The organism is Empedobacter stercoris (assembly GCF_025244765.1).
Classification (GTDB): Bacteria; Bacteroidota; Bacteroidia; order Flavobacteriales; family Weeksellaceae; genus Empedobacter; species Empedobacter stercoris.
In genome coordinates this window covers 2,203,872-2,261,542 of sequence record NZ_CP104209.1, presented here as the reverse complement: position 1 = coordinate 2,261,542, position 57,671 = coordinate 2,203,872, and the positions used below count along the sequence as shown (strand labels likewise).

Genomic DNA, 57,671 nt, shown 5'->3' with positions numbered 1-57,671 from the left:
ATAATTGATTTCTTTTCCAAAAGGTCCATCACTTTCGTTATTAGGTGAAATAATTTGGTTGATTCGAATATTTGCTTGATTATTTTGTGGAATAATTTGAATAAATACTGATTGAGAAGAATCATTACGAAAACTAAATATTTGATTTTCATTTGCATGTTTTTCTATCTCAAAATCGCCTTTTCCATTCATAAGTTTTAATTCTGAATGATCTGAAATTTCTGGAATTCTTAATGCAATTTCTTTTACAAAAGAACTATTTTTCCCTTCTTTCTGGACAGGTTGTCCCACTTTAATAGGTTCATTTTTAGTCATGCAATAAAAAACAATAGCAGCAATAGCTAATGATAGGAGGATAATAGGAGTATATTTTTTCATTATTGTAAATTTGTATTTTAACAAATTACAAATTCTGAACCAAACTTATGTTGTTTTACGAAAATAATGGAGACGGAAAAGCAATTGTCTTTTTACATGGTTTTTTAGAAAATCATAAAATATGGAATCGATTAAAAAATGATTTGATAGAACATTTCCAAATCATTACAATTGATTTACCCGGTCATGGAAATTCTGAAAACATTGGTGAAGTGAACACTATGGAAGAAATGGCAGAAGAAGTGATTGCTGTTTTAGATGAGCTAAAAATTGAACAAGCAACTTTTGTTGGGCATTCGATGGGTGGTTATGTAACTTGTGCTTTGGCTGAACTTTTTCCTGAACGAACAGAGAATATCGTTTTGATTAATTCTTCTACATTAGCGGATGATGAAGCTAAGAAAAATCAACGATTGAAAGCATGTAATACAGCGAAAAGAAATTTTAACACATTGGTTAATTTTAGTATGCCCTCTTTATTTGCCGCTCATCATCGAGATAAATTTAGAGAGGATTTAAAATTTGTAAAAGAAATAGCTTTAACAACCTCTATCGAAGGTGTTTGTGCGGCTTTGAAAGGAATGCGAGAGCGACCAGATCGTTCTTCAATTTTATACGATTTTAAAGGTGAAATTTATATTATGGTCGGTTTAAATGATGAAACAGTTAATCCTGAACTATTTCTAACACGAATACCTGATTTACCAACTATTCATCTTTCTAAATTAGATGGTGGACACATGGCTTTTATCGAAAATTATGAAGAAGTTTTATCACTCTTAAAATCAATTTAGCGTTTTCGCATAAAAAACTCTTTCATCAATTGGCTACATTCATCTTCCATAACTCCAGCTACGATTTCAGTTTTTGGATGTAGCTCTCCAATCTTTGCTTTAAAACCTCTTTTATCATCAGAAGCACCATACACAACTTTCGAGATTTGACTCCAATACAAAGCGCCACCACACATCACACAAGGTTCTAAAGTAACGTATAAAGTACAATCTTGTAAATATTTTCCACCCAAATAATTCGCTGCAGAAGTTATCGCTTGCATTTCGGCATGAGCCGTAACATCGGTTAACGTTTCGGTTAAATTATGTGCTTTTGCTATAATTTTATTGTTGCAAACAATGACAGCTCCAACTGGAATTTCGTCTCTTTCGAAAGCTGTTACAGCTTCGTTAAAGGCTATTCGCATAAAATATTCGTCGGTAAAAAGATTTTCCATTTGATTAAATTTAAACGCAAAATTAATCATTTCCAACTTGGATATTCGATACATTTGCACAAATTGAAGACTCCAATTATGAATCAATCAAAATATATCATCGCAGCCATTATAACTTACTTTATTTGGGGCTTTTTTAGTTTTGGTTTAAAACCTATTGCGGATTATCCTCCTTTGGATATTCTATTTTTTAGATTATACGTTTCGGTTTTCTTTTTAGTGCTAATAAACGTTGGTTTTAGACGAAGTAAAATGAAAGCTGACTGGAATTTGTTCAAATCTTTTGACAAAAAGAAACAAAAAAAATTAGGAAGCTTAATTGTTGGTGGTTCTGTAATTTTAATGACTAATTGGTTGATGTTTATCATCGTGATGAATCATATTAGCGTACAAGCAGCCTCGCTTTCTTACTTGGTTTGTCCAATTATAACCACCGTATTAGCTTTTATCATTCTGAAAGAACATTTGACCAAAATAAAATGGATTGCTGTTGGAATTAGTCTTTTAGCGTGCTTAATCCTTTCTATAGGTCATTTATTAGACTTAGTTTATAGCTTAATTGTAGCTTGTACTTTTGCATTATATATTATTATTCAACGAAGTTTGAATGTTTTCGATAGTTTCAATCTTTTAATGACCCAATTATTAATCGTTGCAATTTTGATGTTGCCGTTGGTTTTCATTTTTTCAGGACCTATTCCGACCGAAACAATTTTTTACCAATGCATTCTGATGATTGTTGTGTTATTCACAATTATTCCTATGTTCTTGAATAATTTTGCTTTGAAAGGAATCGATTCCTCTACGGTCGGCATTTTAATTTACTTGAATCCAATTATGAATTTCGCTTTGGCAATTTTTTATTATAATGAAGTTGTATCTCCAATGCAAATGATTGGTTATAGTCTAATTCTTTTAGCAATTATCGTTTTCAATTCGAAAACAATTTTTAAATTAAAAAACATAAAAAAATCCGAAGCTTAGCTTTCGGATTTTTTATTACTATAAAGAAGTAACTATTTGATGTAAACAGAATTTGGTCCAACACCTGTTGTAATCGCTGGATGCTTAAGACCTCCTTGCGCATTCTGAATTAACAAACGACCACTTGATTTGAAATCTTTTGCATCTAAAATATAGAACGTATCGCCTTCTACATTAAATCCATACACATTATCTGCACCTGTAATATAGTCTGCTTTCGTTGGTAAATTTGTTGCATTTAAAGCCATTGAATAAACAGAATTATTCAAAATATAATACAATTTATTATTTTTCGCGACCAAGAAATCTGGATGTTCTCCTTCAGGGAAATTCATTTCTAATTTGTCTTCACTTGCAAGATTGTATCGAACTAATTTCCCTTTTGATGGTGTCCCCCAAGAAACACCTTGCGAAAGCACATATAAATTTCCGTTCTGAATCGTTAAATCAGTCGGAACTTCTCCAACATTAACTGTTTTTCTATCTGATGTTTTAAGGTCAATAATTGAAACTGTTTTACCAATTCCCCAACCTCCTTTTTGTGCAACGTACAATTTTCCATTTTCAAGAATCATCTTTTCTGGACCTTCATCCACCGAATATTTTTCAACAAAAGATAAATCACTCATCTTATATTTTGCAATAAAATCATCAGTAGAAACAGCTGGATCTCCCCAATTAGAAATATACAAGAAATCATTATCAGCAACCACGTAACGAGGATTGTTCATTGTTGAAGAAGAAGGAATCGTACTTACCTTTTTAAACGTTGTATGATCAACAATTTCTACTTTATTCGATGCATTAACAACGATATATGCTTTATTTCCTTTAAAAAAAATACTTTGTCCAACTGATCCTAATTGAGCCCCTGCATTTGCAGTTTTGAAAATATCTTGAATTGGATTTGTTGTACTTACATCTTTAGTTGGATCAAAATAAGTAATATCCGAATTAGACGAGTTCATATTTCCTTCGTTCAAAACAAAAACTCCCTTCGAATAGTTCCCATTTTCAGGGTCGTTGCTTGGTCCATCATCATCATTTGAACACGATTGTAAAAAAACTCCAGCTAAAGCGATAAACGCAATAGATTTAAATTTTATCATAGTTTTAAAATTTTATTTGTATTTGTAAAGTATAATTTATGCCTGGTTGCCAACGGTTTTCTTGTGTTTGGTAATGTTGATTAAACACATTATTCACTCTAATAAAAACGCTATAAAGTGGTGAAATCGTATAACTTAACCCTAAATTAGTTACCCAAAAATTATCAATTATTTTTTCTTCTTCCGAATCAGAAAAGACTTTACTTGTGTAACTGTTTTGAACAAAAGCAGATAACTGTTTGTACGTATATTGTGCACTTGACGTCCATTTGTGACGAGGCGAATACATTAGTTCTTTGTTTTTCGATTTGTCTTTTGTTCTTGTGAATCCGTAAGTTGTATTAAATGTAAAAGCATTCCATTTGTAATCTCCTATCAATTCAAAACCATATGTTTCGGCTCGGTTAACATTTCGAGGAATCCAATACGAAGAGTTCGATTGACTCGGAATCCATTGAATCATATCACTCAATTTATTGTAAAAAATATTGGTTTGAATGTTTAAATTTTTACTGATAAAATCATTCCCAATTTCGAATTGATAAGCCGATTCTGATTTCAAATCTGGATTTCCTCCCGTTTTCCAAAACAAATCATTGTAGGTTGGATTTCTGAAATTTTTCGAAATATTTCCTCTTAATTGATAGGAATTGATAGGACGATAATTGAAGCCTAAAGAATAAATAAAAGGATTTTGATATTGGTTAGAAAAATCTTGGCGAACACTCGCTTCATACGCAAAATGATCCGATAATTTATGTTTTGCAATCAACGCAAAATTGAGTGAATTTTGATCACTTTTGCTCAAATTATTTCCACTTCCTTGATTATAATTTGCTTCGGATGAAATCGCTACTTCAAAATTAGATGTCAATTGATGATTCAAATAATATTTCAATACATAATTATCAACCTCTAAATCGTCAGAATATGTATGGTGAATGTTGTTGAAAAAACTACTTTCTTCTCTTACATAAGCCAACTTTAATTGCGATTGCCACGTTTCAGTTGGATTAAAATTCCATTCCGTCATCACACGATAATCGTTATTGTCGTAACCCGAAGGCGTAGAACCTATATCAACCAATGGAAATTCTCGGCTACCAAAATTAAACATCGAATATAGTTTTAATTCATTTTTCGAATCGATTTTATACCCAAAATTGGCATTTATCGTATTGAAATAATATTTTCCGTTCAAGTTCTTCTTCATAAAATTTGGAATCGAATAATCGTTATCCGATTGACTTCTTACATAAGCTAAAGAAGAACTTAATTTTTCTGTACTATAGTTGAGTTTATATTTTCCAGACCATGTATCAAAACTTCCATAACCCAAACTTATTTTTTGATTAAGACCTTTATTGTATTCAGTCTTATTCAGCAAGTGAATTGTTCCACCTATTGCCCCTGTTCCATATGCGATACTTCCGCCACCAGGTTTTACAATCATTCCGTCAAAAGAATTGCTCGTAAATAAATTAAAATCAGTTTGTCCAGTTGTTTGCGAATTAACATTAATTCCATTCCAAACAACAGCGGTGTGCGAAGCCAAAGTTCCACGAAAAGAGGGAGAAGAAACCATTCCTCTACCATTTTCTTTAAAATACAGCGGTGTTTGCGCTTGCAAAACTTGGGTAAGTTGATTCGGATTTTGCTCTAAAATACTATCATTGAGTTTGATTACACTTTGCGATTTATAATGATTTTTGAGAAAAACATCATTCATAATCAAAGGCTTCAAACTAATGGTATCTGTCTGTGCGAAAGCAATTCCTGCAATCAAATTAAAACAAAGAAAAAATTTTTTCATATTAAAAAGCTGTTTTTCCTCCGAAAACATTTTCTATTCATTCGTTATCAATGGCAGGTTTCCTGACTTGTTCTCATTTTTTATATCCTTCCCGATTTCTCAGTGGATTTGTAGTAAAAAGATAGGGAGAATTTACATTTGCGGGGACAGTTTTGGAATTGAACCAAATTCCCTTTTAACTCACTCGTTGAGCACCATTTTGTGCAAATGTAAAGAAAAGTGCTTGAAATATGAATACGTGATTGTTAAATCATTAAAATCAAATCAATAATTGAATACTTTTTCAATTATTTTCTGTCCCAAATTGTCACTCGATTTATTGGGATTTTTTATTGAATAAATTCGTTTTAAATAATTCACAAGTTTTTTATTACATTTGCTTTAGGAAAAAATATAATAAAAGAACGAAATCGCATAAAATGGCTATAAAAACATTTAGAGAAGTAATCGCAGAGGCAATGAGTGAAGAAATGCGTCGCGATGAATCTGTATTTTTAATTGGAGAAGAAGTAGCAGAGTATAACGGCGCCTACAAAGCTTCGAAAGGAATGTTAGACGAATTTGGTCCAGAACGTGTAATAGATGCACCAATCGCAGAAGCTGGTTTTTCTGGAATTGCAATTGGTTCTACAATGACAGGATGCCGTCCAATCGTAGAATACATGACGTTCAACTTTTCATTAGTATGTATTGACCAAATTATCAATAACGCCGCTAAAATTTATCAAATGTCAGGAGGGCAATTTAACTGTCCAATTGTATTTAGAGGACCTACTGCTTCTGCAGGACAATTAGGTGCAACGCATTCACAAGCTTTTGAAAATTGGTATGCCAATGTACCAGGTCTTAAAGTGGTTGTCCCTTCTAATCCTTATGATGCAAAAGGGTTATTAAAATCTGCAATTCGTGACAACGATCCAGTTATTTTTATGGAATCTGAACAGATGTATGGAGATAAAATGGAAATGCCAGATGAAGAGTACACAATCGAAATTGGTAAAGCAGAAATCAAACGAGAAGGAACAGACGTAACATTGGTTTCTTTCGGTAAAATTATTAAGCAAGCTTATATTGCTGCTGATGAATTAGCAAAAGAAGGAATTAGTGTAGAAGTTATTGACTTGCGTACAGTTCGTCCATTAGATTATGATACGATTTTCAAATCGGTGAAGAAAACAAATCGTTTGGTTGTTTTAGAAGAAGCATGGCCTTTCGCTTCAGTTGCTTCAGAAATTACCTATATGGTTCAACAAAAAGCATTCGATTATTTAGATGCGCCGATCAAACGTATTACAACTAAAGATACCTCAGCACCTTACGCTCCTAACTTGTACGAATCTTGGATTCCAAATGCAAAAGATGTTATTGAAGCTGTAAAATCAGTTATGTATAAATAATATTAAGATTATCAACTATATTTGTAAAGTCTAGCATACATTTTGCTAGGCTTTATTTTTTTTAACCAAATCTCATAAATGAAAAGTTATATAACAGCTTTTTTTATAGTTGTTCTAGCCTCTCTACAGGCACAAGTAAAAATTCAAGGAAAAGTAATAGATGCTGAAACCTTGAAGCCAATTCCTTATGCAGATATTCGATTACCTGAACTAAAGGTTAGTGCAACATCAAATTCTGATGGTACATTTTATATCGAATCTACTTCTAATGCAGAAAAAATAGTCATTTCGAAAAGTGGTTATGAAATTTCGGATTATATCATCGAAAATAAAATCGATTATAATTTCATTGCGCAATTATTTTTAGCGGAAGAAGAAGGACAAGAAATTGATAATAATCAATCAGTTGATTTACAAGAAGCTGTTGTTTCGGCAAAGAAAAAGCGTCTTAAAAAGAAAGAAAACCCTGCCTACGCTATTTTAAGAGAGGTTTGGAAACGTAAAAAGAAAAACGGTTTAAAGCTAACGCCACATTATCAATATGATGAATATGAGAAGTTGCAATTTGATATCAGCAATATCGACTCAAGTTTTATGAAGCGTAAGATTTTCAAAGGAATGGAATTTGTATTTGAAAAAATTGATACATCTTCTATTAATGGAAAAACATATTTACCCGCTTTTCTGAATGAATCAATTTATAAAATAGCTGGTATCAATCAACCTTCTACAAAAGAGCGTCGCGAATTAATTGCCAATAAAACATCTGGATTCGAGAACAATGAAATTGTAGCATCAACAGTAAAAAATCTTTTCCGTGATGTAGATATTTACGATAATCGAGTTAATATTTTAGATATCAAATTTGTGAGTCCCATTGCCACTGATGGTTTTGCTGTGTACGATTATGAACTGAAAGATACTGTAGACGTTGACGGTGTAGAATCTTATCGAATCAAATATTATCCACGTCGAGAAGGTGAACTAACGTTCAAAGGTGAATTATTTATTTCGAAAGATGCTTACGCAGTAAAAGAAGTTGTGATGGAAACGACGAAAGAAATCAATGTAAATTTTGTACGCAATATTTTCATGAATCTGCAATACGACATTCCAAACGACTCTATTTTCTATCCAAAGAAAGAATATGCGATGTTAGACATGTCTTTGTTGAGTAAAAAGGAAAGTGCAAAAGGAATTTTTGCGCATAAAACGGTTAATTATTACAACTACGATTTCAATACAACGCATCCCGAAGCATATTATTACGAAAGATTAGATCCTGCAAAAGCTTCTTTAAACGAAAAAGATAATCAATTTTGGGCAGAAAGTCGTCCTGAGACTTTAACAAAAGATCAAGAAGGAATTTACGAAACATTAGAACAATTAAATAAAGTTCCAAAATTTAATAATATTGTAAAAGCGATAGAAATTTTTGGATCTGGTTATTACAATGTCGGAAATGCGATTGATATCGGAAATTTATATTCTTCTTTTGGATACAACCAAATCGAAGGTTTTCGATTAAGAGCTGGTGCTCGTACTTATTTTTCGCAAAATGATATGTGGCGTGCACAAGGATTTATGGCCTATGGTTTTGGAGATAATAAATTCAAATACGGAGCCGATTTCCGTTATATGTTTAACAAATACAATCGTTTTCAAGTCGGAATTGGAACAAAGCGAGATGTAGAACAGTTGGCTGCTTCTTTAACCTCATCTGATGGAATTATGACGCGTAGTTTTGCTTCTTCATCTATTATTAATCAAGGAGACAATACTTTTTTGAGTAATAATAATTTGACAAACATCTATACTTCGATAGAGCCATGGAAAAACGTTACATTTCGTGTTGATGGAAATTATCAACTGATAAAGCCTGCGGATGCGCAACAATTTTCGATAGCTTACGAAAAGAATGGTCAACTAAAAGAAACCTTGACAAACTCAAGTGTGAGTGTTTCGATTATTGCTCGTCCAGGTGCTAAATATTCGCAATATGGAATTGATCGTTACGAAATGACTACACTTGCACCAACGTTGATGTTACGTTACACAAAAGGTTTAAAAGGTGTCATCAATTCAGATTTTGAATACGATAAATTACAATTCTTATATACACAACCTATTTTGATTGGATCATTTGGTAAATCGTTGGTAACAGTAGAAGCAGGAAAAACATTTCAAGGTGTTCCACTCTCATTAATGAGTGCAATTCCCGGTAATGAAAGTTATGGACAAGTGTATGGAACGTTTTCTCAGTTAGATTATTATGAATTTGTAACTGATCAATATGCGACAATGAACTGGGAGCACCACTTTAATGGTTGGATTTTGAACAAAGTTCCCTTAATCAAAAAATTAAAATTAAGAGAAGTTGGCTTCTTACGTGCAGCATACGGAGATATTTCCGAAAAAAGTAAAGCAATCAATCATTCGACAATAGAATACTTTGCACCTAATCAACAAATCTACTATGAATACGGGTTTGGAATCGAAAACATTGGTTTTGGAAACATTAGACCTATTCGAGTTGATTTTAATTGGCGTGGAAATTATAATATTTTGCCAGATGTTCGTAAATTTGGCGTCACAATCGGTTTAGATTGGAGTTTTTAGAGAATAAATAATAAAAAAAGAATATTACAATGACTTTTGATGCAATTATAGAAATCCCAAGAGGATCTCGTAATAAATACGAAATGGATCACGAAACAGGAAGAATTCGTTTTGATCGCGTTTTGTATTCACCAATGTTTTACCCAGCAGACTACGGATTTGTTGAAAATACTTTAGCATTGGATGGTGACCCAATTGATGTATTAGTTTTCTTAACTGAGCCAACTGTACCAGGTTGTGTTATCGAAGTTAAAACAATTGGTGTTTTAAACATGTCTGACGATAAAGGTCCTGACGAAAAATTAATTTGTGTACCAGTTGCTGATCCAACTTGGAACCAATTAGAAAGTTTAGATGATATGAACCCTCATACATTAAAAGCGGTTGAGCATTTCTTCAAAACTTACAAAGATTTAGAAAATAAAACTTGTATCGTAGAAGGATATGGTGATAAAGCGCAAGCTGAACAATTATTACAAGAAGCAAAAGATCGTTTCGTTCCTGCTCACTAAGAAATAAATTATTATTTTCATATCAATAGTCCTCATTTTTTGAGGACTATTTTATTTTGAACTATTTTATTGATAAATAATTTCAAAAATCGCTTTTTCTTTCTAATTTCATTCCTAATTAATACTTAGTGAAATTATGAAGAAATCTTTTACACTTTCCTTAGCGCTGCTTGGGCAGATGATTTTTGCTCAATATGCTACACCAAACGATGGAAAAACATACCGTATTGCTGATCTTGATGCTTTAACAGATGTCATCACTTTCGATCAAACAACAAATCGTTATGAATTAACAGATGATTTAACGATTTCTGTAAATGACACATTTTTATCTGATACAGACTATACCTTAGTTATTGCTGATGGGAAACTTATAACCATTGCCGGAACAATAGATGTTAATGCGCCAAAAGAAGTGTTGTTTACATCCGACAATCCAGGAACTACTTATTTTAAAGGAATTCGAATAGAAGAAGGTGCAACTGCCAGTTTCAATCATTTCAAAATGGTTTATGGTGGAGGAATTCGTTCTCTAAACGAATCTTTTATCATGAACAACTCTGAAATTTCTTATCAATATGGTGGAATTTCTACCGGAGGAGCAATTAATTTTTCTCGTGGAAATCCTATCATTAAGAACTCAACGTTCAAATTCAATAAAACTCCCGTTGTCGGTTCAGGAGCCAATCAATCTGTTGCTTTAACGTTTGAAAATAATCATTTAGAAGGCAACAATCAAGACAATTCTAATCGTCCTCAAATTAATATGGGACCAAGTGGCAACAATCCTACGATTATTCGTGGAAATACAATTATTGGAGATCGAGAAAAAACTCGAGTTGGAGGAATTTCCGTTTCAAGTTTATTAGGTGTAACGAACGAAGCAATTATCGAAAATAATACAATTCGCGACAACCGATATGGAATTACCATTTCTGGAGGAAACTCGAAAGGAAAAATCATCGGAAATATTCTCGAAGATAATAATACAGAAACAAATCCTACGAATGGTGGAAGCGGAATTTCAATTTATCTTGCTTCAAATCCTACAACAAATGTCATTGATATTTTCGACAATCAAATTCGTGGAAGTTTATGGGGAATTACGAATATAGAGAAAGGTGCTTTTATCAACTTAGGTACTGCTGAACGCCCTGGTAATAATATTTTCTCGAACAATGGAAATGGCGGAATTAATTATGCTTTATACAATAATTCTGTCAACGATGTGTCTGCAGTTGGAAATTGCTGGATAGAAAATCAAAAATCATCGGAACAACAAGTAGAAAATGTTATTGTTCACCAAAAAGATGATCCGACTTTAGGATTGGTAGATTATTCTGATTTCTTGTGTAGTAATTTAGCAACTTCCGAAGTGAATTCTAAGAAATTTTCTCTTTATCCAAATCCAACCAACGGCAACTTTACTGTTGATACAAAAGAAAAATCACCTTATCAAATTTTTGATGTAAATGGTAAATTAATTCATCAAGGTGAATTAAAAATAGGACAAAATTCTATTCAGACCAATTTACCAAAAGGAGTTTATATTTTTAAAACGAATCAAACTTCTTCTAAAATTATTGTGAAGTAATTTGATTTAAATGTTAAAAAGGATATTGTTGCAAAATAATATCCTTTTTACTTATAATAGATGATATAATTTAATGAATAATTTTTTAAAACATCTTGTTTTATCATTTCTGAATTAATTTCAACATACAAATCAACTGCTTGTTTCGTTTTTATCAAATCAAAATAACCATTTCCTTCGGGACAAAAAGGATTTTCGTAAGAAGTTTCTACACCAATAAAATAGTTTTTTGCTTCTGAAATATTGAGTTTTAAATGAACTGGAAAAATATATTTTCCTTGATAATCTTTATCAACTTCAAACCATTTTTCACCAATCAAACTTTGTTTATGATGAATCGATTGTAGAATTATTGGTTTAAAATAATAAAATTCGTTGCAATAATTCTTCTTTATGACTTTTGATTCGAACAAAATCTCAATTGCGACAATCTCAATTTCCTTTTCTTTTGGTAGCAATAAATTTGAAAATATTTTAAGACCAAAACTTGTATGATCTGTAAGTCGTAGAACTTGCTTAAATTTTGGACGAAATTGCTTATAATTAGAATAATTTACCACCTCAACTTGATTGAGATTAATCGTATCCAATTGTTGAGCAAAACTCAACGTAGAAAGTAAAAATAAAATGATGAATTTCATTATATAAAAATAAAAAGTCTGAAACTAAATTCAGACTTTTTATTATATTATTACTCGATTATATCAAGTTCAAAACTTGTTCTAAATCTTCTAATAAATCGTCAATATCTTCGATCCCAACAGACAAACGAATTAAATCATCTGTAATCCCAATTTCAGCACGTTTTTCTGCTGGAATAGACGCATGCGTCATCGTAGCTGGGTGGTTTGCCAACGATTCTACTCCACCTAACGATTCGGCCAAAGTAAAAACGCTCAAATTTTCTAAAATTTTGAACGCATCTTCTTTTTTTCCAGAAGTCAACGTAAATGTGACCATTCCACCAAAATCTTTCATTTGTTTTTTGGCAATTTCGTGCTGTGGATGATTTTCTAATCCTGGATAATACGTATGCGCAACTTTTGGATGAGCTTCTAAAAATCGAGCCACTTTCATTCCATTAGAACAATGACGATCCATACGAACAGCCAATGTTTTGATTCCGCGAAGAACTAAATAAGAGTCTTGTGGGCCTAAAATTCCACCCGTTGCAAATAAATTGAAGTGAACATCTGTTGCCAATTGCTCCGAATTAACGACAATTGCTCCAGCCACTAAATCAGAATGACCTCCTAAATATTTTGTTGCTGAATGCATCACAATATCAGCACCTAACTCAATAGGACGTTGCAAATATGGCGACGCAAATGTGTTATCAACCGCAACTAAAACATCTGCTTTTTTTGCTTTTGACGCATCATTTACCGCTTTGATATCAACTACCTTCATCAAAGGGTTTGTTGGTGTTTCAATCCAAACCATTTTTGTGTTATCATTGATCAACGCCACAACAGCCTCAACATTTGTCATATCTACGAAATGGAATTTCAATCCAAATTTCTCGTAAACACGCGTAAACAAACGATAAGAACCACCATATAAATCGTCCATTGCGATAATTTCATCTCCTGGTTTGAATAATTTCAAAACGCCATCAATTGCTGCTAAACCAGAACCAAATGCAAAACCTGCAACTCCACCTTCGATAGAAGCTAATGCATTTTCTAAAGCAGTACGAGTAGGGTTTGCACCACGAGAATATTCGTATCCTTTATAATCTCCAGGTGAACGTTGTGCAAAAGTTGATGTCTGATAAATTGGAGTCATAACGGCTCCTGTAGATGGATCGTGTTGTTGACCACCGTGTATAGCTTTTGTATTGAATTTCATTGTGAATGTTTTAACTATAGCAAATATATGGAGTTTTCTTTATTCTCTGTTTTAAAGATTTGTTAGAAATTATTTCCAGAGATTTAACTAAACAATTCATGTAAAACTTGTAATGATTTTGGTTTCTTAAAATTATTGGTATGAATTTGATAATATTTCACCAAAATTTCGAGCAATAAAGAACGTTGTGATTGGTTAAATATATTTTTTGAATCTGCTGTAAAATTAAGTTCTAATAGTTTTTTGAACAAAACGGTTTCATCTGCTTTCAACATGTTGATGGATGAATTGGAATTTGTAAAAAAACCATTTTCTAAATCGAATAGATTTCCGTCTAATTCTAAATTGGGATAAAACCCTAAAAAATGTGTCAATTGAATCAAAAAAATCAAATGAAAATCTGCAAAATCTTCTTTTTTTTGATCAAATTCTTTTAGTGAATGTTCGATATATAGGTATAAATCTGGATTGTCGGTTTCTTCTTTCAACACTAAATTTAGAATTTCAGCCAAGAAAAAAACAATCGCCGATTTGATTGGATGAAAATGCAAGGTTTCGTAATAATAGGAAGTTTGAACCGATTTTAAGAAAACCAATTGTTGTTCACTTGATTTGGGTTGAAAACTAAGATCTATTTCTGCAAGTGGAAAATACAAAGATGTATTTCGCTTTTTTTTAGAGAAAACGCCTTTTGCTATAAATGATTTTAAGCCAAAATTTTGGGTATAACAACGAATTATTAAACTCGTGTCACCATATTTTATGCTTGAAAGGACTACTGCTTTGGTCTCTAAAATTTTCATTATCTAACAACTGCAAGTTTCAATGTTTTAGTTTCGGTACCATCTGCATTTGTCATCAAAACTAAGTAAATTCCAGAAGCTACTGGTTTTCCTTTCGAATTGTTTGTATTCCATTCTATCACTCCTCCATCTGCTTTTTTCTCAAAAAGTAAATTTCCAACAATATCTGTAATTTTAACTAAAGCTCTATTTGGAAGATTTTTAATTGTAATATTCCCTGTATATTCTGGACGATACGGATTTGGATATGCAATTGCATCATTAAAGTTATTGGTTTCCATCGAAACATCACCATTATAAGAAACCACACCTTTTTCGGTTGCAAAAAATACCTTTCCTGTGGTTTCATCAATCGAAACATCGTACACTATATCAGAAGGTAAAGGCGAATTTTTAGAGGTGAAATGTAGTTTTGTTTCTTCTCCACTCTCCGAAACATAATATACGCCTGCTCCATTTGTTGCAATCCATTTTCTGTTTGCATTATCAACTTTTATGGAATAAATACCCACATCTGTTAATAAGGCTTCTGGAATTCCATCTTGAATAATAACAATTGGTTCTGCTATAATATTATTAGAACTTACAGCATTATCAGCTCCGTATAAAACGACTAAACCTTGTTCTGTCCCAATCCATAAATTATTTAATCTATCATTTGCAACAGTCAAAACATTATTAACAGGTAACTTATTGGTAGTTGTCAAAGTTGTTACAATTTCATGTTTTTTGTTTAAAACTGTAACTCCTCCTCCATTTCTACCACTTGGATAATAGGTATAAGTATCCGAAAAATCAGGAGAAAGCGCTACAATAGCAGAAGTTTTATCAACATTATTACTTTTCCACGTACCATTTTTACTTCTCTCTACATAATATGCTGAATTATAATCCGGGCTTTTTCCATCAGGATATGAAGCGCCTATATGTAAGTTTCCTAATTTATCATAAGCTAATCCAGAAATTCTTGAACTTGGAAACTGATTATTAATAATTTTCTTAGGTTTTAAATCTGCATCAAATTCTAATAAATCTGTCCGTCCATTTCCATCACGTCCATACTTATTAAATGATGAAACTATAAAGGTATTATTGTCTTTATCTGGATGAGCAGCTATTCTTAAAACATCTCTAATATCAAAAATTTCTTTAGAACTAAAGTTGTTCCATTTCTTCATATCAAAGTAATAAAAACCATCTCTATTATTTAAAACATTCGTATAAGCTTCTGTTCCTCCTGGTGCAATCCATACTTTGCCATTTTTTGTTGTAACCGACCAAGCTTTATTGTTAAATGGTCCATCGGGATAAAATTCTTCAAGATTAGATAAATTAATAATTCCATGATTTACTGAACCTCCATAAACTTCATCACCAATAGAAATAGCAGTATTGAAATTTACAACATTTCCATCTTGATCTGTTTTAGTATAATTTTGACCGTTAGAGTCCGAAACTTGATTCGTTTGAGTAATGATTAATTGATCTTTTGATAATTTTAAATCTTCAATAAAATTAAAAGCTCCAGAAACAGGAGTTCCAGAAATTGTTTTTAATTCATTTTCTACTGAATAATAAATCTCTTTTTCAAACAATTCTATATTCGAAATATCCCCTGTAACAATAGGACTTCCCCAACTTGTAAAATCCGGATCATTCAAATTCTTATCCGATAATTCGCTCGAATAGATTCCTTTATCTGTTGCAATATAAAGAGTTGTCCCGTTAATTGTTGCATCATTTACAACAGCTGTATTTGTACGTGTTGTTTCTTTAAATTCTTCATCTTTCAGATCGTAGGAAACAATCCCAAAAGCACCAGAAATAAACGCAATTCCGTCATTTATAAGAATATGGTTGATTTTTTTAATTCCGTTAAATCCATTCCATTTAATATCCAGCACCATCGTCGATTCACCAGATTTCAATAAATCTAATCCTCCATTTTCATAACCTACTAAAAACGAATCTGACTCTTTATCATAAGCCATTGCAGAAACTCCCACATTATTCAAAAAATTGGTTTTATTCAACTTAATCCAATCATTTGTTGGATTTTTAGGATTAAATAAGAATATCCCGTTTTCGGTACCACAATAAATTACACCATTTACTTCTTCCAACAATTTTACATTGCTGTAAGAAAAAAGATCGTTCCAACGCGCTTTATCATTTTGAGCGTTTAAACTTGTGAAAATCATGGTGATGAAAATGAACAATTTTGTCTTCATAATGCACAAAAATACTGTAATTTATAACAAAATAATTGGATAAAAATTGTATTTATTATTACAATAAATCATAAAACTTCCCTGGAAGTGTAGAAATAATTTGTTTCAACTCCAAATCTAACAACAAAGGCATTAACTCATACGATTTCATATTCAATTCAAAAGACATTTTATCGATGTGTTGCTTTCCGTTTTTTTTCAAGTAATTTACAATCACTTTTTCATCATCAGAAATTTCAATAAATAGATCTATTTGTTTTGATTTTTTCTGTGAATTGAAATTAAAATAATCAATAATATCTTTCGAGTTTTCCACTAAATAAGCTTGATGAGATTTAATCAAATAATTACATCCAACACTTAATGCATCTGTTGTTTTTCCAGGTAAAGCAAACACTTCTCGATTGTATTCATTTGCGAATTTAGCGGTTACCAAACTTCCTCCTTTAAAAGCTGATTCTACTACTATTGTAATATCGGACAATCCTGCAATGATACGATTTCGTTGAAGAAATGATTCAGGAGCGCCAGCTTTAAAACTTGGTTGTTCAGTAATCCAACCTCCTTTTTGTAACATTTCTACTGCAATAATCTTGTGAGCTGCAGGATAAATTCGTTCGAAATTAGTTCCCATCACTGACCAAGTTACCAACTTATTTTTAAGTGCATTTGTATGCGCTTCTATATCGCAACCATACGCTAATCCACTAACAATAGTTACATCAAAATCTGCTAAACCTTCAATTAATTCAGCAATAAAACCTCGTCCATAATTGGTCATTTTTCGAGTTCCAACGATTGAAATCTTTTTATTATTAAAATGATTGAACTCTAAATTTCCTTTACAAAAAAGTACCAAAGGCGCATCAATACACTCTTTTAACAGCTGTGGATAGGTATCGTCGTAAAAAGTTAAAATACGAATATGATTATTTTCACAATATTCGATTTCGTTAAAAGCCAATTCTAACCATTTTTTTTGACCAAAATCTTTGCTTATTTGCTGACCAATTCCCGAAATTTGCATCAAATCTTTTGGTTTACAATTCCAAGCAGCTTCTGCCGAACCAAAAAATTGAATAATTTTTCGGGCTGTGATATCGCCAATTCTTTTCTGAAAAGAAAGTGCTAAAATATAAGGTAAATCGGTTTTCATTTTGTTAAATTATTAATATTAAACCAACTAAGTAGTATTTTAAGTATTTATTTTTTTGCAGAATTTAAAAAAAATGTTAATTTCGTAGTATGAGGTTAGAAGAGCATATAAGTCAATTATTATTTCAGCACGATTGTGTAATCGTTCCGAACTTTGGTGCGTTTATTTCAAATGCAGCGTCTGTAGCATTCGACGAGAAAACGAATACTTTTATTCCACCAAGAAAAGAACTTTCTTTCAATTCGACTTTAACAAAAAGTGATGGAGTTTTGGTGAATAAAATTGTACAAGATGAACCCATGTCTTTTGAAAATGCGCAAACATTTTTGAATGAACAGGTTTATTTTTGGCAAGAACATTTGAAAAATGGGAAAATTCTAACCTTACAAAATATTGGCTCATTAAAATTTAATGAAGCAGGAAAAATTGACTTCAAACCAGAAAATGCTCAAAATTATTTCGTTGCCGCTTATGGGCTTTCAAATCTACAAGCCAATTACATTTTAGATTCATCTAAAGCTAAAACATCAAACAAACACATGTCTAAATTTTTAGCAGCAGCCTCTATAATTCCTATTATAGTTGGTGGCTTTCTATATTTTAATACGCCGCAACCTGTACAAAAATTTGTAAATAAACAATGGAGCGGTTTAGTTTTGCCAATGATTGGCCAAAATGAAACAAAACAAACTGAAAAAGTTTCTGTGCAATATGACGTTTATAATATGCCACAAACGATTACTGAACCTTCTTTAGTCGAATATCAAATTGCTGAAACAGTAACAAAAACAGATACAATTGAAACACCAAAAAAAGTTGAAATTACAGTTGTAAAAGAAACTAAACTGAATGAAACGGATAAGGAAATAACTGCAATTGTAAAAGAAAAACCTTCATCAAAAGAAATCGTTAAAACTGAAACAAAAAAAATAACGAAGATTGAATCACCAGAAAAAGAAGATGTAAAAAATGTTGATAAAAAAGATAGTACAACAAAATCAACTGTAAAAACTTCAAATAAAAAATACCAAGTTATCGCTGCTTCTTTGAAAAGACAAGAAGATGCAGATAGATTGTTGGGCGAATTGAAAAAACAAGGTTACAAAAATGCTGAAATCAACTATGTAAAAGGTCGCTATTACTATGTTACATACAATAGCTTTAATAATATAGATGATGCACAAAAATATATGAATGATGTAAATAAAAAGTCGCCCGGAACATGGGTTAGAACTGAAAATTAATTTACCTTTTAAAATACCATCAATAAAATAAGCTATCCTGTGGATAGCTTATTTTATTGATGGTATAAAGAAACTCGTTTATTTTATTGAAATTTGCAAACAACAAACAAAAGTTTATGGCGAAAGCAAAAACAGCAAAAGAATCATTAGCTGTAATGACAAATTTGGTTTTACCAAATGAAACCAACAATTTAGGAAATATGTTCGGAGGTGAATTGTTAGCTTCTATGGACCGAATTTCATCAATCTCTGCAAAAATGCATGGTGGAAGTTTCTTAGTTGTAACTGCAAGTGTGAACCATGTTGCATTCAATATTCCTATACCTATGGGAAGTACAATAAAATTAGAATCTAAAGTTACACGAGCATTCAATTCTTCGATGGAAGTGTATGTCGATGTTTATGTATACGATTACGAAAACTGTATTTACAACCAAACAAATAGTGGAATTTACACTTTTGTCGCAGTTGATAACGACAATAAACCTGTAAAAGTACCTGAATTAATTCCTGAAACTGAACAAGAAATTGAACGTTACGAAGCAGCTTTGCGTCGTAAACAATTAAGTTTAATTTTAGCAGGACGTATGCAACCTGCGGATGCGCTTGAATTGAAATCACTATTTATAACAGAATAATTACATAAAAAAAGCCTCAAATCATCTAAACTTGAGGCTTTTTTTATTGAGGTTTGAACTCTTCTAAATTATTTTTTTGGACACTATCCTATAAAGTGTGTAAGTTAAAAAGTTGGGCTTAGATTTTATAATCTGAGCCTTTTTTCAAAAATAAGCATAAATTGGTTAAGAACAATACCCCAATTATGAATAGGCATTGTCCATTTTTTAGTTGATTCCTTGAGTGCTAAATAAACAGACTTCAATACCGCATCGTCAGTAGGAAAAGACATTTTGTTTTTGGTATATTTTCTGATTTTTCCGTTCAGATTTTCGATTAAATTAGTCGTATAAATGATTTTACGGATTTCCATTGGGAAGTCAAAAAATACGGTTAGTTCGTCCCAGTTGTTTCTCCAGGATTGGATTGCGTAAAGATATTTCCCTTCCCATTTTGTGGCAAAATCTTCTAAAGCGGCTTTGGCAGCGTCTTTGTTGGGTGCAGTATAAATATGTTTCATATCTGCAGAAAACTCTTTTCTATCCTTCCAAACCACGTATTTACAAGCGTTTCTAATCTGATGAACCACACATATTTGGGTTTGAGATTCAGGAAAAACCGAGCGGATGGTGTCTGTAAATCCGTTCAAATTATCAGTAGCTGTAATGAGAATGTCTTCTACGCCACGAGCTTTTAAATCCGTGAGAACGCTCATCCAAAAGCTAGAACTTTCGTTCTTTCCAAGCCACATGCCGAGGACTTCTTTTCTGCCTTCACGATTTAAACCAACAGCTAAATAAATGGTTTTGTTAATGACTTTTGAGTTCTCGCGAACCTTAAAAACAATCCCATCCATCCAAACAATCAGATAAACATCGTCTAACGGTCGATTCTGCCAAGCTACAACTTCACTGGCTACTGCGTTTGTTATTCTGGAAATTGTCGAAGTGGAAACATCAAAATCATACATTTCTTTAATCTGCTCTTCAATGTCCGAAACACTCATTCCTTTGGCATAAAACGAGATGATGATGTTTTCTAAACCATCAATGATGTTGTGCCTTTTGGGAACTAATGCAGGCTCAAAACTACCTTCACGATCTCTTGGAACTTTTATCTCGGATTCACCGAATGAGGATTTTATCTTTTTGGTTCCATGTCCGTTTCGATAATTACCATCGATGCTTTTATCATGTTTTTCGTTGTCCAGATGGCTATCCAGTTCTGCATCAAGCATGTGTTCTACGGCCTTCTTGTGGAGTTCTTTGAAGAAAGATGTTAAATCTTCACCATTCTTAAAGGATTTTAAAAAATCCTTGTTGTTTAATAAATCTTCTTTGTTAGTCATAACTGTATAATGTTTAAAAATAATAAAAAGTTATTGCCAATAAATTTTTTGAGCATTAAGGGCTCAAAATTTATCAGAATAACTTTTTAACTTACACAGTTAGTGGGATACTACCTTTTTTTGAGTGTTTTGACGTTCTTTTTCTTCTTTGGATAATTTATCCTCAAGATTATTTTTAACCTCATCCAACATCTTTTTCATTTTTTCTGGTTGCATCATATAATACTTGTAACTTTCTTGGAAAGTATTTATTGAAACATCATAAGCATTCAAAATGTCTACTGCGTCTTTCGCTAAAACAAGGCTTTGATCTTCATTTTGAATTGGATACATTTGCAAACCTTGTTGGCTAATGTATAAATCTGTCAAAATATCTATCATATCAGACTTTCCGATAAGATCTTTTGGTTTTTCATAATTTTTGGGAGCACAACTAAATACTCCTAAAAATAAAATAATTGCTACATACAAATACTTCATAATTGTCCAAATATATGTCTTATTCGCAACGAAATTACGCCAAAAACAGCTTCCCCAATAATATCAGAACTAATTTTTGACTCTCCCAACGTTCTGTCCGTAAATATAATAGGGACTTCTTTTAGTTTAAATTTCTTGATCCATGTTTTGTATTTCATTTCAATCTGAAATCCATAACCTTTAAATTTAATTTTATCTAAATCTAATGTTTTTAAAACATTTGCACGATAACCTACGAATCCTGCTGTTGCATCATGAACAGGTAAACGCGTAATAACACGAACATATTTTGAAGCAAAATAAGATAACAAAACTCTGTTCATAGGCCAATTAACAACATTAACGCCATTAGAATAGCGAGAACCAATTGCTAAATCAGCACCATCAGCCAAAGCTTGATACAAACGTGGCAAATCATTTGGATTATGAGAAAAATCGGCATCCATTTCGAAAATAAATTCGTAATTATTGGCTAAAGCCCATTTAAAACCATGTACATAAGCACGCCCCAAACCATCTTTTGTTGTTCGAATTTCTAAATGCAAACGCCCATTAAACTCAGGAATTAAACGTTTTACAATTTCGTTTGTTCCATCAGGAGAACTATCATCAACAATTAATACATCAAATGCTCCGTCAGCCGCTAAAGCAGCGCGGATTATAGCTTCTATGTTTTCTTTTTCGTTATAGGTCGGGATAATAACTAATTTGTCCGACATAAATATAATTTTGTGGGCATAAAGATAGTTATAAGATTGTTAGGGTTTTGTATTTTTGAAAAAATTATGAAAACAAACGATTTAATCTCAATAGGAAAAAACACAGTTGGCAATGACACTATTCTTATTACTTTGATAATGTGTTTATTATTGGTTTGTGCGACAAAATATTTGTTTGCGAAAAATTTTAAGACGCTAACAAATAAAAACGAATACATGAATTTTACGGACGATAATACGACTCTGTTTAGTTTTATTGTAAATGCTGTAACAGTTTTATTGATCAGTCTACTATTGGTTTCTTATTTTGACATTAATTACAACCACCTCCCGAATTTCAACTTTTATTATTTATCTCGTCTAGGAATAACCTTTGGAATTATTAGTATCATCATGCTTTTCAGACTATTGATAGAGGTCGTTTTTTATAAAGTATTTTATGAATCTAGTTCTATTCTCTATTTTATGAAAAGTTCGAGTTATGTAAACGCTAAAAATGTTTTGCTTTTATTAGTTATTTGCTTTTTATTTTTTTATACCCAAATTAACAAAGATTATTTAATCATCATCGGTTTTATTTTGTTGTTTTTGAATAGAATATTTGAGATTTATAGCATTTACGCCAAACAAATTCATAAGAATAAATCAATTTGGTATTATAATATTTTGTACCTTTGCACCCTAGAAATTTTACCTATTATGGTTTTAGCAAAGCTGTTAATTGTTGGTAAAGTAATCTAAAATTACTATGAAAGTTAAATCAATATTAGTATCACAACCAACGCCTCAGGCGGAGAACTCGCCATACTACGAGATTGAAAAAAGTAATAAAATCAAAATTGATTTTAGACCATTTATCCAAGTTGTCGGAATAGACGCAAAAGAAGTTAGACAACAAAAGATTGATTTTAGCAAAGTTACTGCAGTTATTTTTACGAGTAGAAATGCAATTGATCACTTCTTCCGCCTTGCAGAAGAAATGCGTTTTACCGTTCCTGATTCTATGAAATATTTTTGTGAATCTGAAGCGATTGCCTTCTATTTACAAAAATACATAGTCTATAGAAAACGTAAAATTTATATTGGAGAAAAAGTATTTGCTGACATGGTGCCTTTGTTTAAAAAGCACAAAGAAGAAAACTTTTTATTACCCGCATCTGATGTTTTGAAACCAAACGTTCCTACTTTATTAGATAGCTTAGGTTTAACATGGCAAAAAGCAACTTTGTTCAGAACTGTATCAAGTGATTTATCAGATTTGTCTGATGTAAAATATGACATTCTTGTTTTCTTTACACCTTCTGGTATTAAATCTTTATTTGAAAATTTTCCAGAATTTGTACAAGACGATACGAGAATAGCAGTTTTTGGGAAATCGACAGCAGATCAAGCAAAAGAGATGGGATTACGTGTAGATATTGAGGTGCCAACACCACAGACACCGTCAATGACAATGGCATTAGACAAATACGTTAAAGAAGCAAATAAATCTAAATAAGATTGCTTTTACCCTTCTCTCTAATAAAAAATACGTACATTAAAGAGATGGAAAAAACATGGGAAATAAAAGAACAAGCCACAACTGAGGTAATTAAGGATTTAAGAGAATCACTTAACATTTCAGAGGTTCTTGCTATTTTATTAGCTCAACGTGGAATAACGAATTTTAGCCAAGCTAAATCGTATTTCAACCCCTCTTTAAAGGAATTGCATGATCCTTTTTTGATGAAAGGAATGTCTGATGCAGTTTCGCGTATCAAAAACGCTATAGATGACGAAGAAAATATCTTAATATTTGGAGACTACGATGTAGATGGAACGACAGCTGTAACATTATTTTACGAATTTCTGACTTCTATCTACTCGAAAGTCTTTTTTTATATTCCAGATCGAAACAACGAAGGTTATGGCATCTCTCAACAAAGCATACAATTTGCTGTAGATCATAACATTTCACTGGTTATTGTGTTAGATTGTGGCATAAAAGCTCATGAAGAAATCAACTATGCACAATCAAAAAAAATAGATTATATTATTTGCGATCACCATTTACCAGATCGTTCTGTGCCAAAAGCCTATGCTGTTTTGGATCCAAAACAAAAAGGTTGCCGTTACCCGTACAAAGAGTTGAGCGGCTGTGGAGTTGGATTTAAATTAGCACAAGCATATACCGAAAAGTTTAACCTTCCGAAAGAGAATCTTTTACCACTTTTAGATTTAGTTGCTGTAAGTATTGCGGCTGATATTGTACCCATTACGGGTGAAAATCGCATCTTAGCTTATGCAGGTTTACAACGATTAAACTCTGAACCTCGTTTAGCATTTCAACAATTAATTCCGACCAATATTAAAAATAATGTCAACATTTCGAATGTTGTTTTTTCAATTGCGCCAAAAATTAATGCCGCTGGACGAATAAAACACGGTTCTGAAGCTGTTCGTTTTATGTTGAGTACAGACGAAGAAGATTGTCGTAAATACCTGAATGACATAAATTCTTTGAATAACGAACGCAAAACGTTGGACCTTGACATGACACATGATGCGCTATTACAACTAAATCAAATCAATACAGATGAAAAATATTCGACAATTGTTTACGATTCTTCTTGGAATAAGGGAGTCATAGGAATTGTTGCTTCGCGTTTAGTTGACTTGTACTACAAACCGACGATTGTATTTACGAAAAACAATGAAGGAGAAATAGTAGGTTCGGCACGTTCTATTCAAGAATTTGATATTCATTCTGCTATTGCAACCAACAAAGATTTGCTAACTCAATTTGGTGGACATATGGCGGCGGCTGGTTTAGCAATGAAAGAAGAAAACTTCGAGAAGTTTAAAATAAAATTTGATGAAACGGTAAAAGAAATGTCGAACGGCAAACACTTTACACCTTCTATTTTGATTGATAAAGAGATATCGTTCAACGATATGACACGTACTTTTTTAGAATCTGTGATGCGTATGGCTCCTTTTGGTCCAGAAAATATGAATCCTGTTTTTCTGTCAAAAGATCTATTGGCAACAGATTTTAGATTAGTTGGTAAAGAACATGCACGTTTGTATGTACATCAACGAGATACGCGTATTACATTTCCTGCAATAGGTTTCAAATTAGGTAAATTTGGTCCAAAATTAGAGAAAGGTCAATCGTTTGATATGGTTTATACTATCGGGATGAATTATTGGCAAGGAAAAGGAACTTGGCAATTAAACATCAAAGACATTCGTTTCAACGATTAGTGATTTCCTTCAACAACCAAAACCATTTCACCTTTTAAATTTCTTTTTTCGGCAATTTCAGCCAATTCTGTTAAAGTTCCACGTAATGTTTCTTCAAACTTTTTAGAAATTTCTCGTGATAAACTCGCTTTACGTTCAGCGCCAAAATTTTCAGCTAAATCTTTTAAAGTTCGTCCTATTTTATGGGGAGATTCGTAGAAAATCATTGTTTTCTTTTCATCTACTAATGAGTCTAATTTAGATTTTCGTCCTTTTTTTACAGGTAAAAATCCAACAAAAGTAAATTCGTTATTTGGTAATCCCGAAACAACCAAAGCAGGAACAAAAGCAGTTGCGCCAGGCAAACATTCGATAACAATATCATTTGCAACACACTCTTTCGCTAACAAATAACCTGGATCAGAAATACCCGGAGTTCCAGCATCTGTAATAATAGAGATAATTTGACCATCTTTTAACTGACGAATAATATCTTCTGTTGCTTGATGTTCGTTGTGCATATGATAACTACGCATTGGAGTAGAAATTTCGAAATGTTTTAGTAAAATACCACTATTTCGCGTGTCTTCAGCAAGAATCACATCCGATTCTTTTAGCACATCAACCGCTCTAAATGTCATATCTCCCAAATTTCCGATTGGTGTTGGAACCAAATATAATTTTCCACTCATGCGACAAAGTTAAGAAGAATTGTTTTGAGATAAAATTTATCTATTTTTAATTAATGTACAACATTAATTTCATTATGATGAAAAATTACCGATTTCTAGGATTTATGATTCTCCTTTTTATGTCAAATAGTTGTTTGATGGTGAAATTGCCTGAAGCAAAGACTCAGATAATTCGCTTATCCGATATAGGAAAAAGCTGTTTAGGTTATGTTGAAGAAGATTATTTAGCTGAAAAAGCTCGAAAGTCTAAAAAGAATTTCACGACTTCTCTTTATAATGAAAATGGATGCAAAGATTTATACATTTTAGATGATAGTAAATTAAATATTAAGAAGTTTTATGAGAATACAAAATTATTTATAGATCATCAGGTGATCATTTATTATAGAGAATATAATTTTAAAGATGAATCTATTAAACTTGTATATGAAATAAAGCCAGCAAATTAGCTGGCTTCCTATATTATTTCAAAATATCTGCTAAATCTGCAATATCTTCAGCCGAAACCTTGTCTAAAATTTTATCTAAATCTGTTCGTGGAATATCTAATTTCGAATCAATTACCAATACATTACGAAAGCCATTAATCCCAAAAATCATTTTCTTTACACGATCACCATCTTCTTGTAACGAAATATTCAAACGACTATCTTTTGCTTTAAACTTTACTAAGTTTTCGTATTTTTCACCACGCATTGACGATTGCAAATCATTCATGATTCGTTTTTGCTTTCCTTGTCCTGCATCGCTAACTACAAAAACTTTAGCTGATTTCAAATAATTAAATAAATCTGCTCCGCCTGCTTTTCCAGCTAATTTTAGCGCAAAAGATGGTAAAGGAATTACGGTAGACTGATTGTCATATTTTGTGTAGAATTCTTGCATATTACTTGTTGTTCCACAAGATTGCAACGTTAGCAAAACTGCTATAAAAGATAAACTAATTATTTTTTTCATTATGTCCTATTTATTGAGATGCGTTTGCAACTACAACTCTCGTACCGAAAATTATGAATAAGATAAAATCATTTCGAAAATAAATGAATCATCTAATCCAACCATTTGTTCTAATTCAACAATTGAGGCATGTTCGATAAATTCGTCTGGATAGCCATTAATGGTGATATTTCCTTTGTAATGAATTGAATTCAGAAACTCTAAAACTCCACTCCCAAAACCACCTTTTTTGATTCCATCTTCAAAGGTTAAAATAGTCGAATATTTCAATGAAATAGCTTTTAAGCGACATTCGTCTAAAGGTTTAATAAACGGGAAATCAATCAAAGCTACTTTGTCTTGAAGATGATGTTGAATGATAATTTCTTCTATTCGAGAACTAATTAAACCAGTTGAAAGAATTGCTATTTGATTCCCTTCAAAAATGATTTCAGATTGACCGATTTCTATTTTTTCGACTTTAGAATTATAGGTTTGGATATTATTTTTTGGATAGCGAATTGCAAAAGGATGTTTCGTGAATTGTGCTGTATACAAGAGATTTTTGAAATCTTTTTCGTTTCGAGGAGAAGAAACAATCATGTTCGGAATTTCGCGTAAATACGCAATATCAAGATAACCATGATGCGTCGCACCGTCTGTACCAACGAATCCTGCACGATCGATACAAAAAACAACAGGTAAATTCTGCAAAGCAACATCATGTATCACTTGATCGTATGCACGCTGTAAAAATGTGGAATAAATCACGCAATACGGAACGGTATTTTGCGTTGCCAAACCAGCTGCAAATGTCACTGCGTGTTGCTCCGCAATTCCAACATCAAAAACACGATTAGGGAAATCTTGATGACATTTTACCAAATTACTTCCTGTTAACATTGCAGGTGTTATCGCTACAATTTGAGGATTATTTGCAAGTAATTGATACATCGTTTCACCAAAAACATCTTGATACGATTTTTCCCTTTTCTTTGATTTTATTTCACCTGTTTCCTTATTAAATAAACCTGGTGCATGCCATTTTACTTGATCAATTTCGGCTTGTTCGTACCCTTTTCCTTTGGTTGTTTTGATATGTAAAACTTTTGGACCTTTGATTGAATCTGCTTTTTCAAAAGCATCAAATAATTCCTCAAAGTTGTGCCCATCGATTGTTCCAATAAAATTTAAACCAAAATTGGTGAAAATATTTTCGGATTGATTTTCTAATGATTTAAAATGTTTTTTCAAACCACCAACCGAAGGATCAATTCCGATATCATTGTCATTCAAAATCACTAAAACATCTAAATTGGTTGAACCAAGATGGTTCAACGCTTCCAAACTCATTCCAGATGTTATCGAAGCATCACCAATAATGGCGATATGTTTTCTATTGATTTGATTGATTTTATCCGCAGTTGCCATACCAACAATTGCAGAAATTGAAGTAGAAGAATGCCCTGTTCCAAACGTATCAAATTCACTTTCTAAACGAGTTGGAAAACCAGAAACGCCATCTTTTTGACGAAGCGAATCAAAAACTTCTTTTCGACCAGTCAAAATTTTATGTGGATAACATTGATGTCCAACATCCCAAATCAACAAATCATTTGGTGTATTGTAATGATAATGCAAAGCTATTGTCAATTCGATCACACCTAAACTCGCGCCTAAATGACCCGGTTTTACGCTTAAAGTATCCAAAATAAATTCTCGCATCTCATAAGCTAACTGATTTAATTGAGACGTTTCAATAGCCCTAAGTTCCTTAGGATGATTGATTTTTGAAAGTAAATTATCCATTATTCTTTTACAAAATTACATTTTTCTGAGGAATAATCCGTATCTTTGCATGTTACAAAATTTAATGTAACATATGTTCCAAATAGGAAAGACCCTTGTATCTGAAGAACTACTAAATGAAGATTTTGTTTGTAATCTAAACAAATGTAAAGGGATTTGTTGTGTAGAAGGTGACGCTGGTGCACCTTTAGATGAAGACGAATTAACAATATTAGACGATATTTATGAAGATGTAAAACCTTATTTGCGTCCCGAAGGAATTGCGGTGATTGAGCAAGAAGGTAAGTACACAATGGATACCGATGGCGATTGGGTAACGCCTTTGGTTAATAATCGCGAATGTGCCTATTTGGTATTCGAAGAAAATGGTTTTTCGAAATGTGGAATAGAAAAAGCCTACGAAGACGGAAAAGTGGATTACAAAAAGCCCATTTCGTGTCATTTATATCCAGTTCGTATTAAGGAATATTCAAATTTCACTTCTGTCAACTATCATGTGTGGGATATTTGTGCAGATGCTTGTACCTTAGGAAAAGAATTGAAAGTAAATGTCGCAACGTTTGCTAAAGATTCATTGGTCCGAAAGTTTGGGCAAGAATGGTATGATGAATTAATGGCCATTCAAGAAGAATTAAACAACCAAAAAAAGTAAAAATTTTATGTCTATAACAAGAGCAAGAAGATCTACTGACGCTATTGAAAGATTATACATCTCTATGCGTCATTTATTTCATAGAGGAGTGTACCGTCCATCTGGTGCACCTGGAAAAATGCTAAGAAACTTATTATTCGAAATTAATCCTGAAATTTACGGATCGATGACAGATCCAAACAAAGTAGAACTAAGCGGATTGATGTACGTTTTAGATCGTTTACCAGAAGGAATTGTAGAAACACCTTATGTGTCTTTTACATCGGATGAAGGTTACGATCGTTCAATTTTTACACCTATTATTCCTGCCAAACGCCGTCGTTTTTGCTACAGAATTGATGATGATCAAATGAATATCGAAATTTCACGTGGTCGTTCTGATATTTATGATGTATTAACGCACTTAACGTTTTTATACAACGAAGCAGATAAAATTAGAAACAGAGCGTTTAGTAACGAAACTCTTTCTAAAAGTAGAGCATGGGAATTCATCGAAAATGTCGTTTTTAATGAGGCTGAAATTTCTCGTAAAGAGCGTGAAGTTGCCTTGATGCATTTATCGACGATTTTAGGAAGAACATTTGAAGAAACGCAAGATATTCACGAATATTTTGGAACTTCTAATGATAAAGATCGTTTTTTCCGCATCGTTTATTGGATGGGTTACACAAGTCAACAAGATCGTATCGGTACAAAAAAACGCGAAATTACATTCACTTCAACTTTGCGTGAATCGATTGGTCACCATATGATTGGAGAAAAATGGGCAAATGCCATCAAACGTGTATTATTCGAAAATAATCTTCAAGATAAAAACATTCATATCATCTCTGCAAATATGCACAGTGTATCGAATATGTTGTACGCATATGATGGATTGAAAAGAAAATACAAAAACGATGGTGTAGAAATTTACGAAGATTTAAGTGCTGCAAATAACAAAATGCTTCGCGATTCGTTAAATGAATACACACAACAAAATGGCTTAGTTTACATCAAAGATCAATCAGGAACAAATATCGATGTTCAAATTATTGATTTATCGAAAGTAAACATAGCAAACTCAGCATTTTCTTATGCAAAAGATAAGAATAATGAAGTGATTATTGTAATGGATTATGCATTTGGTGAACAAGCATTCGAAGCGATGGACGAGTTATTAAAACCGTATAAAGTTGATGATGCAAAGTTCAAAATGAATGTGAAATCTGTTGCGATTATGGGTAAAGCTGGAATTCTTGAAGGAATAAAAGGTGATATCATGATTGCGACAGCCCACGTTTTCGAAGGTACAACAGATAACTATGTTTTTGATAACGAATTATCAGCTGCAGATTTCGAAGGCCAAGGTTTAGGAGTGTACGAAGGACCTATGATTTCGGTTTTAGGAACATCATTGCAGAACAAAGACGTTTTAGAATATTTTAAAAATTCGTCTTTCCAAGCAATTGGATTAGAAATGGAGGGAGCTCATTACCAAAAAGCAATTCAGGTAGCATCTAAAATTAGACATCATATCGATAAAGATGTTAAAGTGATGTATGCTTATTACGCTTCGGATAATCCGTTAGAAACAGGAAGTACATTGGCTTCAGGTGGCTTAGGATTAACAGGTGTAAAACCAACTTATCTAATCACGCAAAAGATATTAGAAAAAATTATTAAATAATTTCAATGAAAAATTTTTCCATTTTAGGCTACGGTCATATTGGACGTGTACATCAACAAGCGATAGAAGAAGCTGAAAATGCACAATTAATCTCGGTTATCGATTTTAATTTACCCGAAGATTTACCAATCAAAGGTTATTCTACCCTTGAAAGTTTTCTGAACGAAGATCAAGAAACAGATGTAGTGGTGATTGCAACACCAAATGGTATGCATCGCGAACACGCTATTCGTTGCCTAAAAGCAGGAAAAAATGTCTTGATTGAAAAGCCTATCGCTTTAACAGTAGAAGATACAAATGAAATCTTGAAAGTTGCTGAGGAAAAAAAACTTCGTGTTTTTACCTCAATGCAACTTCGTTTTTCTCCAGTTGTACAATACATAAAAAATTTACTTGACAACAATTCTTTAGGGAAAGTTTTCATGGTGAATATTAATTGCTATTGGAACCGTAACAAGAATTATTACAAATTGCGTGAATGGCACGGAAATCAAGAAATGGACGGTGGAGTATTATTTACCCAATTTTCTCATTTTGTAGATATCATGAATTTTTGGTTCAACGAAGTGGTATGTACCAATGCAAAAAGTTTCAATTTTACGCATCAAGAAATTACGGAGTTTGATGATTCTGGCTGTGTTGATTTTATAGCTGATGATACAATTGGACACATGATTTATACAACTTCTGTTTTTAATAAAAATTTCGAAAGTAATATTACAATCATTGCAGAAAAAGGAACAATTAAAATTGGAGATCAATACCTTAATCAAATGATTTATTCCGATCTCAAAAATGTATGCTGTTCCAATACAATTTCAACCGATCAAAAGAACTTTCATCCCAATGCAATTGCAGAAATTTCGGAAGCCTTAATCCACGACAACAACTCTTTATTAGATGGAAAATATGCCGTTAATTTAGTTCAATTCATTTCAGATGCAAATCATTTAGCAACTCAAAATAAACAAGAAGTTAAAACAAAAAACTATGAAATTTCACACTCGTAAATGGGTAAAACCAGAAGATCTCAATCCAAACAAAACACTTTTTGGAGGAAAACTTTTGGCTTGGATCGATGAAGAAGCTGCATTATACAGTATTGTTCAACTCGAAAATTCGCATGTCGTCACAAAACACATGTCCGAAATTAATTTCATGTCATCTGCCAAAGAAGGAGATATTGTTGAGATTGGAATAGAAGTCGTAAAATTTGGAAGAACTTCTTTGGTTTTACAATGTGAGGTTCGAAATAAAATGACCCACGAAACCATTATTACAGTTGACCGAATAACAATGGTTAATTTGGACGAAAACGGTTCTCCAAAACCTCATGGAAAAACTCAAGTCGAGTACGTCATTGATCGTTTAAACAAAGGATAAATATAAAAGTCGAAATTAACATTTCGACTTTTTTTGCTTTCTATTTTTCTACTAAAAACAAAAAAACTTCCCGATACGAGAAGTGATTTTGAGAAATGATATAAATTAACACATGAGGATTATGTTGATACAAAAGTAACTCTTCTATTTTCTTACTAGCTTAACTAAATATTATCTGTTTGTTAAATGAAAATTAAATAATAAACAATGGACATTTATTACTGTAGTATTGTTATTAAACAACAATTTAGATGATTAGGCATTAATTTAAATTTGTAACGGAACAAAACAATTTTACAAGATTTGCAAACTATGTAACACAATTTAGCGACGGGTCTAATGAGTGGGATTATGAGCATAAAAAAGCCAAACCCCAACGGTGTAAGTCTATGTAAACAGTGAGCCTTACGGGTTTGACTTCAACCTTTACCCCAACGGTGTCGACTTTGTAAAAACAGTGAGCCAAACGGGTAAGATTATTTAATAATATAAAGTTAATCAAATTACATAAAAACAAAAAAACTCATCTTTCAAACCGAAATGATGAGGTTTTATATTTAATGTTTAAACCACTTTTAAAAGCAGTTAAAAAAATGAGTTTTAAAAATTTAGGGGATACTTAGGGGATAACACAAAACAAAAAAGACTTAAATAATTGATTTACAGTTAAATAAGTCTTAATTTCAGTACTCGGAGTGGGAATCGAACCCACACTCCAAAGGAACACGAGTTTGAGTCGTGCGCGTCTACCAATTCCGCCATCCGAGCCTTTATGGACTGCAAATATAGTGTTAGTTTATTTATTTTTCCAACTATTTTTTAAACTTTTTACAGAATTATTTCTAACGTATCGTAAGCCAAATATTTACCTTTTGGTAATTGATTCTCAACTTCATCATGAAAACCCAAATGATGCGAAATATGTGTAAAAAAAGTTTGTTTAGCACCTATTAATTCAGCATATCGAATCGCTTCGTCTAACAAAATATGTGAAAAATGTTCATGTTCTACACGCAATGCACTTATAATCAAAATTTCTACCCCTCTTAATTTTTCTAAAGACTCTACAGGAATCGTTTTCACATCAGTTAAATAAGCAATTTTATCATCAATCAGATAACCCAAAATAGGCAATGGTCCATGCATTATTTTAATTGGTTCTATCGAGAATCCAGCAACTTCAAACTTATCTTCTTCAATATAATTTTCTATCACCGTTGGCACACCAGGATATTTATGTTCGGCAAACATATAGGGAAAACGATTATGCAATTCATCTAATACGCGTTTCAAACCATAAACATTCATGTCTTCACCAGATTTGAATACCAAAGGACGAATATCATCTAATCCCATTACATGATCATTGTGCTCATGTGTGTACAATATCCCGTCCAATCTTTGCGCATTGTAACGTAACATTTGTTGTCTAAAATCGGGACCACTATCTATCGTAATAATCTTACCATTTTTTTCTAATAACAACGATGATCGCAAACGTTTATCTTTTTGATTAGTCGACAGACATACAGGATGATCGCTTCCAATAATCGGAATTCCTTGCGAAGTCCCAGTTCCTAAAAAATGTATTTTTATATTTGATTTAGCCATAATGATTTGGTAAATTTACCACAAACTATTTGAAATATAATTATGGCATTAGAACAAGTTCTTACTCCTAAACAAAAAGCTTTAGAGATCAATTTGAATCCGAAAATATACGGTTCTTTTGCAGAAATTGGAGCAGGTCAAGAGACTGTTCGTTTTTTTTATCGCGCTGGTGCAGCTTCAGGTACTGTTGCGAAAGCAATGAGTGCATATGACAAAGAGATGTCTGATTCTATCTATGGTGTTGAGGAAAATCGTCGTTATGTAACACAAGCTCGTCTTAAAAAAATGTTGGATCATGAGATGGAATTGATGAAAGAACGTCTTATTGATGATCATTACAAAGAGAAAGCATTTTTTACTTATGCAAATACGGTTACTACTATTGATTATTCGAAAAAGAATGAAGGTCAAGGTTGGATAGGTTTACGTTTCAAATTGAATGCAGAAGAAGAAAAAGCAAATGAAATTATTTTTCATGTAAAATTCAAAGAAAATACAGCGCAATTACAACAAGAAACATTAGGTGTTTTGGGTGTAAACTTAATTTATGGCGCTTATTATTACCATGATAACCCAAGAAAATTAATCAAGTCTTTGTATGATACGTTGGATAAAGATCAATTAGAAATTGATATGATTAATTTCCGTGGTCCGCAATTTAAATATGTTGATAATCGTTTGATGTCGCTTCAATTGGTTAAAAATGGAATGACAGATGTTGCGGTTTTCAATCCACAAGGGAAAAATATTCTTCCAGCAGATTTACTTTACAAGAAAAATATCTTTGCTATTCGTGGTTCTTTCCGTCCTTTTATGAACGTGAATATGGACATGTTCAAAGGTGGATTAGAAATTTTTAAACAAGAAGATAATGTACGAACAGATAACACCGAAATTTTATTCGAGATTACACTTTCTAATCTGATTGCTTCTGGTTTTGAAGGCGAATTAAACGAACGTGATTTCTTAGATCGTGCTGATATAATTGGAAGTTTAGGTCACAATGTTATCATTTCTAACTTTTCTGAATATTATAAATTAGTTGACTATTTCTCAAAATTCACTCGAAATCAAACCAAAATTGGGTTAGCAATGGGTGTTAATAATTTGGTCGAGATTTTCAATGAACAATATTATGCTGATTTACCTGGTGGAATTATGGAAGCTTTCGGAAAATTGTTCAAGAAAAATGTAAAAGTTTATTTATATCCATATTTAGACAAACAAAAAGATATTTTACTAACTTCTAAAAATCTACAAGTAAGTGACAACGTACACGAATTGTACAAATATTTCTTGTATAATGGACGAATTCAAGATATTCTGAATTATAACAGAGGTTATTTAGATTCTTATTCGCGTCGAATTTTAGAAAAAATTGCCAATGCTGAACAAGATTGGGAGAACGAATGTCCAGAAGGTGTTGCTGATATGATCAAAGATCGTGGCATGTTTGGCTATAAATTGAAGTATATTTTGGAGTAATTGGAATATGATTATATTAGACTATATAATAAATAATATTTTACTTATTAAAGATTTAGTAAATATATTATTCTGGATTATTGCCTCTATTACTGCAATTATAACTGGAGTTATTGCTTACAAATCATATACAAATGCTAAAAAGTCTCTTTTTAACCCAATCAGAACTGAAATTGTTAAATATCAAATTAAAAACATTACTGAATTTATAGATAAATACAGCTCAAATGGACAGAACTTCTATTTATCTGCAGATTATCCAATGTTAATTAAACTTAATATTGATTTTAATTACTTAATCTCTATTGGTCTAAACAAAGAGAATTATGATGAATATCAAAAATTGCTATTTGATTATTGTAATGATAATTTAAAAAACCTATTTGAAGTTTATGAAAAAGATACTCTATTAAATCTAAAATTTGTTGAAGGTGATTTAGATATTTTAGATAAATACTTAAAAACAAAAACTATAAAAGAAAAAGAGATTGACAATTCCAACGTACCAATACAGAGAATTTTCTTAAATAGAAATTTTTCAAATTTTTATAATGATTTGAAAAATTTAAAAATAAATCCATTTATACCAAAAGAACTAAAAGATGATATTGAAATAATTATTTCAAATATTCATCATAACATTGGTTGTCTATATAATATCCTATTTAAAAATCTTAATAACACTGAGTCTTATCGTTATCAAGATATCATTCGAAAATTTGAAAAGCATATGATTGATCATAAGGAAGATTTAAATAATCTTAATAATAGTATTAATAAATATTTTAAAGTTGATAAAATTTAATTCAAAAAAAAATAGAAAATCCCTGATAATTCAGGGCTTTTCTATTTTATATAAAAATTCTTTCGAATTAACCTTAATCTTCTAATAAATCAGCTGGATCATCAACAGAAACTTCACCCGTAACAGGTTCTCCTTTAATTAAAGCAACAATTTTCGCTTCAATTTCTTCACACAATTCAGGATTATCTTTCAATACTTCTTTTACAGCATCACGGCCTTGTCCTAATTTGCTATCATTATACGAATACCAAGAACCAGATTTGTTTACAATTCCTTTCTCAACCCCCATATCCAAAACTTCTCCTACTTTAGAAATTCCTTCACCATACATAATATCAAACTCAGCTTGACGGAATGGAGGAGCAACTTTGTTTTTAACAACTTTTACTTTCGAGTGATTTCCGATTACTTCGTCTCCATTTTTAATTTGAGTTGAACGGCGAATATCTAAACGAACAGAAGCATAGAATTTTAACGCATTACCACCTGTTGTTGTTTCTGGATTTCCGAACATTACACCAATTTTTTCACGTAACTGGTTAATGAAAATTGCAGTACACTTTGTTTTGTTAATTGTACCTGTCAACTTACGTAACGCTTGCGACATCAAACGAGCTTGTAATCCCATACGAGAATCACCCATTTCACCTTCGATCTCCGCTTTTGGCGTTAATGCTGCTACCGAGTCAATTACAATAATATCTATCGCACCTGAACGAATTAAATTATCAGCAATTTCTAACGCTTGCTCACCATTATCTGGTTGAGAAATAATTAAGTTTTCTACATCAACCCCTAATTTAGATGCATAAAAACGGTCAAAAGCATGTTCTGCATCAATAAATGCTGCAATACCACCTGCTTTCTGAGCTTCTGCAATTGCGTGTAACGTTAAGGTTGTTTTACCTGAAGATTCTGGTCCGTAGATTTCGATTACACGTCCTCGAGGATAACCTCCTACACCTAACGCTAAATCTAATCCCAAAGATCCTGAAGAGATGACTTCTATCTTATCATCAACAGCCGAATCTCCCATACGCATTACAGTTCCTTTACCGTAAGCTTTGTCCATTTTATCTAAAATCAGCTGTAGTGCTTTCTTTTTATTATCTAAATCGCTCATTATCTTATTTTTTTTATTTTTCTAATATTTGTTTTGCGTGTTCCTTTGTTTTCACTTTTTCGATTACATCTGTAATCATTCCATTTTCATCAATAATGAAAGTTGTACGATGAATTCCATCAAATTCGCGTCCCATAAATTTCTTAGGTCCCCAAACGCCAAATGCATTCAAAATAGCATGGCTTTCATCTGCAAGCAAAGGAAAAGGTAAATTATTTTTCTCAGCAAAATTCTTTTGTCTTTTTACAGAATCTGCACTTACACCAACCAAATGATAACCTTGTGCTTTCAACGCATTTTCGTTATCGCGCAAATCGCATGCTTCGGCTGTACAACCAGGCGTACTTGCTTTTGGATAAAAGAAAACTACCAATTTTTTTCCTGCGAAATCTTGATACGAAACCTCGTTTCCATCTTGATCAATTCCTTTAAAATCTGGAACTTTATCTCCTACTTTTAACATGTTGATTTGTCTTTAGAACTTCTCGTAAAAATAATGATTATATCTTGAATCTGGATTGATTTAATTAATTAATCTTTTATTTCTACTACAAATGTAAGTTATTAAAACGTCAAAATAAGTCGTTATAAAATAATCAAGATAAAAATGATACATTTACATAAAAGTTTCAGAACTTATGATGTTAAAGAAAGAACGTGTGCAATTTGTGATTGATGAATTGGAAAAATTATACCCTACACCTCCTATTCCATTAGATCATCAAGATGCTTTTACCTTATTGATTGCAGTACTCTTATCTGCCCAAACAACAGATAAAAAGGTGAATCAAGTTACACCCGAATTATTTGCAAAAGCAGCCAATGCAAAAGCAATGTCACTATTAGAAGTGGATGAAATAAAATATTATATCCGCGAAATTGGCTTGTCAAATACGAAAGCAAAAAATATCAAACGATTATCCGAAATTTTACTCGAAAAACACAATGGTGAAGTACCTGAAAGTTTTGAAGAGTTAGAAGAATTGCCAGGAGTTGGTCACAAAACAGCTTCGGTTGTAATGGCGCAATGGTTTGGTCATCCTGCTTTTCCTGTAGATACGCACATTCATCGTTTGATGAAATTATGGAAGTTAACCAAAGGTAAAAACGTTGAAGAAACAGAGAAAGATGCTAAGAAAATTTTTCCGAAAGAATTATGGAATAAACTTCATATACAGATTATTTATTACGGAAGAGAATATTCTCCTGCACGTGCATGGAGCTTAGAAAAAGATTTTATTACGCGAAAAATGTTTGAATAAAAAATGCTCGAAAATTCGAGCATTTTTTATTATTTCACTGGTTGATAAACAAAACGTCTAAACTGTAAGGTGTCATTTACGATTAAACTATCTTGAATAATCATATAATACGGATCTAATTGTTCCATATAATATTTTTTCAATTCTCCATTTGTTGGGGTAACGTTCAAGGATCTTTTCGATTTTTCAGCTTCAAAAGTATATTTTCCTTCTGTAACTGTTTCTTGACAATTTCCGTTAATCGTTTCAAAAACCACTGAAAAATATTTTTCTACATCTCTAAAATCTAACGTCGATTGCCTTTCACATTCTAATAACTTATCAACTGTATCTACATTCGCTCTTTTGTAACGAATTTCTTTCAACTGCCATTTGTTAGCGCGCAATAATTGATCCTGAGATATCGCTAAAGAATCATCTTCTTTACATGAAAAAATAGAAAGTAAAAAAGTTGAGATCAAAAATATACCGAAAAAATTTTTCATTTTAAATTCAAATTATCATGTAAAAATAAAAATTTTGATTGACGTAATAACATTATAAGTTTACATTAGAGTTTTTCTAAAATGTCATAACTGATTGTATTTGCAATTTTTTCATAATTTTTATCTGAATCCATTATTTTTTTCTCGGTAAATGTTTCAAAAGTTATTGAATTATCCTCGTTAACTTTGACAACTTTATCTTCAAAAACATAATCATCAATATAAAATTGTATTCTATTCTCTACAATTCTCCACAAAGTTAATCTTGGTTCGCTTGGGAAACAATTGCCATTTCTTCCTTCTACATAATTATAAATTGCGTATCCATTATCCCAAATTGTATAATTCCTCATTAATCGACAATTGTCAAAATCTTTTGATATTTTTTTCCCAGCTTCATAAAAACCAGCTTCTTTCAATTTCCAAAAACCGAGCACATTTTCTTTTTTTAACTCTTGTGAGAATGCTATGTTGGCTAAAAATAAAGTCAGTATAAAAATAAGTTTTTTCATGCGATTAATTTAAAAAGTAAAAATATGTTTTATCTTGAGAATTAAATGCGAAAAATGAAAACTTTTTTGTCGAAACTTTTGATAAATTTAAACTATCAGTAACTTCTTTTGGAGAAAATAATGCAACCAATAAAATTATTGTGATCTCATCTGCAATTGGTGTGAAACAATCTTTTTATACCAAGTTTGCAATTTATTTAGCAAACAAAGGTTATTTAGTTTTCACTTATGACTATCGTGGTATCGGAGACTCTAAACCGAAAAACTTTAAAGCAAATTTTATCGATTGAGCTGACAAATATTTTTTAAGTTTGACACAATATATTGAAGAATTTTATCCTACTCATAAAAAATTTTTAATTGGTCATAGTATTGGCGGAATAATGATTGGTTTGACACCTGCTTATAAAATTTATTCAAAAATAATTACAATTGGTTTGCAATACGGTTACATCAAAAATTTTCACCGAAAGGATAAACCAAAAGTTACGTTTTTCTTCAAAATTGCTATTCCTATTTTATCCAAAATTTATGGCTTTTTCCCTTCACAAAAAGTTGGAATGGGCGAACCAATTCCAAAAGGGATTGCCCACGATTGGAAGAAATTAATCTATTTTAAAAAATCAATAATAGATTATGCAGATCAAACTCAGAACTTATTCGAGGAAATCACCAAACCTATTTTAATTATTAGCTTGGATGATGACTTTATGGCAACGCCAAAAGCTGTTGATCTTTTTGCTGAATTGGTGCTGAAAAATGCGAAGAAAAAACGTCTGAATATTGTTCCGAAAGAAGTTGGATTAGAAAAAATTGGCATTTAGATTTTTTTAGAGGAGAAAAATAAAGAACAATTATGGCAAATTCCTTTGGATTTTTTTGAGGAATAAAAAAAGCCCGAGAAAATCTCGAGCTTTTTGGTTTTATAAACGAATACTAATTCCTCCTAAAACATTAATACCTGCTTGCGGAAAATAATAACCTCCTTCGTAATAATAACCATTCGATTCGTATTCGACATCAAATAAATTATTAATTAAGATCGAAAATTCAAGGTTTTTAATTCCTTTTACTTTTGGTGAATATCGAATCAATAAATCTGATACCAAGTAACTATCCAATTTTCCATCTACTGGTTCTGTATTGGACAAATATTGCTCACCTACATATTTATTTGTTAAGTTAACCAGTACATTCTTGAATGGAATTGCTTCGAATCCGAATGCAGAAATTACATCTGGCGATAGTGCAATCTTCGTTTTTCCATATTCTTTTAATGATGAATTCCAGTTTTCATCCCACACTTCTTCTGTATAATTTTCGTGTTTATTCTCACTAAAAGTTATATTCCCAAAAATATTCAAACGATTTGGAATGATTTTATAATTTGCGTCCAGCTCAATTCCTCTTCTAAAACTCTTACCAGAATTTGTTCTTTTACGACTTCCGACATCATTAATTTCACCTGTTGGAACTAATTGATTTTTATAAGCCATGTAGTACAAATTGGCACTTAAAGAAAGTCGTCCACTTTTTTTATACCCCAATTCATAATCTTGTAAAAATTCTTCTTCAGGCTTTTTATCTTTTCCATTTAGTCCTTCATAATCAATACGCAAAGGCTCTCGGTGCGAAATTCCATAAGAAGCATACAACGTATTAGTTGAATTTATATTAAAATTTACTCCGGCTTTTGGATTCACAAAATTAAACGTATCCGTAAATGGTCTAAATTCTTCTGCATCATTTTCGCCATTTGGTAAATATTTTGCATCATAACCTACATAACGATACTGTAAATCTCCAAAAAGATCAAATTTGTTGATTTGATACAGCACTTTTGCATAAGCTGCAAATTGTTTTTTTACGGCATTATTGTTATAGTATTTAAAATTTTTATCAGACCAATCTGTGTTGTCTACCCACAATACATTACCATAATGATCGCCATCATATTTGTTTGCAGATAAACCAAAAAAGACTTTAAAATCGTTCAACTTTTGATTTTCTACTTCCAAATTAAATCCATAAAAATCATTATCAAGATATTCTCTATTGATTAAGTTTCTTTTCTCTGATGTTAAATGATTTAATTTATAACGTTCTAATCCGCGATTATTTTTATAGCTCTCGTAATAACCTTTACCTTTTGTGTAATGAATCGTTAAATTAGACTTCCATTGATTTCCTAAATCTTGTAACCAAGACAAAAAATAATGATTCTGTTTGTAATTATCTGTATGATTATTATAATAGCCAAGCATATTTCCTTCCGAATCATACATTTCGCCTTCATAATTGTAGGTACGATCTTTTTTCAAGGTCTCCGCATCTACACCACTCCAAGCTTGATAAGTTTGTTCTTTACCAAACATATTCTGAAACCTAAATTTTGTTTTATCATTCAATTCATACAAAGCAGTCACATCATAGGAAATCAAGTCTGCCCAAGCACGATCTACATAACCATCAGAATCCAACTTAGAAAAACGACCGTCAATACTCAATTTATTGTTTAGTATTCTCCCTGTACCTGCCTGAAAAGTATACTTTTGCGTATTGAAGCTTCCAAAAGAAACATTTGCTTCTGCGAAAGGAATTGCAGATGGATTTTGAGATTCAATGTTTACACTTGCACCAAAAGAAGCCATTCCATTTGAAGAAGTTCCTACGCCTCTTTGTATCGTCATAGCATTTGTTGATGATGCTAAATCAGGCATATTTACCCAAAAAACACCTTGAGATTCTGGGTTATTTAATGGAATTCCATTCAAAGTAACATTAATCGATTGTTCATTAAGTCCACGAATTTTGATGGATGAATAACCAATCCCTGTTCCTGTATCAGATGTAATAGAAACTGATGTAGCTGAATTTAACAATGTTGGAACATCTTGTCCTAAATTCTTTTTTTGTAACAGTTTAGCTGTTACTTTTTCAACTGTAATTGGAAGTTTTTCAACAATAGAAACTTCTTGAAGTTGAATTTCTTCTTTTTGAATTGTATCATTTTCTTGAGCATACAGTATGGATGCACCAAATAATGACAATAAAAAAATCGACCTTTTCATAATTAATTTTTAAAAATATTATGAAAGGAGCCATCTTACACTTATAAATTTTACGCGCGAATGTAATTTGGTGAAGTACCATTTCCCTTAGCAGCATTACCTGCCCAGGTTCTTTGGGTATAATCTCAGCCTCTAAATAAAGAAGCACCCCTTTCGATTGAAAATCAAAGATAATTATTTTTTTGAAATCTAAAAATTTACTCAAAAACATCTTCTTTTTTTAAACATAAAAAAAACCTTCAGAAATACTTCCGAAGGTTTACAGGGTTTAGTAATAAATAAAGATTGATTTTCTATAAAAAAAATCAATTGGCTTGGTTGGTATAATAGTTCAAATAATTATTAATTCTGCACAAAGAAAAAGTAGAATAAATTAACACCCAAACGAAAAAGTATACATAGTATCTAAATAGTGTAAGAAAATGCTGAAAAAATAAATAAATAGTTAGCTTTATTCTATTTTTAATTCCGCTACAATCGGAAAATGGTCTGATTTTATGTCTTCTCCTCGATAAAAATTTGTCACTTTCATCGATTTCGTAACCCAACATTGATCAATATTGGTACGAAATATTGGAATAAAAGCATTCCAAGAATTTTGTAAACCGAAACCAGATCGTGCGTCTTTCAATTTATCCGATTGGACTAATTTGAAATTCGGTGAATAAACCGTACAATTCAAATCTCCTATCAAAATAATGTTTTCAGTAGACAAAGCATCTATTTCATGTTTCATCAATTCGTATTGTTGATTGCGTTTTTCAAAACGTGCTTGGTTTGGTAAGGGAGGAACAGGATGTGTTGCTAAAATACTTACAGGTTTACCGTCTACAGAAATTTCCGCTAAGATAGACGGATGCATCTCATCTATATAGTTTTTTGTAGACACTTTTGTAAGCGGAACTTTAGAATAAATAGCTATCCCAAAATTATTATTCCTTACTTCCTCTTTATAGAAAGGATATTCTTCTCGAATAAATTCAACATTTTTTTGCCATGCTGGAGTTAATTCTTGTAAAATAAGTACATCACTTTTTTCTTTTTCTAAATAATTTTTCAAATAATGAAAGTCTTCATTCTGAGAAAAAATGTTGATTGAGGTAATCTTAAAATTAGATTGTTCTCCTTTTGCATTCTCCCCAAAATAGAAATTTCCCATATTCTGATAAACAATAATAGGAATCGCAACAAGCGGAAGCAACCATAAAATATTCTTTTTTTTCTCTTTTCGAATGGAATAATTAAAAATCAAACACAAAAAAAATGCAATGATTAATGCATATATAGAATATTGTACCAACATATCAAATACAAAGTATTGATAAAAGCTCTTACTCGTCAAATAAATTCCTACAAATACAAAGAATAAAATCCTGCTCCATTTTGTTAACATCTCGTCAATACTTTTTTAGTTCTCGTAAAAATAGAAATTATATTATTTATTAACTTCGCAATATGATAAAAATCGGAATTTTAGGAGGAGGACAATTGGGGTATATGTTTTTGCAAAATGCATTACAATATCCTTGTGAAATTAGTATTTTAGATCCAGCTGCAGACGCACCTTGCGCGCCACATGCACACCATTTTGTACAAGGTGATTTCAAAGATTATGAAACTGTCATCGCTTTTGGAAAAGATTTAGATGCTATCGGAATCGAGATTGAACATGTCAATGTTGAGGCATTACGCTATTTAAAGTCAATTGGAAAACGAGTTGTTCCAGATCCTGAAGCTTTAGCGATTATTCAAGACAAAGGAGTTCAGAAAGAATTTTATGTCAAGAATAATATTCCGACTGCGCCTTATTTTGATTTAGACAATTGGGAAGAATTGAAATCGAAACAAGATATAAACTATCCAGTTTTTCAGAAATCTCGAAAAGATGGTTATGATGGAAAAGGTGTTCAGTTCATAAGATCTGAAGCTGATTTAGACAAAATGTTGCAATCACCTTCAATTTTCGAAACTCCTGCGAATTTAGATCGCGAAATTGCTGTCGTTACAGTTGCCGATCATTTGGGAAATATCGTCACCTATCCAACCGTAGAATTTATCATCAACGAAGAATATAATTTATTAGATTATCTATTAATTCCATCTTCATTAAGTAAAGAAATTACTGATCGTGCAGAAGCAATCGCTCGAGATGTAGTAAAAGCTTTGCAGTCTCCAGGCGTTTTTGCTGTAGAAATGTTTGTCAACAAAGACCAATCAATTTGGGTGAACGAAACAGCTTCTCGTGTTCATAATTCTGGTCATTCAACAATAGAAGCGGCTTACTCATCTCAATTTGATCAAATGTTAAGAACCTTAATGCAATTGCCTCTTGGTTCGACAAAATTATTCGCAACATCTGCCATGGTTAATTTGATTGGTGCAGAAGGTGAAACGGGACCAGCAGTTATCGAAAATATTGAAGAAGTTTTAGCAATTCCTGGAACCTATTTGCATTGGTACCAAAAAACAATCACGAAACCTGGTCGAAAAATGGGACATGTAACATTGGTGAATGATGATATAGAACAATTAAAACAAAACATAAAACAAGTCAACTCAACGATAAAAGTCGTTGCAAAAAAATAACACAACTATGGTAGGAATTATTATGGGAAGTGATAGCGATTTGCCTATCATGAAACAAGCAGCTGATCTATTAACAGAACTTAATATCCCTTTCGAATTAACAATTGTTTCGGCACATCGCACGCCACAACGTATGTTTGATTATGCAAAGACAGCACACGAACGTGGAATAAACGTCATTATTGCAGGTGCTGGAGGAGCTGCGCATTTACCAGGAATGGTTGCGTCTATTACGCCACTTCCTGTGGTTGGTGTTCCGATTAAATCGTCAAATTCGATTGATGGTTGGGATTCTATTTTATCTATTTTGCAAATGCCAAATGGTATCCCAGTTGCTACAGTTGCTGTGAATGCGGCGAAGAATGCAGGAATTTTGGCAGCACGCATTTTAGGCGCGACTAATCCAACTTTGCAAGAAAGATTAATCCAATACCAAGAAGATTTACAAAAAGCTGTAGAAGCGAAAATAGAGCTTGTAAAAGGCGAATATCCAAATGGGTTTGATAAATAAAAACTAATTTGTATGATTGGAAACTACATCCAATACTTGGAAGGCTATAATAAAGATAATATTACATTTTCTGATATTGAAAAAGCTATAATAGAAATTAATGAAACAGATGATGAACACGGTACATTTTGGGTTTCTGTAATTTCTGATGATGATTTTGAAAATGTTATAGAGACTTCAAAATCATTAGATTTAATTATAACATTTGATGAAATAGGTACTAAGTATAAAGCTAAAGACTGGAATGAAGTTAAAGAATTATACAAACTACTTTTAGAAGAAAAGTTTGACTTAATAAAAGCTCAAATTAAATAAAACCAAAAACTCCCAAACTTTACAGCTTGGGAGTTTTTTATTATAAGAAATTTTAAATCTTAACGTAAAGCTCTGTCGCGGTTATCAACCACATCAGCAGCTTGAATCAATGACTGTAACAATGTTTGTTGGAAACGTCCTTGTAATTGACGATTTAAGTTATCCAAGATCATTGAACCTTTTTGATTCTTTTGAATTTGTTGATTTGAAGGAATGATATAGAAAACTCCTGCATTACCTGCAATTGCTTTAGAAGATTGATTTGGTTTAACTCCAAACGCAGCTCCAACAACTTTAGGCTCTAAACCAATTCCAGTTAAATTAGAATTAGAAAAGTTAACTGTTGCATTTCCTTTTTTCGCTCCAAATTTAGATGCAAAAGCATTTAAACCTCCGTTCGCAACTTGCTCATCTACCAATTTAGCCACTTTCTCTTGCATTAAAATTGGCTCTACATATTGACGAACAACACTTGGATGCGCTAAACCTTTGTCAAATTTTTCAACTAAATGAACAACGATGTAATCTCCTGTAGAAGATGTAAACAAGTTTGTTGCTCCTGTTTCAGTTTTCTTGTCAAAAGCCCATTTTAAGATATCCGCATCTTGATCATTTGGAATGTCTTGTCCAATTGCAGCATAACGCTCAATACCCTCTGTTGTATTATTTAAATAACCTCCTTTTTTTGCAAGGTTCTTGAAATCATTTAGTGATTTATTCTCTACATTTTGAACGTAAGTTCTTGCGTTTGTAAATGCTTTTTCTGTTGTCGCTTTAGAAGGCTCGATTGTTTTTACAATGTTTGCAACTTGATAAGCTGTTTTATTCTTTGCTTCATCAACTTTGATGATATGGAAACCAAACTGAGATTCTACCAAATCAACTGTTCCAACTGGTTTTGTAAAAATAAATCCGTTGTACGATTGATCTAATTGATTATTCTTTCCAACCCAACCAATACTTCCTTTTTGAATAGCAGATGATTTATCGTCTGATTTTGTTGCAGCAACTTCACCAAAAGAAGATGGATTAGCTTTTACATCAGCTAAAATTCCTTCTGCTAATTTTTTTGCTTCATCTTTTGTACGTTTCACTCCACTTCCAGCAGCGCTTCCTGTGTAAGCAACTAAAATGTGGCTTGATTTTACAGAATCTTTTACTTCTTTCGATTTAGAAAGTTTGTACAATTGATACGTATTTCCAACTTTGAAAGGACCTCCAATTTGTCCAACCGCAGCAGTTTTCAAGAAGTTTGTCGCTTCTGGACCTAATTGCGCTTGTTCTAATTCTGCTATTGTAAAGAAATTCGGGATAAATGGTTTCTCAGAATTTTGAGTAACATAAACTGAATCACTTTTTGCAGCACTAAAAGCTTGAATAGTATCTGTGACATTATTCACTTCGTCATGAATAATTTGAGTACCTAAATATTTTTTGATATTTTCTAAAGCAACTGCTTCATCAGCAGAAGAGGCTCCAGCAGGAAAATATGTATAGCTTAATTTTACTAAACCTTCTGCTTTAAATAACTTCGGATATTTTGCTTCGTAAGCAGAAATTTCTTCGTCAGTTACTTTTACATTTAATTTTTTAGATAAAGTTGCGTAATCTACAAACGCGTACTGAATGTTTGCATTCGACACATTATACCCTTGTTGAATATCTGCTTCTTTGTTTGTAACCGCTGTACCAGCCATTACATATCCAAAATATTTTTGAGATAAAATTTGTAATTTTATTTGTTCTGCTGTTTGCAACCAACCTCTGTATTGTTGTTGAGCTTCTGGACTTGCAGCGGCATTAGCTTCTAACTGTGCAATTTGTTGCTGTGCTTCAGCACCAGATGCCATTCCAAAGTTTTGTGCAACATAACCCCAGAATTCGTCATCAGAAACTTTTAAACCTAATTTTTCAGCATGTTGTTTCAACACTTTTTGACTAACTAAGCCATTCCAAGTTTGTTGAGCAATTTGATTTGGAGTTGCAGATTGACCTTGGTTTTCATACATCTTTTGTGTTTGATCGTATGCATTTTGATACTCTGCAATACCAATAGATTCACCGTTTACTGTACCTACTACAGACGGATCTCCAGTAAATAATTGTCTAATCTTTGAATTCTCTCCGAATAAATCTCCTGCAACGAAAGCTAACATTGCAACTCCGATTACAACGAAGATCAGCCAAGTTTTTTTACGAATTTCTCCTAAAACTGCCATTGTTTTATTTTAATGTTATTTCTATAATAGGTGGCGAAAATACGACAATACATTGAATAATAAAATAGAAGAAGCGACAAGTATTCGCTTTTTTGTTAATTATTTTAACGTGATTTAGAATTTTTGATTATCATCTACGTACTTAAATCCTTGATTATTGAATAAAGTATAGGTTTCTAAATCATCTGTAGCTTGCAAACCGTTTTTCGCTGTTAACGAATCACCTTCGTTGCTAATTAAGTAAACTTCTTTCGATGTATAAACTGTTTTATTTTTTTTATTCCAAAATAATTGTTCGCTTTTCAACGAATCACCTTTCTCATTTACGATTATTACATTTCCTCTACCTTCATAGATTCCTGTGACATCACTTAATCTTCCCCAATCTGCCTGAAAATATCCAGGTTTTGTACTTCCTTTTTGATAAAAGTCAAGGTCTAATCCTTTTCTAAAAACTGTGTAAGGCGAATCAACCGTTTCGTACATTTCGATTAAAGGAGAACGCAAATTTCCAGAGATTCTTCCCGAATCTTTGTTAATAATATTGGCGTTAATAAGTGTGCGCGAAGGAAATTCGACCTTCTTTTTGTTGATAGGAGGAAGTTCTTTTTTACAAGAAAAAAGCAAAACGAAAATGCTCATTAAACCAAATATTATACTTGATTTAATCAAAACTTTTTCATCTGCTTTTTTATACAATTTTTGTTTGTCCAAAATTAGTCAATCACTCTTTTTCTAAACCAAATATCGTTGATATCAAATCCAACTTTCACACCGAAATAGTTTTCTTTGATTAAGTTGTTTGTTGTTTTTCCTTTTTGTCCATATTCCAAAGAAACATTCATCATAGAACCGTCATTTTGTTTTCCGATTGGAAATCCGAACCCTAATGTTGCTCCGTAAGCGTCTATATCTGTTCCGTAAATAGAATATTGAGCCGATTGATAATACATACCAGCACGGTAAGTTACACGATTAAAATAACTTTTGTAACTATTGTAATCTGGAATCCAGTATCCACCAACTGCTAATCGTACATTGTTTTTATAATCAACATTTGAAGTCATTACTGTATTTTCTCCCTCTAATGGTTGAGAGAAATCTTTCCAACTATTGTATTTAGCTTCAACTGCTAACGACCATGTATTATCTTTTGTATAAGCCGCTCCTAATGTAAAGATTTGAGGAATTTTTGTCTTACCATCATCAATTCTTTTTAACGAAATTGTGTCCAAAGAAGCTTGAGTAGATCCAATGTAACTATATGTCGTTGTAAGATCTGTAACATCTGTTCTTAGGTTGGTACCTAATGTATAAGTTGCTCCTACATACAAATTATTTGTTTTACCAATTTTCTTTGTATACATTGATCCTAACGTAAATTGAGCGCCACGATAATTAGATTTATCACTATAATCAACAGCTAAACTTGCTCCATCTACAGCTAAGACTTCGTTACGTTTTAACTCTCCGAATAAATAATTAACGCGTAACCCTAAAGAAAATCCTTTGGCAAGATTTCTCGAGTAAAAAGCATGAATACTATTTAATCCACCCTCTCCTTTCATTTGGACTGATTGTTTAACATCATTTCTTTCTGATGTATTCATGATATCATATCCAAGCGCTGAATAAGGTTGAAAACCTAATCCAAAACTTCCTTTTTCTCCAACAGGGAATGCTAATGAGATATTAGAAACGTTAAAACGACCCGCGTTCTCTTTGTCTGTTCCAGATTTGAAATTATAATTTGTTCCACTTCCACTCGCGTTGAAAGTCGTCATACGCAAATTTTGGTTAGCTGCCGGATTTGAAAAGTTTGCACTTTGACCGAAAGGATTCGTAGGAACTGTTGAAATACCGCCCATACCAGCTTGTTCCGTATTATTATCAAATAATTGCTCCCCCACACCGTAAGCCGAATAAGGAGAAACTGATATTGATTGAGCTTTTATTGTTACCACGCTTAATAGTGATAAACTACAAATAATCCACTTCATTATGAATGTATAATAGAATTCTAAGACGCAAATATGATGATTTGTTGCGAATTGTAAAAATTAGATTGCAAAAATGAGCTGTTAAATCTCTATTAAAATATTTAAACCCCTTTATTTTCGGTAAAGATAAAAAATATTTTAAATTTATTTCTCGGTAAATGAACAAGATAGCGTTTTCGGCTAAAAAATATTTTAAATAATGTTTGGTAGAATAGATTTTCGCTCTATATTTGCATCACAATTAAGGCGGTGCCTTAGCTCAGTTGGTAGAGCAAAGGACTGAAAATCCTTGTGTCCCTGGTTCGATTCCTGGAGGCACCACTGCTTAAAACCTCAATCATTTCGATTGAGGTTTTTTTTATTTATTACTTTTTGATCTAAAATTTTCTTCAATAATTTACAACAAAAAAACCGACACATTCCTGTGTCGGTTTCATTTATTTAAAAACTTAAATTAATTAAGCTTGTTGTGCTTTGATTAAGTTTAATGCTGAACCTGCTTTAAACCACTCAATTTGTTGTGCATTATATGTATGATTTGCTAAGATTGCATCTTTAGATCCATCTGCATGCACCAATTCGATTGTTAATGGTTTTTCTGGGGCAAACTCTGTTAAGTCTACAAAGTTGATTGTATCATCTTCTTGTACTTTATCATAATCTGCTTTATCTGCAAATGTCAATGCTAACATCCCTTGTTTTTTAAGGTTTGTTTCATGAATACGTGCAAAAGAACGAACCAATACAGCTACTGCTCCCAAATGGCGAGGTTGCATTGCAGCATGCTCACGTGAAGAACCTTCTCCATAGTTTTCGTCTCCTACAATTACAGATGGTACTCCAGCTGCTTTATAAGCGCGCGCCGTATCTGGTACAGGACCATATTCACCTGTCAATTGATTTTTAACTGAATTGACGTCTTGGTTAAATGCATTTACTGCACCAATCAGAGTATTATTCGAAATATTATCCAAGTGTCCACGGAAACGTAACCAAGGTCCCGCCATAGAGATATGGTCTGTTGTACATTTTCCGAATGCTTTGATTAATAGTTTTGCTCCTGTAATATTTTCACCATTCCAAGGTTTGAAACCTTCTAATAGTTGTAAACGCTCAGAAGATGGATTAACAATAACTTCTACTTTCGATCCGTCTTCAACTGGTGCTTGATATCCATTATCTTCATATTCATAACCTTTGCTTGGTAATTCCTCTCCTTTTGGAGCATCAAGCATAACCTCTTCTCCGTTTTTATTAATCAACTTATCTGTTTGTGGATTAAAATCTAAACGTCCTGAAATTGCAATTGCCGCAACCATTTCTGGAGAAGTTACAAATGCATAGGTATTTGGATTTCCATCTGCACGTTTTTTGAAGTTACGATTGAATGAATGAACGATTGTATTTTTTTCTTCTTTATCAGCACCTTCACGATCCCATTGCCCAATACATGGTCCACAAGCATTCGTAAAAATAACTGCATCTAAATCTTCGAACGTTTTTAACAAACCATCACGATCTGCTGTATAACGAACAACTTCTGAACCTGGATTAATTCCGAAAGAAGACTTTACTTCCAATCCTTTGTCTAAAGCTTGTTGAGCGATAGAAGCAGCTCGAGATAAATCTTCGTAAGATGAGTTTGTACAAGATCCGATTAATCCCCATTCTACATCCAAAGGCCAACCATTAGCTGCTGCTGTTTCTTTCATTTTAGAAACTGGTGTCATCAAATCTGGTGTGAAAGGTCCATTCAAACGAGGTTCTAATTCAGATAAATTAATTTCAATCAATTGATCGTAGAAATTTTCTGGATTTGCATAAACTTCATCATCCGAACGTAAGTAAGCTTTATGTTGATTTGCAGCATCTGCCACGTCATTACGATCTGTAGCTCTTAAATATCTTTCCGAAGCGTCGTCATAAGCAAAGATTGAAGTCGTTGCTCCAATTTCTGCACCCATGTTACAGATAGTTCCTTTTCCTGTTGCAGATAAAGATTCTGCTCCTTCACCAAAATATTCTACAATAGCTCCTGTTCCACCTTTAACAGTTAATAATCCAGCGACTTCAAGAATAACATCTTTTGGTGCTGCCCATCCTGATAATTTACCTGTTAATTTAACACCAATTAATTTTGGCATTTTTAACTCCCATGCCATTCCAGACATTACATCAACAGCGTCAGCACCACCAACACCAATTGCAACCATCCCCAGTCCACCTGCATTTGGCGTATGAGAATCGGTACCAATCATCATTCCTCCAGGAAAAGCATAGTTCTCTAACACCACTTGGTGAATAATACCTGCACCTGGTTGCCAGAATCCGATACCATATTTATTTGAAACAGATTCTAAGAAATTAAATACCTCCGAAGATTTATTAATTGCTTCTTGTAAATCAGTTTTTGCACCAACTTTAGCTTGAATCAAGTGGTCACAGTGAACTGTAGAAGGAACAGCTGTTTTGGTTTTACCAGCTTGCATAAATTGTAATAAAGCCATCTGAGCAGTTGCATCTTGCATTGCAACTCGATCTGGTGCAAAATCTACATAAGACTCGCCTCTTGTGTATGCTTGTGTTGGATTTCCATCAAACAAGTGAGCATATAAAATTTTCTCCGAATACGTTAAAGGACGCCCCACGATAGCTCTTGCAGCATCAACACGTTCTTGCATTTTAGCATAAACGCCTTTGATCATATTTATATCAAATGCCATAATAATTGTTTTTATTTTATTGGTTTAAATTCATCAAAAAATATACCCCAATATACTGAATTATTTAATATTTAACATCTTTTGAGGATTATAATCTTTTTAAAACAACTCTAACTCATTTAAGATTAACACATAAAAAAAGGCTGATCTAAAATAGATCAGCCATGATTATATTCTCTTTCACGAACGATTAGTTCATAGAAATTGGTTTAAACTTTGTTAAGTTGATTCCTTCAACAGCAGCTTTGTACTCTTCGATAGAAGGAATACGTCCTAAAATTGCTGATAAAACAACTACTGGTGTAGATGCTAATAAAGATTCTCCTTTTTTACCATCACGATCCTCAACCACACGACCTTGGAATAAACGTGTAGATGTAGCCATTACTGTATCTCCTTTTTCCGCTTTTTCTTGGTTACCCATACATAAGTTACAACCAGGACGCTCTAAGTACATAATGTTTTCATACTCTGTACGTGCTTCTGACTTAGGTAACAAGTCGCTAAACTCAAATCCTGAGTATTTTTGTAACATTTCCCAATCACCTTCTGCTTTTAATTCATCGATGATGTTGTAAGTAGGCGCTGCAACAACTAAAGGAGCTTTGAACTCAACTTTACCATTCGCTTTCTCTACATTACGTAACATTTGAGAAACTATTTTTAAATCGTCTTTATGCACCATACAAGAACCTACGAAACCTAAATCTACGTGTTTATCACCACCATAGTAAGTTAAGTCACGGATTGTATCGTGTGTATAACGTTTAGAAACATCCGCATTATTTACGTCTGGATCGGCAATCATTGGCTCTTCGATAATATCTAAGTCAATTACTACTTCCGCGTAATATTTTGCATTTGCATCTGGCGTTAAAGCAGGTTTAACACCTGTTTTAATTTCTTCGATACGTTTGTTAGCTTTATCGATTAATCCTTGTAACACTTGGTTTTTGTTATCCATTCCTTTCTCGATCATGATTTGGATACGAGATTTTGCAATTTCTAACGATTGGATTAATGTATCATCTTGAGAAATACAGATAGATGCTTTCGCTTTCATTTCTGCAGTCCAGTCTGTAAATGTAAACGCTTGATCTGCTAATAATGTACCGATATGTACCTCAATGATACGACCTTGGAATACATTTTCACCGTCAAATTGTTTCAACATTTGCGCTTGCGTAGCATGAACCACATCACGGAAATCCATGTGTTGTTTCATTTCTCCTTTGAAAGTCACTTTTACAGACTCTGGAATTGGCATTGCAGCCTCACCAGTTGCCAAAGCTAATGCTACAGTTCCAGAATCGGCACCAAAAGCAACTCCTTTAGACATACGTGTGTGCGAGTCACCACCGATGATGATAGCCCATTCGTCCACAGTAATGTCGTTCAATACTTTGTGGATAACGTCTGTCATTGAGTGGTAAACTCCTTTCGGGTCACGTGCTGTAATTACCCCGAAGTCGTTCATGAACTTCATCAATTTAGGGATGTTAGCTTGCGCTTTTTTGTCCCATACTGATGCAGTGTGACATCCTGATTGGTAAGCACCATCTACAGTTGGAGCGATTACTGTTGCTGCCATTGATTCCAACTCTTGCGCTGTCATCAAACCTGTAGTATCTTGAGAACCTACGATGTTTACTTTAACACGAACGTCAGATCCAGCGTGTAATACTTTTCCTGGAGTTACACCTACTGCGTTTTTGTTGAAGATTTTTTCTACAGCTGTCAAACCTTGACCTTCATTTGAAATCTCTTTTGAAGGAGCAAAAACTACAGGAGCTTCGATACCTAAAGTTTGAGCAGCAAATGTTTGGATTTTTTTACCAAAAACGATGGCGTAAGAACCTCCCGCTTTGATAAACTCCATTTTTTGAGGCGTCAATGATCTTGAAATATCAATTAACTCTTGGTCTCCGTTATATAATTTTTTAGTTTTTGTATTAATGGTTAAAACAGTACCTGTAGCAACTGAATAAACTTCTTCTAAAACAGGATCACCTGCTTCGTTACGAACTACATCACCGTTTGCATCAACTTGTTTTTTCCAGTTTTTCAAATCGATTCCGATACCTCCTGTTACATCAACCGTAGTTAAGAAAATTGGAGAAATACCGTTTGTACCTGCAACAATTGGCGCAATGTTCACGAAAGGAACGTAAGGCGAGGCTTGTTTTCCTGTCCATAAAGCCACATTGTTAACCCCTGACATACGAGAAGAACCAACTCCCATTGTTCCTTTTTCTGCGATTAACATCACAGAAGCATCAGGATGTTGCGCTTGTAACGCTTTAATTTCAGCTTGAGCAGCAGGCGTAATCATACATTGTCCGTGCAATTCTCTATCTGAACGTGAGTGCGCTTGGTTACCTGGAGATAATAAATCCGTAGAAATATCCCCTTCAGCAGCAATAAATGTAACGACTTTTATTTCTTCTGCAACAGCTGGTAATTTTGTGAAGAATTCTGCTTTTGCATAACTTTCTAAAATAGCTGCCGCGATTGCATTTCCTGCATTGTAAGCATCAGCTAAACGAGCTGTATCTGCATCATATAAGAAAACTTGTGTTTTAAGAACTTCCGCCGCTTGTTTTGCAATTTCTTCATCATTTCCTAAAGCTAAATCTAAAAGAACTTCAATTGAAGGACCTCCTTTCATGTGAGATAACAATTCGAATGCAAATGTTGGTGTAATTTCAGCAACAGTTGCTTCTCCTAAAATAATCTCTTTTAAAAATTTTGCTTTTACACCTGCAGCAGAAGTTGTACCTGGCAACGTGTTATAGATAAAGAATTTAACAGAATCCTCTCGGTATTCGCTGTTAACATCTTTAATTTGATTAATGATTTCACTTAGTAATTCTGCACCATCAATTGGTTTTGGATGTAAACCTTGACCTTTTCTTTCTTCAATCTCGTTAAGATACTCTTGGTAAAGACTCATAATTATCTATCTTTTCTTTTTAATATTAAAGATTGTTTAAAATCAAGCTACTTACACCTGATTTCATCCAATCAAAATGAATTATATAATAACACTTCGCTGTATCGTTACATCTTATGCCTAATTATTTTTCAACAAAAAATCATTTTTGGCATAGGTAACCACTGTTATCAGAATACAAACTAAGTATGTAATTTTGTAAAGTTGCCATTTAAAAACAATAACTATCACTTAATCAATAATTAAAGTGATTGAAATTACTTTTTAAATTTTTATTATCACACAAATTTTTAGTTAAAAAGCATTGTAATTAATCATAATTTGGCATACAAAATTACGTTTATAGTAACGATTTCTCATCAAAGGATGATATATTTTAGTTATATTCTAATAATTTAGAACTATTATAAAAAAGATGTAAATTTCACTTTTACAATCAATTAAACGTAAATAAATAGAAGTTAAAAATATAACGTATTCTAAAATATCAACTTCATAATTTTAAGCCCTTTTTTTTACGAAATTGAATTAATTATAAATTTTAATAACTATTCAATAATCAATCTTTAGAATTGCTATCAATCATTTAAACAATCTCAAAAATCAATCAAAAATATTCAATATGAATAAATATTGTATATTTATAATAATTATACAATTACAATGAGATATTATACAAGTTTTTAGTAACTTTGCCCCCTTAATTCATTATTATAAATATGAAACTTTGGGATAAAGGTTTTACCATTAATGATAAAATCGAAAAATTTACTGTCGGAAAAGACAGAGAATTAGATGCTCATCTTGCAAAATATGATGCGTTAGCATCAAAAGCACAAGCGAACATGCTCGCAAAAACAGGTTTGATAACAAACGAAGAAAACGATGCATTACAACTTGCTTTGGATGAGATTTTGACATTAATTGCTGCGAACAATTTCGAAATAGACGAAAATTACGAAGATATACATTCAAAAATTGAGGCTTTTTTAATTGAGAAAACCGGTGATGCTGGAAAAAAAATTCACGTTGCACGTTCTCGAAACGATCAAGTTTTGGTTGCAATTCAACTTTTTGAAAAAGAATATCTAAAACAGACAACTGAAAAAATTGTCCATTTAATTGAAATCTTTTTACAAAAAGCAGACGAATTTAAAAATCATCAATTACCAGGATATACGCATTTTCAGGCTGCTATGCCAAGTAGTTTCGGAATGTGGTTTTCTGCTTATGCAGAAAGTTTATTGACCGATTTATACTTTTTTGAAGCTGCATTTAAAATTTCTGACCAAAATCCATTAGGTTCTGGAGCTGGTTTTGGAACAAGTTTTCCAATTGATCGTTTGCAAACAACACAAGAATTAGGTTTTTCAGAGATTTTAGTTTCATCTGTCGGAGCTCAAATGCTTCGTGGAAAAACAGAAAAATCTGTTGCATCTGCTTTGGCGATGATTTGTGGCACATTGTCGAAAATGTCTTATGATTTGGTTCTATACAATTCGCAAGATTTAGCTTTCGTTAAATTACCAAATGAGATGACAACTGGCTCATCGATTA

51 protein-coding genes, 2 tRNA genes and 1 riboswitch (2 of these 54 cut by a window edge) are annotated in these 57,671 nt (G+C 32.4%); of the genes, 25 read left to right on the top strand and 28 right to left on the bottom strand.

The window, feature by feature from the left end; genetic code table 11:
* Positions 1–378, bottom strand: partial view of a hypothetical protein gene (locus tag NZD85_RS10700; RefSeq protein ID WP_260541783.1) — the 5' portion only. It extends 102 nt beyond the left edge of the window; only the first 378 of its 480 coding nucleotides appear in the window; it begins with the start codon at positions 376–378; the stop codon falls past the left edge of the window.
* Between the two features lie 47 nt (positions 379–425).
* On the opposite strand from NZD85_RS10700, the gene NZD85_RS10695 reads away from it, so the two are divergent.
* The gene (locus NZD85_RS10695; protein WP_260541781.1) at positions 426–1,172 is read left to right on the top strand and encodes an alpha/beta fold hydrolase; all 747 of its coding nucleotides are present in this window, start codon (positions 426–428) and stop codon (positions 1,170–1,172) included.
* Here the strand turns inward: NZD85_RS10695 and NZD85_RS10690 are convergent.
* The gene (locus NZD85_RS10690; RefSeq protein ID WP_171623044.1) at positions 1,169–1,609 is read right to left on the bottom strand and encodes a nucleoside deaminase; all 441 of its coding nucleotides are present in this window, start codon (positions 1,607–1,609) and stop codon (positions 1,169–1,171) included. The two genes, NZD85_RS10695 and NZD85_RS10690, sit on opposite strands and share 4 nt — an antisense overlap.
* Before the next feature lie 78 nt (positions 1,610–1,687).
* Between NZD85_RS10690 and NZD85_RS10685 the strand changes: the two genes are divergently transcribed.
* Positions 1,688–2,593 carry an EamA family transporter gene (locus NZD85_RS10685; RefSeq protein ID WP_260541779.1) on the top strand — a complete coding sequence of 302 codons (906 nt, stop codon included), beginning with the start codon at positions 1,688–1,690 and terminating at the stop codon, positions 2,591–2,593.
* A gap of 32 nt (positions 2,594–2,625) precedes the next feature.
* Here the strand turns inward: NZD85_RS10685 and NZD85_RS10680 are convergent, their stop codons facing one another.
* Both NZD85_RS10680 and NZD85_RS10675 read right to left on the bottom strand, forming a co-directional pair.
* On the bottom strand, positions 2,626–3,702 hold the full coding sequence (locus tag NZD85_RS10680; protein ID WP_260541777.1) for a DUF5074 domain-containing protein: 1,077 nt from the start codon (positions 3,700–3,702) through the stop codon (positions 2,626–2,628).
* 4 nt (positions 3,703–3,706) lie between these two features.
* Positions 3,707–5,515: a TonB-dependent receptor gene (locus NZD85_RS10675; RefSeq protein ID WP_260541775.1), complete on the bottom strand. Its 1,809-nt coding sequence runs from the start codon at positions 5,513–5,515 to the stop codon at positions 3,707–3,709.
* Positions 5,516–5,550: 35 nt separating this feature from the next.
* Positions 5,551–5,729, bottom strand: a riboswitch (cobalamin riboswitch).
* A gap of 205 nt (positions 5,730–5,934) precedes the next feature.
* Here NZD85_RS10675 and NZD85_RS10670 point away from each other — a divergent pair.
* From NZD85_RS10670 to NZD85_RS10655, 4 genes are all read left to right on the top strand, one after another.
* A complete protein-coding gene (locus NZD85_RS10670; RefSeq protein WP_171623040.1) occupies positions 5,935–6,912 on the top strand; it encodes a pyruvate dehydrogenase complex E1 component subunit beta in 978 nt (325 codons plus the stop codon).
* Positions 6,913–6,990: 78 nt separating this feature from the next.
* On the top strand, positions 6,991–9,531 hold the full coding sequence (locus NZD85_RS10665) for a DUF5686 and carboxypeptidase regulatory-like domain-containing protein (protein ID WP_260541774.1): 2,541 nt from the start codon (positions 6,991–6,993) through the stop codon (positions 9,529–9,531).
* 29 nt (positions 9,532–9,560) lie between these two features.
* Positions 9,561–10,043: an inorganic diphosphatase gene (locus NZD85_RS10660; RefSeq protein ID WP_260541772.1), complete on the top strand. Its 483-nt coding sequence runs from the start codon at positions 9,561–9,563 to the stop codon at positions 10,041–10,043.
* 136 nt (positions 10,044–10,179) lie between these two features.
* Positions 10,180–11,637, top strand: a complete 1,458-nt coding sequence (locus tag NZD85_RS10655; RefSeq protein WP_260541771.1) for a T9SS type A sorting domain-containing protein — start codon at positions 10,180–10,182, stop codon at positions 11,635–11,637.
* Between the two features lie 47 nt (positions 11,638–11,684).
* On the opposite strand, the gene NZD85_RS10650 is transcribed toward NZD85_RS10655, so the two are convergent.
* From NZD85_RS10650 to dprA, 5 genes are all read right to left on the bottom strand, one after another.
* A complete protein-coding gene (locus NZD85_RS10650) occupies positions 11,685–12,278 on the bottom strand; it encodes a hypothetical protein (protein ID WP_260541770.1) in 594 nt (197 codons plus the stop codon).
* 58 nt (positions 12,279–12,336) lie between these two features.
* Entirely contained in the window at positions 12,337–13,488 is a 1,152-nt protein-coding gene (locus NZD85_RS10645; protein WP_260541769.1) for a cystathionine gamma-synthase, read from the bottom strand.
* Positions 13,489–13,571: 83 nt separating this feature from the next.
* Complete coding sequence (gene recO, locus NZD85_RS10640; protein WP_260541768.1) at positions 13,572–14,291, bottom strand: DNA repair protein RecO; 720 nt, start codon at positions 14,289–14,291, stop codon at positions 13,572–13,574.
* A complete protein-coding gene (gene porZ, locus NZD85_RS10635; protein WP_260541767.1) occupies positions 14,291–16,522 on the bottom strand; it encodes a type IX secretion system anionic LPS delivery protein PorZ in 2,232 nt (743 codons plus the stop codon). The genes recO and porZ overlap by 1 nt, the downstream gene beginning before the upstream one ends.
* 58 nt (positions 16,523–16,580) lie before the next feature.
* Positions 16,581–17,678 carry a DNA-processing protein DprA gene (gene dprA / locus NZD85_RS10630; protein ID WP_260541766.1) on the bottom strand — a complete coding sequence of 366 codons (1,098 nt, stop codon included), beginning with the start codon at positions 17,676–17,678 and terminating at the stop codon, positions 16,581–16,583.
* 89 nt (positions 17,679–17,767) lie between these two features.
* On the opposite strand from dprA, the gene NZD85_RS10625 reads away from it, so the two are divergent.
* Positions 17,768–18,922, top strand: a complete 1,155-nt coding sequence (locus tag NZD85_RS10625; RefSeq protein WP_171623031.1) for an HU domain-containing protein — start codon at positions 17,768–17,770, stop codon at positions 18,920–18,922.
* Between the two features lie 116 nt (positions 18,923–19,038).
* Positions 19,039–19,560 carry an acyl-CoA thioesterase gene (locus NZD85_RS10620; RefSeq protein WP_171623030.1) on the top strand — a complete coding sequence of 174 codons (522 nt, stop codon included), beginning with the start codon at positions 19,039–19,041 and terminating at the stop codon, positions 19,558–19,560.
* Between the two features lie 125 nt (positions 19,561–19,685).
* Here the strand turns inward: NZD85_RS10620 and NZD85_RS10615 are convergent, their stop codons facing one another.
* From NZD85_RS10615 to NZD85_RS10605, 3 genes are all read right to left on the bottom strand, one after another.
* Entirely contained in the window at positions 19,686–20,888 is a 1,203-nt protein-coding gene (locus NZD85_RS10615; RefSeq protein WP_032131889.1) for an IS256 family transposase, read from the bottom strand.
* A 99-nt stretch (positions 20,889–20,987) separates the two neighbouring features.
* Entirely contained in the window at positions 20,988–21,368 is a 381-nt protein-coding gene (locus NZD85_RS10610; RefSeq protein ID WP_260541765.1) for a DUF4296 domain-containing protein, read from the bottom strand.
* Positions 21,365–22,087: a polyprenol monophosphomannose synthase gene (locus NZD85_RS10605; protein WP_171623028.1), complete on the bottom strand. Its 723-nt coding sequence runs from the start codon at positions 22,085–22,087 to the stop codon at positions 21,365–21,367. Before NZD85_RS10605 ends, NZD85_RS10610 begins: the two co-directional genes overlap by 4 nt.
* A 66-nt stretch (positions 22,088–22,153) precedes the next feature.
* Here NZD85_RS10605 and NZD85_RS10600 point away from each other — a divergent pair, with 66 nt between their 5' ends.
* From NZD85_RS10600 to recJ, 3 genes are read left to right on the top strand one after another with little or no spacing between them, the layout of a single operon-like run.
* A complete protein-coding gene (locus tag NZD85_RS10600) occupies positions 22,154–22,828 on the top strand; it encodes a DUF4271 domain-containing protein (protein WP_260541764.1) in 675 nt (224 codons plus the stop codon).
* A 7-nt stretch (positions 22,829–22,835) separates the two neighbouring features.
* Positions 22,836–23,585, top strand: a complete 750-nt coding sequence (locus tag NZD85_RS10595; protein ID WP_171623026.1) for a uroporphyrinogen-III synthase — start codon at positions 22,836–22,838, stop codon at positions 23,583–23,585.
* A 47-nt stretch (positions 23,586–23,632) separates the two neighbouring features.
* Positions 23,633–25,333 carry a single-stranded-DNA-specific exonuclease RecJ gene (gene recJ / locus NZD85_RS10590; RefSeq protein WP_171623025.1) on the top strand — a complete coding sequence of 567 codons (1,701 nt, stop codon included), beginning with the start codon at positions 23,633–23,635 and terminating at the stop codon, positions 25,331–25,333.
* On the opposite strand, the gene rsmI is transcribed toward recJ, so the two are convergent.
* Positions 25,330–26,004: a 16S rRNA (cytidine(1402)-2'-O)-methyltransferase gene (gene rsmI / locus NZD85_RS10585; RefSeq protein WP_260541762.1), complete on the bottom strand. Its 675-nt coding sequence runs from the start codon at positions 26,002–26,004 to the stop codon at positions 25,330–25,332. The two genes, recJ and rsmI, sit on opposite strands and share 4 nt — an antisense overlap.
* Positions 26,005–26,078: 74 nt before the next feature.
* Here rsmI and NZD85_RS10580 point away from each other — a divergent pair, with 74 nt between their 5' ends.
* Positions 26,079–26,453 (top strand): hypothetical protein, encoded by a 375-nt coding sequence (locus NZD85_RS10580; protein ID WP_260541760.1) that lies wholly within the window; start codon positions 26,079–26,081, stop codon positions 26,451–26,453.
* 13 nt (positions 26,454–26,466) lie between these two features.
* On the opposite strand, the gene NZD85_RS10575 is transcribed toward NZD85_RS10580, so the two are convergent.
* Together NZD85_RS10575 and NZD85_RS10570 are read right to left on the bottom strand one after the other, a co-directional pair.
* Positions 26,467–26,961 (bottom strand): DUF4252 domain-containing protein, encoded by a 495-nt coding sequence (locus tag NZD85_RS10575; RefSeq protein WP_260541758.1) that lies wholly within the window; start codon positions 26,959–26,961, stop codon positions 26,467–26,469.
* 51 nt (positions 26,962–27,012) lie between these two features.
* Complete coding sequence (locus NZD85_RS10570) at positions 27,013–28,749, bottom strand: 1-deoxy-D-xylulose-5-phosphate synthase (RefSeq protein WP_260541756.1); 1,737 nt, start codon at positions 28,747–28,749, stop codon at positions 27,013–27,015.
* Between the two features lie 73 nt (positions 28,750–28,822).
* Between NZD85_RS10570 and NZD85_RS10565 the strand changes: the two genes are divergently transcribed.
* Genes NZD85_RS10565 through NZD85_RS10550 form a run of 4 tightly spaced genes read left to right on the top strand, consistent with a single transcriptional unit; the run spans position 28,823 to position 32,453 of the window.
* Entirely contained in the window at positions 28,823–29,401 is a 579-nt protein-coding gene (locus NZD85_RS10565) for a DUF3109 family protein (RefSeq protein WP_171623020.1), read from the top strand.
* A gap of 7 nt (positions 29,402–29,408) precedes the next feature.
* Positions 29,409–31,070 (top strand): DUF6909 family protein, encoded by a 1,662-nt coding sequence (locus tag NZD85_RS10560; protein WP_260541755.1) that lies wholly within the window; start codon positions 29,409–29,411, stop codon positions 31,068–31,070.
* Between the two features lie 5 nt (positions 31,071–31,075).
* A complete protein-coding gene (locus NZD85_RS10555; protein ID WP_260541754.1) occupies positions 31,076–32,080 on the top strand; it encodes a Gfo/Idh/MocA family protein in 1,005 nt (334 codons plus the stop codon).
* A complete protein-coding gene (locus tag NZD85_RS10550) occupies positions 32,061–32,453 on the top strand; it encodes an acyl-CoA thioesterase (RefSeq protein WP_225541404.1) in 393 nt (130 codons plus the stop codon). Before NZD85_RS10555 ends, NZD85_RS10550 begins: the two co-directional genes overlap by 20 nt.
* A 687-nt stretch (positions 32,454–33,140) precedes the next feature.
* Here the strand turns inward: NZD85_RS10550 and NZD85_RS10545 are convergent.
* Both NZD85_RS10545 and NZD85_RS10540 read right to left on the bottom strand, forming a co-directional pair.
* Positions 33,141–33,221, bottom strand: a tRNA-Leu gene (locus NZD85_RS10545).
* Positions 33,222–33,281: 60 nt separating this feature from the next.
* Entirely contained in the window at positions 33,282–34,064 is a 783-nt protein-coding gene (locus NZD85_RS10540) for an MBL fold metallo-hydrolase (protein WP_171623002.1), read from the bottom strand.
* A gap of 39 nt (positions 34,065–34,103) precedes the next feature.
* Between NZD85_RS10540 and NZD85_RS10535 the strand changes: the two genes are divergently transcribed.
* The gene (locus tag NZD85_RS10535; protein ID WP_375781344.1) at positions 34,104–35,549 is read left to right on the top strand and encodes a TonB-dependent receptor; all 1,446 of its coding nucleotides are present in this window, start codon (positions 34,104–34,106) and stop codon (positions 35,547–35,549) included.
* 7 nt (positions 35,550–35,556) lie between these two features.
* Positions 35,557–36,354: a hypothetical protein gene (locus NZD85_RS10530; protein ID WP_260541753.1), complete on the top strand. Its 798-nt coding sequence runs from the start codon at positions 35,557–35,559 to the stop codon at positions 36,352–36,354.
* Positions 36,355–36,427: 73 nt separating this feature from the next.
* On the opposite strand, the gene recA is transcribed toward NZD85_RS10530, so the two are convergent.
* Positions 36,428–37,477 carry a recombinase RecA gene (gene recA, locus NZD85_RS10525; RefSeq protein WP_171622999.1) on the bottom strand — a complete coding sequence of 350 codons (1,050 nt, stop codon included), beginning with the start codon at positions 37,475–37,477 and terminating at the stop codon, positions 36,428–36,430.
* Between the two features lie 13 nt (positions 37,478–37,490).
* A complete protein-coding gene (bcp, locus tag NZD85_RS10520) occupies positions 37,491–37,946 on the bottom strand; it encodes a thioredoxin-dependent thiol peroxidase (RefSeq protein ID WP_171623052.1) in 456 nt (151 codons plus the stop codon).
* Positions 37,947–38,118: 172 nt separating this feature from the next.
* Here bcp and nth point away from each other — a divergent pair, with 172 nt between their 5' ends.
* A complete protein-coding gene (gene nth, locus NZD85_RS10515) occupies positions 38,119–38,739 on the top strand; it encodes an endonuclease III (RefSeq protein ID WP_171623051.1) in 621 nt (206 codons plus the stop codon).
* A 29-nt stretch (positions 38,740–38,768) separates the two neighbouring features.
* Here nth and NZD85_RS10510 read toward each other — a convergent pair whose 3' ends face one another.
* Together NZD85_RS10510 and NZD85_RS10505 are read right to left on the bottom strand one after the other, a co-directional pair.
* Complete coding sequence (locus tag NZD85_RS10510; protein ID WP_225539175.1) at positions 38,769–39,224, bottom strand: lipocalin family protein; 456 nt, start codon at positions 39,222–39,224, stop codon at positions 38,769–38,771.
* A 65-nt stretch (positions 39,225–39,289) separates the two neighbouring features.
* The gene (locus tag NZD85_RS10505; protein WP_260541750.1) at positions 39,290–39,736 is read right to left on the bottom strand and encodes a lipocalin-like domain-containing protein; all 447 of its coding nucleotides are present in this window, start codon (positions 39,734–39,736) and stop codon (positions 39,290–39,292) included.
* Positions 39,737–40,047: 311 nt separating this feature from the next.
* On the opposite strand from NZD85_RS10505, the gene NZD85_RS10500 reads away from it, so the two are divergent.
* Complete coding sequence (locus NZD85_RS10500; protein ID WP_260541749.1) at positions 40,048–40,560, top strand: hypothetical protein; 513 nt, start codon at positions 40,048–40,050, stop codon at positions 40,558–40,560.
* Between the two features lie 99 nt (positions 40,561–40,659).
* On the opposite strand, the gene NZD85_RS10495 is transcribed toward NZD85_RS10500, so the two are convergent.
* Both NZD85_RS10495 and NZD85_RS10490 read right to left on the bottom strand, forming a co-directional pair.
* Positions 40,660–42,807, bottom strand: a complete 2,148-nt coding sequence (locus NZD85_RS10495) for a TonB-dependent receptor (RefSeq protein WP_260541748.1) — start codon at positions 42,805–42,807, stop codon at positions 40,660–40,662.
* A 451-nt stretch (positions 42,808–43,258) separates the two neighbouring features.
* Positions 43,259–44,110: an endonuclease/exonuclease/phosphatase family protein gene (locus tag NZD85_RS10490; protein ID WP_260541747.1), complete on the bottom strand. Its 852-nt coding sequence runs from the start codon at positions 44,108–44,110 to the stop codon at positions 43,259–43,261.
* 152 nt (positions 44,111–44,262) lie between these two features.
* On the opposite strand from NZD85_RS10490, the gene NZD85_RS10485 reads away from it, so the two are divergent.
* The 3 genes from NZD85_RS10485 to NZD85_RS10475 are packed head-to-tail and all read left to right on the top strand — an operon-like array spanning position 44,263 to position 46,219.
* A complete protein-coding gene (locus tag NZD85_RS10485) occupies positions 44,263–45,393 on the top strand; it encodes a 5-(carboxyamino)imidazole ribonucleotide synthase (RefSeq protein ID WP_260541746.1) in 1,131 nt (376 codons plus the stop codon).
* Between the two features lie 7 nt (positions 45,394–45,400).
* Positions 45,401–45,904 carry a 5-(carboxyamino)imidazole ribonucleotide mutase gene (gene purE / locus NZD85_RS10480; protein ID WP_038333183.1) on the top strand — a complete coding sequence of 168 codons (504 nt, stop codon included), beginning with the start codon at positions 45,401–45,403 and terminating at the stop codon, positions 45,902–45,904.
* A 12-nt stretch (positions 45,905–45,916) separates the two neighbouring features.
* Positions 45,917–46,219, top strand: coding sequence for a hypothetical protein (locus NZD85_RS10475; protein ID WP_260541745.1), 303 nt, complete (start codon positions 45,917–45,919; stop codon positions 46,217–46,219).
* A gap of 59 nt (positions 46,220–46,278) precedes the next feature.
* Here NZD85_RS10475 and NZD85_RS10470 read toward each other — a convergent pair whose 3' ends face one another.
* The 3 genes from NZD85_RS10470 to NZD85_RS10460 form a co-directional block, all read right to left on the bottom strand.
* Complete coding sequence (locus tag NZD85_RS10470) at positions 46,279–48,438, bottom strand: peptidylprolyl isomerase (protein WP_260541743.1); 2,160 nt, start codon at positions 48,436–48,438, stop codon at positions 46,279–46,281.
* A 114-nt stretch (positions 48,439–48,552) separates the two neighbouring features.
* On the bottom strand, positions 48,553–49,152 hold the full coding sequence (lptC, locus tag NZD85_RS10465) for an LPS export ABC transporter periplasmic protein LptC (RefSeq protein ID WP_171623784.1): 600 nt from the start codon (positions 49,150–49,152) through the stop codon (positions 48,553–48,555).
* A 2-nt stretch (positions 49,153–49,154) separates the two neighbouring features.
* Positions 49,155–50,438: an OmpP1/FadL family transporter gene (locus NZD85_RS10460; RefSeq protein WP_221411987.1), complete on the bottom strand. Its 1,284-nt coding sequence runs from the start codon at positions 50,436–50,438 to the stop codon at positions 49,155–49,157.
* Positions 50,439–50,686: 248 nt separating this feature from the next.
* On the opposite strand from NZD85_RS10460, the gene NZD85_RS10455 reads away from it, so the two are divergent.
* Positions 50,687–50,759: transfer RNA gene (locus NZD85_RS10455), tRNA-Phe, on the top strand.
* A 137-nt stretch (positions 50,760–50,896) separates the two neighbouring features.
* On the opposite strand, the gene NZD85_RS10450 is transcribed toward NZD85_RS10455, so the two are convergent.
* Positions 50,897–53,161, bottom strand: a complete 2,265-nt coding sequence (locus NZD85_RS10450) for an aconitate hydratase (protein WP_171623785.1) — start codon at positions 53,159–53,161, stop codon at positions 50,897–50,899.
* 190 nt (positions 53,162–53,351) lie between these two features.
* Positions 53,352–56,114 carry a bifunctional aconitate hydratase 2/2-methylisocitrate dehydratase gene (locus NZD85_RS10445; protein ID WP_260541742.1) on the bottom strand — a complete coding sequence of 921 codons (2,763 nt, stop codon included), beginning with the start codon at positions 56,112–56,114 and terminating at the stop codon, positions 53,352–53,354.
* A gap of 719 nt (positions 56,115–56,833) precedes the next feature.
* Between NZD85_RS10445 and argH the strand changes: the two genes are divergently transcribed.
* Positions 56,834–57,671, top strand: the 5' portion of a protein-coding gene (gene argH, locus NZD85_RS10440; protein WP_260541741.1) for an argininosuccinate lyase. The gene runs 464 nt beyond the window's last position; only the first 838 of its 1,302 coding nucleotides appear in the window; it begins with the start codon at positions 56,834–56,836; its stop codon lies beyond the right edge, outside the window.

Bases quoted from the DNA above. Each gene is read 5' to 3' on its own strand.
- NZD85_RS10490 (WP_260541747.1), bottom strand. From the start codon at position 44,110: ATGTTGGTACAATATTCTATATATGCATTAATCATTGCATTTTTTTTG.
- dprA (WP_260541766.1), bottom strand. From the start codon at position 17,678: ATGAAAACCGATTTACCTTATATTTTAGCACTTTCTTTTCAGAAAAGA.
- recJ (WP_171623025.1), top strand. From the start codon at position 23,633: ATGGAAAAAACATGGGAAATAAAAGAACAAGCCACAACTGAGGTAATT.
- NZD85_RS10530 (WP_260541753.1), top strand. From the start codon at position 35,557: ATGATTATATTAGACTATATAATAAATAATATTTTACTTATTAAAGAT.
- NZD85_RS10675 (WP_260541775.1), bottom strand. From the start codon at position 5,515: ATGAAAAAATTTTTTCTTTGTTTTAATTTGATTGCAGGAATTGCTTTC.
- NZD85_RS10445 (WP_260541742.1), bottom strand. From the start codon at position 56,114: ATGAGTCTTTACCAAGAGTATCTTAACGAGATTGAAGAAAGAAAAGGT.
- NZD85_RS10605 (WP_171623028.1), bottom strand. From the start codon at position 22,087: ATGTCGGACAAATTAGTTATTATCCCGACCTATAACGAAAAAGAAAAC.
- NZD85_RS10650 (WP_260541770.1), bottom strand. From the start codon at position 12,278: ATGAAATTCATCATTTTATTTTTACTTTCTACGTTGAGTTTTGCTCAA.
- NZD85_RS10540 (WP_171623002.1), bottom strand. From the start codon at position 34,064: ATGGCTAAATCAAATATAAAAATACATTTTTTAGGAACTGGGACTTCG.
- NZD85_RS10695 (WP_260541781.1), top strand. From the start codon at position 426: ATGTTGTTTTACGAAAATAATGGAGACGGAAAAGCAATTGTCTTTTTA.
- porZ (WP_260541767.1), bottom strand. From the start codon at position 16,522: ATGAAGACAAAATTGTTCATTTTCATCACCATGATTTTCACAAGTTTA.
- NZD85_RS10600 (WP_260541764.1), top strand. From the start codon at position 22,154: ATGAAAACAAACGATTTAATCTCAATAGGAAAAAACACAGTTGGCAAT.
- nth (WP_171623051.1), top strand. From the start codon at position 38,119: ATGTTAAAGAAAGAACGTGTGCAATTTGTGATTGATGAATTGGAAAAA.
- NZD85_RS10450 (WP_171623785.1), bottom strand. From the start codon at position 53,161: ATGGCATTTGATATAAATATGATCAAAGGCGTTTATGCTAAAATGCAA.
- NZD85_RS10610 (WP_260541765.1), bottom strand. From the start codon at position 21,368: ATGAAGTATTTGTATGTAGCAATTATTTTATTTTTAGGAGTATTTAGT.
- NZD85_RS10655 (WP_260541771.1), top strand. From the start codon at position 10,180: ATGAAGAAATCTTTTACACTTTCCTTAGCGCTGCTTGGGCAGATGATT.
- NZD85_RS10645 (WP_260541769.1), bottom strand. From the start codon at position 13,488: ATGAAATTCAATACAAAAGCTATACACGGTGGTCAACAACACGATCCA.
- NZD85_RS10510 (WP_225539175.1), bottom strand. From the start codon at position 39,224: ATGAAAAATTTTTTCGGTATATTTTTGATCTCAACTTTTTTACTTTCT.
- NZD85_RS10485 (WP_260541746.1), top strand. From the start codon at position 44,263: ATGATAAAAATCGGAATTTTAGGAGGAGGACAATTGGGGTATATGTTT.
- NZD85_RS10505 (WP_260541750.1), bottom strand. From the start codon at position 39,736: ATGAAAAAACTTATTTTTATACTGACTTTATTTTTAGCCAACATAGCA.
- NZD85_RS10680 (WP_260541777.1), bottom strand. From the start codon at position 3,702: ATGATAAAATTTAAATCTATTGCGTTTATCGCTTTAGCTGGAGTTTTT.
- NZD85_RS10475 (WP_260541745.1), top strand. From the start codon at position 45,917: ATGATTGGAAACTACATCCAATACTTGGAAGGCTATAATAAAGATAAT.
- NZD85_RS10665 (WP_260541774.1), top strand. From the start codon at position 6,991: ATGAAAAGTTATATAACAGCTTTTTTTATAGTTGTTCTAGCCTCTCTA.
- recO (WP_260541768.1), bottom strand. From the start codon at position 14,291: ATGAAAATTTTAGAGACCAAAGCAGTAGTCCTTTCAAGCATAAAATAT.
- NZD85_RS10570 (WP_260541756.1), bottom strand. From the start codon at position 28,749: ATGGATAATTTACTTTCAAAAATCAATCATCCTAAGGAACTTAGGGCT.
- NZD85_RS10685 (WP_260541779.1), top strand. From the start codon at position 1,688: ATGAATCAATCAAAATATATCATCGCAGCCATTATAACTTACTTTATT.
- NZD85_RS10555 (WP_260541754.1), top strand. From the start codon at position 31,076: ATGAAAAATTTTTCCATTTTAGGCTACGGTCATATTGGACGTGTACAT.
- NZD85_RS10625 (WP_171623031.1), top strand. From the start codon at position 17,768: ATGAGGTTAGAAGAGCATATAAGTCAATTATTATTTCAGCACGATTGT.
- NZD85_RS10660 (WP_260541772.1), top strand. From the start codon at position 9,561: ATGACTTTTGATGCAATTATAGAAATCCCAAGAGGATCTCGTAATAAA.
- rsmI (WP_260541762.1), bottom strand. From the start codon at position 26,004: ATGAGTGGAAAATTATATTTGGTTCCAACACCAATCGGAAATTTGGGA.
- NZD85_RS10560 (WP_260541755.1), top strand. From the start codon at position 29,409: ATGTCTATAACAAGAGCAAGAAGATCTACTGACGCTATTGAAAGATTA.
- NZD85_RS10550 (WP_225541404.1), top strand. From the start codon at position 32,061: ATGAAATTTCACACTCGTAAATGGGTAAAACCAGAAGATCTCAATCCA.
- NZD85_RS10620 (WP_171623030.1), top strand. From the start codon at position 19,039: ATGGCGAAAGCAAAAACAGCAAAAGAATCATTAGCTGTAATGACAAAT.
- NZD85_RS10565 (WP_171623020.1), top strand. From the start codon at position 28,823: ATGTTCCAAATAGGAAAGACCCTTGTATCTGAAGAACTACTAAATGAA.
- NZD85_RS10495 (WP_260541748.1), bottom strand. From the start codon at position 42,807: ATGAAAAGGTCGATTTTTTTATTGTCATTATTTGGTGCATCCATACTG.
- NZD85_RS10470 (WP_260541743.1), bottom strand. From the start codon at position 48,438: ATGGCAGTTTTAGGAGAAATTCGTAAAAAAACTTGGCTGATCTTCGTT.
- NZD85_RS10575 (WP_260541758.1), bottom strand. From the start codon at position 26,961: ATGAAAAAAATAATTAGTTTATCTTTTATAGCAGTTTTGCTAACGTTG.
- recA (WP_171622999.1), bottom strand. From the start codon at position 37,477: ATGAGCGATTTAGATAATAAAAAGAAAGCACTACAGCTGATTTTAGAT.
- NZD85_RS10460 (WP_221411987.1), bottom strand. From the start codon at position 50,438: ATGAAGTGGATTATTTGTAGTTTATCACTATTAAGCGTGGTAACAATA.
- NZD85_RS10595 (WP_171623026.1), top strand. From the start codon at position 22,836: ATGAAAGTTAAATCAATATTAGTATCACAACCAACGCCTCAGGCGGAG.
- NZD85_RS10690 (WP_171623044.1), bottom strand. From the start codon at position 1,609: ATGGAAAATCTTTTTACCGACGAATATTTTATGCGAATAGCCTTTAAC.
- NZD85_RS10580 (WP_260541760.1), top strand. From the start codon at position 26,079: ATGATGAAAAATTACCGATTTCTAGGATTTATGATTCTCCTTTTTATG.
- NZD85_RS10670 (WP_171623040.1), top strand. From the start codon at position 5,935: ATGGCTATAAAAACATTTAGAGAAGTAATCGCAGAGGCAATGAGTGAA.
- NZD85_RS10615 (WP_032131889.1), bottom strand. From the start codon at position 20,888: ATGACTAACAAAGAAGATTTATTAAACAACAAGGATTTTTTAAAATCC.
- purE (WP_038333183.1), top strand. From the start codon at position 45,401: ATGGTAGGAATTATTATGGGAAGTGATAGCGATTTGCCTATCATGAAA.